52 protein-coding genes and 3 pseudogenes (1 of these 55 only partly in view) are annotated in these 54191 nt (G+C 59.5%); 30 read left to right on the top strand and 25 right to left on the bottom strand.

Annotated features, from left to right (window positions below):
* Window positions 1–668: 668 nt before the first annotated feature.
* The gene (locus A3AY_RS0132945; protein ID WP_018329929.1) at window positions 669–1013 is read right to left on the bottom strand and encodes a hypothetical protein; all 345 of its coding nucleotides are present in this window, start codon (window positions 1011–1013) and stop codon (window positions 669–671) included.
* Between the two features lie 536 nt (window positions 1014–1549).
* On the opposite strand from A3AY_RS0132945, the gene A3AY_RS0132940 reads away from it, so the two are divergent.
* Window positions 1550–3436: a potassium transporter Kup gene (locus tag A3AY_RS0132940; protein ID WP_018329928.1), complete on the top strand. Its 1887-nt coding sequence runs from the start codon at window positions 1550–1552 to the stop codon at window positions 3434–3436.
* 303 nt (window positions 3437–3739) lie between these two features.
* Here A3AY_RS0132940 and A3AY_RS0132935 read toward each other — a convergent pair whose 3' ends face one another.
* The 4 genes from A3AY_RS0132935 to A3AY_RS0132920 all read right to left on the bottom strand — a co-directional run bounded on the left by A3AY_RS0132935 (window position 3740) and on the right by A3AY_RS0132920 (window position 6249).
* The gene (locus tag A3AY_RS0132935) at window positions 3740–4237 is read right to left on the bottom strand and encodes a DoxX family protein (protein ID WP_018329927.1); all 498 of its coding nucleotides are present in this window, start codon (window positions 4235–4237) and stop codon (window positions 3740–3742) included.
* Complete coding sequence (locus tag A3AY_RS0132930) at window positions 4234–5016, bottom strand: HvfC/BufC N-terminal domain-containing protein (RefSeq protein ID WP_018329926.1); 783 nt, start codon at window positions 5014–5016, stop codon at window positions 4234–4236. Before A3AY_RS0132930 ends, A3AY_RS0132935 begins: the two co-directional genes overlap by 4 nt.
* The gene (bufB, locus tag A3AY_RS0132925) at window positions 5013–5900 is read right to left on the bottom strand and encodes an MNIO family bufferin maturase (RefSeq protein ID WP_018329925.1); all 888 of its coding nucleotides are present in this window, start codon (window positions 5898–5900) and stop codon (window positions 5013–5015) included. The genes A3AY_RS0132930 and bufB overlap by 4 nt, the downstream gene beginning before the upstream one ends.
* 61 nt (window positions 5901–5961) lie before the next feature.
* Window positions 5962–6249: a BufA1 family periplasmic bufferin-type metallophore gene (locus tag A3AY_RS0132920; protein ID WP_018329924.1), complete on the bottom strand. Its 288-nt coding sequence runs from the start codon at window positions 6247–6249 to the stop codon at window positions 5962–5964.
* Here A3AY_RS0132920 and A3AY_RS39545 point away from each other — a divergent pair.
* From A3AY_RS39545 to A3AY_RS0132895, 5 genes and pseudogenes are all read left to right on the top strand, one after another.
* Window positions 6248–6400 carry a hypothetical protein gene (locus A3AY_RS39545; protein ID WP_018329923.1) on the top strand — a complete coding sequence of 51 codons (153 nt, stop codon included), beginning with the start codon at window positions 6248–6250 and terminating at the stop codon, window positions 6398–6400. The genes A3AY_RS0132920 and A3AY_RS39545 overlap by 2 nt on opposite strands.
* Window positions 6401–6437: 37 nt before the next feature.
* Complete coding sequence (locus A3AY_RS0132910) at window positions 6438–6971, top strand: sigma-70 family RNA polymerase sigma factor (protein WP_018329922.1); 534 nt, start codon at window positions 6438–6440, stop codon at window positions 6969–6971.
* Window position 6972: 1 nt separating this feature from the next.
* The gene (locus A3AY_RS0132905; RefSeq protein WP_018329921.1) at window positions 6973–7611 is read left to right on the top strand and encodes an NrsF family protein; all 639 of its coding nucleotides are present in this window, start codon (window positions 6973–6975) and stop codon (window positions 7609–7611) included.
* Window positions 7612–7954: 343 nt separating this feature from the next.
* A pseudogene (locus A3AY_RS40995) lies at window positions 7955–8257 on the top strand (acetate--CoA ligase); the annotation flags it as partial.
* A gap of 155 nt (window positions 8258–8412) precedes the next feature.
* A complete protein-coding gene (locus tag A3AY_RS0132895; protein ID WP_154663367.1) occupies window positions 8413–8652 on the top strand; it encodes a hypothetical protein in 240 nt (79 codons plus the stop codon).
* An 86-nt stretch (window positions 8653–8738) separates the two neighbouring features.
* Here the strand turns inward: A3AY_RS0132895 and A3AY_RS0132890 are convergent, their stop codons facing one another.
* Window positions 8739–8990 carry a hypothetical protein gene (locus A3AY_RS0132890; protein WP_026204077.1) on the bottom strand — a complete coding sequence of 84 codons (252 nt, stop codon included), beginning with the start codon at window positions 8988–8990 and terminating at the stop codon, window positions 8739–8741.
* A 751-nt stretch (window positions 8991–9741) separates the two neighbouring features.
* Between A3AY_RS0132890 and glgX the strand changes: the two genes are divergently transcribed.
* From glgX to A3AY_RS40990, 4 genes are all read left to right on the top strand, one after another.
* Complete coding sequence (glgX, locus tag A3AY_RS0132875; protein WP_018329917.1) at window positions 9742–11811, top strand: glycogen debranching protein GlgX; 2070 nt, start codon at window positions 9742–9744, stop codon at window positions 11809–11811.
* A gap of 133 nt (window positions 11812–11944) precedes the next feature.
* A complete protein-coding gene (locus A3AY_RS0132870; RefSeq protein WP_018329916.1) occupies window positions 11945–12721 on the top strand; it encodes an SDR family oxidoreductase in 777 nt (258 codons plus the stop codon).
* Window positions 12718–14517: a malto-oligosyltrehalose trehalohydrolase gene (gene treZ, locus A3AY_RS0132865; protein WP_234913156.1), complete on the top strand. Its 1800-nt coding sequence runs from the start codon at window positions 12718–12720 to the stop codon at window positions 14515–14517. Before A3AY_RS0132870 ends, treZ begins: the two co-directional genes overlap by 4 nt.
* The gene (locus A3AY_RS40990; RefSeq protein ID WP_245275980.1) at window positions 14465–15178 is read left to right on the top strand and encodes an NUDIX hydrolase; all 714 of its coding nucleotides are present in this window, start codon (window positions 14465–14467) and stop codon (window positions 15176–15178) included. The genes treZ and A3AY_RS40990 overlap by 53 nt, the downstream gene beginning before the upstream one ends.
* 32 nt (window positions 15179–15210) lie before the next feature.
* Here A3AY_RS40990 and A3AY_RS0132855 read toward each other — a convergent pair whose 3' ends face one another.
* Entirely contained in the window at window positions 15211–16524 is a 1314-nt protein-coding gene (locus A3AY_RS0132855; protein ID WP_083926083.1) for an Nramp family divalent metal transporter, read from the bottom strand.
* A gap of 1189 nt (window positions 16525–17713) precedes the next feature.
* Here A3AY_RS0132855 and A3AY_RS0132850 point away from each other — a divergent pair.
* The 4 genes from A3AY_RS0132850 to A3AY_RS0132835 are packed head-to-tail and all read left to right on the top strand — an operon-like array spanning window position 17714 to window position 21748.
* Window positions 17714–18112 (top strand): MarR family winged helix-turn-helix transcriptional regulator, encoded by a 399-nt coding sequence (locus A3AY_RS0132850; protein ID WP_026204074.1) that lies wholly within the window; start codon window positions 17714–17716, stop codon window positions 18110–18112.
* A 45-nt stretch (window positions 18113–18157) separates the two neighbouring features.
* On the top strand, window positions 18158–19471 hold the full coding sequence (locus tag A3AY_RS0132845) for an MFS transporter (protein WP_026204073.1): 1314 nt from the start codon (window positions 18158–18160) through the stop codon (window positions 19469–19471).
* Between the two features lie 44 nt (window positions 19472–19515).
* Window positions 19516–20526, top strand: a complete 1011-nt coding sequence (locus tag A3AY_RS0132840; protein WP_026204072.1) for an aldo/keto reductase — start codon at window positions 19516–19518, stop codon at window positions 20524–20526.
* 37 nt (window positions 20527–20563) lie between these two features.
* Entirely contained in the window at window positions 20564–21748 is a 1185-nt protein-coding gene (locus tag A3AY_RS0132835; protein WP_018329909.1) for a thiolase family protein, read from the top strand.
* Between the two features lie 550 nt (window positions 21749–22298).
* Here A3AY_RS0132835 and A3AY_RS0132830 read toward each other — a convergent pair.
* The 6 genes from A3AY_RS0132830 to A3AY_RS0132805 all read right to left on the bottom strand — a co-directional run bounded on the left by A3AY_RS0132830 (window position 22299) and on the right by A3AY_RS0132805 (window position 28852).
* A complete protein-coding gene (locus tag A3AY_RS0132830) occupies window positions 22299–22940 on the bottom strand; it encodes a peroxiredoxin-like family protein (RefSeq protein ID WP_018329908.1) in 642 nt (213 codons plus the stop codon).
* 560 nt (window positions 22941–23500) lie between these two features.
* Entirely contained in the window at window positions 23501–24409 is a 909-nt protein-coding gene (locus A3AY_RS0132825; RefSeq protein ID WP_018329907.1) for an SMP-30/gluconolactonase/LRE family protein, read from the bottom strand.
* Between the two features lie 14 nt (window positions 24410–24423).
* Complete coding sequence (locus A3AY_RS0132820; RefSeq protein WP_018329906.1) at window positions 24424–25374, bottom strand: ABC transporter permease; 951 nt, start codon at window positions 25372–25374, stop codon at window positions 24424–24426.
* Complete coding sequence (locus A3AY_RS0132815; protein ID WP_018329905.1) at window positions 25371–26318, bottom strand: ABC transporter permease; 948 nt, start codon at window positions 26316–26318, stop codon at window positions 25371–25373. The genes A3AY_RS0132820 and A3AY_RS0132815 overlap by 4 nt, the downstream gene beginning before the upstream one ends.
* Entirely contained in the window at window positions 26315–27766 is a 1452-nt protein-coding gene (locus tag A3AY_RS0132810; RefSeq protein ID WP_040669585.1) for a sugar ABC transporter ATP-binding protein, read from the bottom strand. Before A3AY_RS0132810 ends, A3AY_RS0132815 begins: the two co-directional genes overlap by 4 nt.
* A 69-nt stretch (window positions 27767–27835) precedes the next feature.
* Window positions 27836–28852 (bottom strand): ABC transporter substrate-binding protein, encoded by a 1017-nt coding sequence (locus A3AY_RS0132805; protein WP_018329903.1) that lies wholly within the window; start codon window positions 28850–28852, stop codon window positions 27836–27838.
* A 280-nt stretch (window positions 28853–29132) separates the two neighbouring features.
* On the opposite strand from A3AY_RS0132805, the gene A3AY_RS0132800 reads away from it, so the two are divergent.
* The gene (locus A3AY_RS0132800) at window positions 29133–30371 is read left to right on the top strand and encodes a GAF domain-containing sensor histidine kinase (protein WP_018329902.1); all 1239 of its coding nucleotides are present in this window, start codon (window positions 29133–29135) and stop codon (window positions 30369–30371) included.
* A 13-nt stretch (window positions 30372–30384) separates the two neighbouring features.
* On the top strand, window positions 30385–31107 hold the full coding sequence (locus tag A3AY_RS0132795; RefSeq protein WP_018329901.1) for a response regulator transcription factor: 723 nt from the start codon (window positions 30385–30387) through the stop codon (window positions 31105–31107).
* 392 nt (window positions 31108–31499) lie between these two features.
* Here A3AY_RS0132795 and A3AY_RS0132790 read toward each other — a convergent pair whose 3' ends face one another.
* Together A3AY_RS0132790 and A3AY_RS0132785 are read right to left on the bottom strand one after the other, a co-directional pair.
* Complete coding sequence (locus A3AY_RS0132790; protein WP_040669538.1) at window positions 31500–32420, bottom strand: proline iminopeptidase-family hydrolase; 921 nt, start codon at window positions 32418–32420, stop codon at window positions 31500–31502.
* Between the two features lie 53 nt (window positions 32421–32473).
* Window positions 32474–33253 carry a LuxR family transcriptional regulator gene (locus tag A3AY_RS0132785; RefSeq protein WP_018329899.1) on the bottom strand — a complete coding sequence of 260 codons (780 nt, stop codon included), beginning with the start codon at window positions 33251–33253 and terminating at the stop codon, window positions 32474–32476.
* Window positions 33254–33390: 137 nt separating this feature from the next.
* Here A3AY_RS0132785 and A3AY_RS0132780 point away from each other — a divergent pair, with 137 nt between their 5' ends.
* The 5 genes from A3AY_RS0132780 to A3AY_RS0132760 are packed head-to-tail and all read left to right on the top strand — an operon-like array spanning window position 33391 to window position 39384.
* On the top strand, window positions 33391–34284 hold the full coding sequence (locus A3AY_RS0132780; protein WP_018329898.1) for a proline iminopeptidase-family hydrolase: 894 nt from the start codon (window positions 33391–33393) through the stop codon (window positions 34282–34284).
* Between the two features lie 51 nt (window positions 34285–34335).
* Entirely contained in the window at window positions 34336–35274 is a 939-nt protein-coding gene (locus A3AY_RS0132775; RefSeq protein ID WP_018329897.1) for an ABC transporter permease, read from the top strand.
* Window positions 35271–36125 carry an ABC transporter permease gene (locus tag A3AY_RS0132770; protein WP_018329896.1) on the top strand — a complete coding sequence of 285 codons (855 nt, stop codon included), beginning with the start codon at window positions 35271–35273 and terminating at the stop codon, window positions 36123–36125. Before A3AY_RS0132775 ends, A3AY_RS0132770 begins: the two co-directional genes overlap by 4 nt.
* The gene (locus A3AY_RS0132765; RefSeq protein ID WP_018329895.1) at window positions 36122–37846 is read left to right on the top strand and encodes a dipeptide ABC transporter ATP-binding protein; all 1725 of its coding nucleotides are present in this window, start codon (window positions 36122–36124) and stop codon (window positions 37844–37846) included. Before A3AY_RS0132770 ends, A3AY_RS0132765 begins: the two co-directional genes overlap by 4 nt.
* A 20-nt stretch (window positions 37847–37866) precedes the next feature.
* Window positions 37867–39384: an ABC transporter substrate-binding protein gene (locus A3AY_RS0132760; RefSeq protein ID WP_026204069.1), complete on the top strand. Its 1518-nt coding sequence runs from the start codon at window positions 37867–37869 to the stop codon at window positions 39382–39384.
* A gap of 271 nt (window positions 39385–39655) precedes the next feature.
* Here the strand turns inward: A3AY_RS0132760 and A3AY_RS41645 are convergent.
* Window positions 39656–39806 (bottom strand): annotated as a pseudogene (locus A3AY_RS41645) (type II toxin-antitoxin system VapC family toxin); the annotation flags it as partial.
* Between A3AY_RS41645 and A3AY_RS40985 the strand changes: the two are divergent.
* From A3AY_RS40985 to A3AY_RS0132715, 6 genes and pseudogenes are all read left to right on the top strand, one after another.
* Window positions 39804–39958 (top strand): annotated as a pseudogene (locus A3AY_RS40985) (type II toxin-antitoxin system VapB family antitoxin). The pseudogenes A3AY_RS41645 and A3AY_RS40985 sit on opposite strands and share 3 nt — an antisense overlap.
* Window positions 39959–39982: 24 nt before the next feature.
* On the top strand, window positions 39983–40180 hold the full coding sequence (locus A3AY_RS0132750; protein ID WP_018329893.1) for a hypothetical protein: 198 nt from the start codon (window positions 39983–39985) through the stop codon (window positions 40178–40180).
* A 349-nt stretch (window positions 40181–40529) separates the two neighbouring features.
* Window positions 40530–40880, top strand: a complete 351-nt coding sequence (locus tag A3AY_RS0132745; protein WP_018329892.1) for a phasin family protein — start codon at window positions 40530–40532, stop codon at window positions 40878–40880.
* Window positions 40881–42234: 1354 nt separating this feature from the next.
* Window positions 42235–42891 (top strand): ABC transporter ATP-binding protein, encoded by a 657-nt coding sequence (locus A3AY_RS0132725; RefSeq protein ID WP_018329888.1) that lies wholly within the window; start codon window positions 42235–42237, stop codon window positions 42889–42891.
* Window positions 42891–45302: an ABC transporter permease gene (locus A3AY_RS0132720; protein ID WP_018329887.1), complete on the top strand. Its 2412-nt coding sequence runs from the start codon at window positions 42891–42893 to the stop codon at window positions 45300–45302. The genes A3AY_RS0132725 and A3AY_RS0132720 overlap by 1 nt, the downstream gene beginning before the upstream one ends.
* Window positions 45292–46365, top strand: coding sequence for a lipocalin-like domain-containing protein (locus A3AY_RS0132715; RefSeq protein WP_018329886.1), 1074 nt, complete (start codon window positions 45292–45294; stop codon window positions 46363–46365). Before A3AY_RS0132720 ends, A3AY_RS0132715 begins: the two co-directional genes overlap by 11 nt.
* Window positions 46366–46421: 56 nt before the next feature.
* On the opposite strand, the gene A3AY_RS0132710 is transcribed toward A3AY_RS0132715, so the two are convergent.
* The 6 genes from A3AY_RS0132710 to A3AY_RS0132685 all read right to left on the bottom strand — a co-directional run bounded on the left by A3AY_RS0132710 (window position 46422) and on the right by A3AY_RS0132685 (window position 50349).
* Window positions 46422–47276, bottom strand: a complete 855-nt coding sequence (locus A3AY_RS0132710) for an SDR family NAD(P)-dependent oxidoreductase (protein WP_018329885.1) — start codon at window positions 47274–47276, stop codon at window positions 46422–46424.
* On the bottom strand, window positions 47273–48058 hold the full coding sequence (locus tag A3AY_RS0132705) for a hypothetical protein (RefSeq protein ID WP_026204068.1): 786 nt from the start codon (window positions 48056–48058) through the stop codon (window positions 47273–47275). Before A3AY_RS0132705 ends, A3AY_RS0132710 begins: the two co-directional genes overlap by 4 nt.
* A 10-nt stretch (window positions 48059–48068) precedes the next feature.
* Window positions 48069–48656 (bottom strand): protein-S-isoprenylcysteine O-methyltransferase, encoded by a 588-nt coding sequence (locus A3AY_RS0132700; protein WP_026204067.1) that lies wholly within the window; start codon window positions 48654–48656, stop codon window positions 48069–48071.
* 72 nt (window positions 48657–48728) lie between these two features.
* Window positions 48729–49298: a hypothetical protein gene (locus tag A3AY_RS0132695; protein ID WP_026204066.1), complete on the bottom strand. Its 570-nt coding sequence runs from the start codon at window positions 49296–49298 to the stop codon at window positions 48729–48731.
* A 137-nt stretch (window positions 49299–49435) separates the two neighbouring features.
* Window positions 49436–49573 (bottom strand): lipoprotein, encoded by a 138-nt coding sequence (locus tag A3AY_RS0132690; RefSeq protein WP_018329881.1) that lies wholly within the window; start codon window positions 49571–49573, stop codon window positions 49436–49438.
* A gap of 185 nt (window positions 49574–49758) precedes the next feature.
* On the bottom strand, window positions 49759–50349 hold the full coding sequence (locus tag A3AY_RS0132685; RefSeq protein WP_026204065.1) for a L,D-transpeptidase: 591 nt from the start codon (window positions 50347–50349) through the stop codon (window positions 49759–49761).
* A gap of 273 nt (window positions 50350–50622) precedes the next feature.
* Here A3AY_RS0132685 and A3AY_RS0132680 point away from each other — a divergent pair, with 273 nt between their 5' ends.
* Window positions 50623–51378 (top strand): SDR family NAD(P)-dependent oxidoreductase, encoded by a 756-nt coding sequence (locus A3AY_RS0132680; RefSeq protein WP_026204064.1) that lies wholly within the window; start codon window positions 50623–50625, stop codon window positions 51376–51378.
* Between the two features lie 187 nt (window positions 51379–51565).
* On the opposite strand, the gene A3AY_RS40975 is transcribed toward A3AY_RS0132680, so the two are convergent.
* Window positions 51566–51889 (bottom strand): hypothetical protein, encoded by a 324-nt coding sequence (locus A3AY_RS40975; protein WP_018329878.1) that lies wholly within the window; start codon window positions 51887–51889, stop codon window positions 51566–51568.
* A gap of 611 nt (window positions 51890–52500) precedes the next feature.
* Here A3AY_RS40975 and A3AY_RS39540 point away from each other — a divergent pair.
* On the top strand, window positions 52501–52662 hold the full coding sequence (locus A3AY_RS39540) for a hypothetical protein (RefSeq protein WP_018329877.1): 162 nt from the start codon (window positions 52501–52503) through the stop codon (window positions 52660–52662).
* Window positions 52663–52839: 177 nt separating this feature from the next.
* Here A3AY_RS39540 and A3AY_RS0132665 read toward each other — a convergent pair whose 3' ends face one another.
* Window positions 52840–53388 (bottom strand): cupin domain-containing protein, encoded by a 549-nt coding sequence (locus A3AY_RS0132665; RefSeq protein WP_018329876.1) that lies wholly within the window; start codon window positions 53386–53388, stop codon window positions 52840–52842.
* 142 nt (window positions 53389–53530) lie between these two features.
* On the opposite strand from A3AY_RS0132665, the gene A3AY_RS39535 reads away from it, so the two are divergent.
* A complete protein-coding gene (locus A3AY_RS39535; RefSeq protein WP_154663366.1) occupies window positions 53531–53680 on the top strand; it encodes a hypothetical protein in 150 nt (49 codons plus the stop codon).
* A 299-nt stretch (window positions 53681–53979) separates the two neighbouring features.
* Here A3AY_RS39535 and A3AY_RS0132660 read toward each other — a convergent pair whose 3' ends face one another.
* A protein-coding gene (locus A3AY_RS0132660) for a LacI family DNA-binding transcriptional regulator (RefSeq protein ID WP_245275979.1) crosses the window boundary here: on the bottom strand, window positions 53980–54191 show its final stretch. 796 nt of this gene lie beyond the right edge of the window; the window shows 212 of its 1008 coding nt (coding positions 797–1008); its start codon lies off the right edge, out of view — the gene reads right to left on this strand; the stop codon is at window positions 53980–53982.

Genomic DNA, 54191 nt, shown 5'->3' with positions numbered 1-54191 from the left:
CCGCCTGTTTTCCACCACGCCTTTCCCTTGGCGTGGGCAGTCGAAGGAGACAAAGCTGCGGCTAAGAGCGCGATTTTTGCTGTCGCCGCAGTCGCCAGTCCGAGGAAGTGGCGCCGCGCGCGATTGGGCTGCATATTCGGTTCTTTGCCTGACATGAACTGTCCCTTTCGGAGTTGCGCTGCTTTTGGACGCTCGTGCGAGGATTGTGAGCCAAGTTGTGCTGCTTGAATATCGCCCCAAACGGGTAACCGCTGTAACTCAAAGGGAGTATTTCGGCAGCAGCAGGCTCAGATCCGCAGATGCCACTCTTACAGTTCGGTCTGATAGCTTTCGTCAACGTCCGCATTACCTTGTTTCATTGTATCCCGAAGGGAACGGAGGTCCGGGCGGCCGGCAGGCAGCTCCGTTGTTCGTGTCACTGGACGGAAGCAGTTGTGATGGAGAATCTACCGGAAGTGCATCCATCACTGTTTTGACGGATAGGGGATCACTCGGCCCTGCGAATGTGCTCAACGGTCGAGCGAGAAATGTCAGGGCTTGCCACCACAACAAGCCGACCGCGGAGAAACGCAGGTGCGACCAGACGTTCGTCAGAATCTGGATCGCCGCATCGCGACACTGTCTGAGAGGACTCAGGAACCAGGCGCGGATGTGCGATCTCGACTCGTTCACCGGCTCGTGCCCAAAAGGTAGGCTACCGTGGCGACGATAGCTACGGCGGCCAATGGCCGCTCCCTGACAATATTCCTGATATCGGCAAGGAGAGTCGGCGCTTCTTCGGCGATTTCAGGCCCGAGTGCTGTCGGATCCGGATTGACCCTGACCTGTTCCGCCTTGTCCGCGTCAGTACGGCCGGACGGGATGCTGGTAGTGGTCATCGACACGGGGTCAGAAGCCGGGAACGTATGTTCCAACCCCTTGTCGAGTTCGCCCTTTGCGGTGCGTTCTCGCTGCCTTGCCCGCTCTTGCTTCAAGGATTCCACGGCTGGCGACTTGTTTGCGTTCTCTGGCATGAGCTTGTCCTCCAATGGAATTTAATAATTCCATCAGGCGATCGAAGTTCCCCTCGGATGGCTTTGATTGTTCGGAGGGCGAGCAATCGGAATAAGGGGATAGCGTTACGGCATCGGTTACTGGCAGTGAACAAGCCGCCGATTTACATGGATGCCAAAATGACGATCTTCTTTGCCCAATGCGTTGATGTGAGGAATGCCGCACCGGTGAACTGCCGAAGTCAACGCGCTCCGACGTAGCAAGAAAATAAGTCGCCTGGCCACATGAGCTCGACGGGGATTACCTCCATGCGAAGCCTTCGTACGTCCGGACCTGACCAACGGGATAATCCCCGATATAATGCGTTATCCCGGTCGCCGCTGTTTCGCCCATTGGTTGTGCGCCGAAAGCCACAAGCATAATAAGTGATCCCACAAGACCGAGGAGGCATAGCTGACCCGCCGTCGAGCTCCAACGAGTGGCAGGTTGAACCGTAGCCTGTCTAGCTATAAAGCTTGATGTCTAAATCCGGAGACCGAGATTGACGCCTGATCCAGTGTCGAACGATGGCGAGAGCCACCTAGCGGACAACACCAACTTCCGCGTCCTGGTTCTGGGGGCAATCGGAGTTGTGTATGGCGATATCGGTACCAGTCCTATCTATGCGTTCCGTGAGGCGCTTCATGCATCCAGGCAGTCGGCCGGCGGAACCGTCACGGAAGTTCTCGGGCTTCTTTCCCTTATCGTCTGGGCGCTGACCATTGTTGTCACGGTCAAATATGTCGGCTTCGTTTTGAAGGCAGACAACAAAGGAGAAGGAGGGACGCTTTCCTTGATGACGCTTGCCCGGAACAGCCTGACCGGCCGATCTGCCTGGGTTTTGGTTCTCGGCATCATCGGTGCGTCGTTGTTTCTTGGTGATGCCATCATCACTCCGGCGATTTCCGTTCTCTCAGCCGTTGAAGGACTGGAAGTCCTTGCACCGCAGCTCGCCAATTGGGTCGTGCCGACAACGCTGTGCATCATCATCGCTCTTTTCTTCGTTCAGAGATTTGGGACCGGTCGCGTTGCATCTGTCTTTGGTCCGATCACCGCGCTGTGGTTTCTGGCACTTGGCGTCTCGGGCCTCGTCCATATCTTCGAAGCGCCAGGCGTTTTGGTGGCTCTCAATCCATACTACGGTGTCCGCTTCCTGATCGACCATTTGCATATAGCCGTTTCCGTGCTCGGTGCGGTCTTTCTGGCCGTCACGGGTGCGGAGGCCCTCTATGTTGATCTCGGGCATTTCGGCCGCCGCCCGATCGTCTTCGCCTGGTTTGCGCTGGTGTTTCCATGCCTTCTGTTGAACTATTTCGGGCAGGGGGCTTTCGTGCTGACCCATCTCGCGTCCGTCGAGCATCCCTTCTTCGAGATGCAGCCCGATTGGGCGCTGCTGCCGATGGTGGCGTTGGCCACGATGGCGACCGTCATTGCCAGCCAGGCCGTTATTTCAGGTGCATTTTCGCTCATGAGCCAGGCGATGCACCTCAACCTGCTACCCCGTTTCACAGTGCTCCACACCTCCGAAACACGGGTGGGGCAGATTTTTATGCCGCAGGTCAATTTCCTACTGCTGGTCTCGGTCGTCCTTCTGGTGATAGGCTTCAAAAGTTCAAGCGCCCTTTCCGCGGCCTACGGTATCGCAGTGACAGGGGAGATGTTGGTGACATCTGTTCTGCTTATCGTCGTGATGCGGCAGATATGGCGTTGGCGACTCATGGCCGCACTCGCGGTGATCATCCCCATTTTCATCATCGACGCCGGGTTCCTTGCCGCCAATGTCGCGAAATTCGCCCAGGGGGGCTGGGTGCCAGCAGTTGTCGCCATCTTCATCGCCTTCCTGATGCAGACATGGATATCGGGACGCAAGCTGCTGTCAGACAGAACCAAAGCCGATGACGTGCCGCTGAATTTCCTTCTCGAGAATCTGACGAAGAAGAAGCCCAACACTGTTCCCGGAACGGCGATCTTTCTGACCAGCGAAGTTGAGGGCGCGCCAACCGCTCTCCTTCACAGTCTTAAACACTACAAAGTCCTGCACGAACACAACGTAATTCTGAGCGTGGTTACATCCAGCTCGCCAGTCGTGCCCGACGACGAGAAAGTCCACTTTGAGAGCTTCAATCCGTTGTTCAGCCGCGCCGTCATCACCTTCGGTTATATGGAGACGCCCAACATCCCGAAGGCTCTCGCACTGGCACGAAAACTCGGCTGGAAGTTCGATATCATGTCGACGTCGTTCTTTTTGTCGCGCCGTACGATCAAGCCATCGGTGAAGGGCGGAATGCCGCTTTGGCAGGATCGCGTGTTCATTGCCCTTGCCCGGAATGCCAGCAACGCCACGGAATACTTTCAACTTCCGACGGGCCGTGTGGTCGAGCTCGGAATTCAGGTCACGATATGATTCAGCTCGTTCGACTTAAGGTCCAAGCGAAGGCTACGGCGATAGCCGGCCTGGGAACGAAGACGATGGCGTAAAGCCAGGCAGAGGCGACGCCAGTACATATGGCACCTCCAATACCTTCGACATCAGCGGGGCCGCGATCGATTTGGGATGATAAACGAGGCGGGGGGAGCCGGAAGCCCCGAACCGCGTTCCATTCTTCGTCGAACATCACCGGTTCCCATATTTCAGCAGCTTCAAGCCGGCGCCGAAACCCTTGCCGCCAGCGACGGACCCGCAGACCAAACCGACCGCAGGCGCAGGTCATTTGCGACGAGGCATGACAAACGGATCAAGCGCGATCCTGCCCCCGCCAAACACGACCAATGCCAACGCCATCGCCGCCCAAGGCAGATGGAAATTGGCCCAACCGTCGGGAACGGTGAGCTGGATGATCGCGGTCATCAGCAGCAAGCCGAGTGATGCGAAGCGCGTTGCAAATCCAAGGATCAGCAAAATCGGCAGGACGAGTTCTGCGATCCCGGCTGCCGCCGCCATCGCCAATGGAAACGGATAGGGAATTTCGCTGCCGAAGACATGGAGTTTGAACTCTTGCTCGAATAGAAACCTCGCACCCGGCGAAAGCGTTAGGAACCCGTCCCATTTTGTCAGGCCCGACTTGAAGAAGGGTATCGCGAGCGCGAAGCGCAGTGCCAGCAGCGGCAGCGAGGGGGGAACGGAGGCGAGCAGGCCTTCGGTGCGGATGATCAAGGCGGCAAGGACAGCGCCAGAGCCGTGTGAGGGTGCGGCTTCAGTCTTCATGGGACGTTTCCTTCATCCTGTTGGAGGGCACTGAACGCGCCGAGGCAGACAAGACCCATCAGTGCCGCCCCGAAATTGAATGCGGGGCCAGCGGCAAATGCCGCCCCGGCCGCTGCGCCAAGGGTGGCATGGTTGAACAAGGAGGTTGCAAAGATGACGTCCTGCGGCGGCAGGATATGAACTTCGACCGTCATCTCCGGCCGTGCGACCAGGACTACCTGCGGCCGCCAGTCGGCGACCGGTGTTACCATCTCCTCATGATGCGCGCTCCAGATGGAGCCGATGGGGTATTCCGACCGGATCAGGGCCGCTGAAGGGTGCGGGACGAGCCGCAAGTCCGCAAGCATTTCGGGCGCCACAGCTGCGAGTACCGCAAGTTTGATCGGCACGGCGTCCGCCGCGTAGTAACTTCGCGTCCAGGCCGCCTCGATCCGGGCGACATCCGGCAGATAGGCAAGCTTGCTCGCGGGCTGGAAGCTCGCGATGAAATCCGGGAAATCGTCGCCGTATTCGATAATCAGCGGTGAAGCCGGCTTGTGGTCCTGAGCATAGGCCCGCGCCATCGCCATGAAGAATTCCGTACCAACGAGCCGCTCCGTCACCGGAAAGCGTTGCGCCAGTGCCTTTGACAGCCCGACGAAGACATTGTTGCGGTAGACGGCGAACCGTGCTGCATCAACTTCGCCGCGTGCGGTGGTAATGCCGTCCGGTACTGGCCTGTCGGCGTGCAGCAATGCGTCGGCAAAGGCAGTCTGGCTGGCGGCGAGGTCCATCGTCATGCGGCCCGAATCCGACGTCTGGTGCGGCGGAGAGCTTCGGAGGCAAGCATTGCATCCGCGCGTGCCGCCTCCGCCAGCAATGTCGCGAAATCCGGAACGTCATTGTCCCATTCAATCAGCGTCGGTAAAGGTCCGCTGCGCGCAAGCGTGTGTTCGTAGAGCGCCACCACATCGCTCTTCACCGCAGTACCATGCGCGTCGATCAGCAACCGCTCGCCGGCGTCGTCAACGGTCTCGTCGTAGCCGGCGAGGTGGATCTCGCCAACCAACTCGACCGGGAAGCGGTCGATATAGGTGGCGGCATCGAGACGGTGGTTCACGGCCGAGACCATCACGTTGTTGACGTCGAGCAGGAGGCCGCAGGCAGTCCGCTCCGCAATAGTCGCCAGGAAGTCCACCTCATCGATCGTGCTGTCGGCAAACAGCACGTAGGTCGATGGGTTTTCGAGCAGCAGCCGTCTCCCGAGGGTCTGCTGCGTTGCGTCGATATGGTCAATGACGCGGGCGAGCGTTTCTGCGGTATAGGGCAGCGGCAACAGGTCGTTGAGAAAACCTGTGTCATGGGTCGACCAGGCCAGATGTTCGGAGAAACTGTGCGGGCGGTAGCGATCGATCAGGTCGCGCAGCCGCTTCAGGTGCTCCTTGTCGAGCCCGCGCGCCGCGCCGATCGACAAGCCGACACCGTGCAGCGACAGCGGATAGAACTGCGTGATGGCTTCCAGGTAGTGATGCGGCGGTCCACCGGCGCCCATGTAGTTCTCGGCATGCACCTCAAAGAAGCCGACATCCGGGCGATCGGCCAGAATGGCGTCGTAGTGCTGGGGCTTGAGGCCAAGGCCGGCACGCGCGGGCAAGGCGTCGGCTTGGGTTTTTGAAGCGGTCATGGCGGTTCCTCCCGATTTGCACAGTGGCGGAGGCCCGGGCAGCCGGGCCACCGCCTGACGATTAGCCCTTGATCGGCTCGAGCTTGCCCATATGACCATCGACATTCATGCTGGTGCAGGTACCGGCCGGCACGGCCTTCCAGGCATTGCCCTGGTAGTCCATTGTGGAGGTACCGGCGCAGGTCGTGCCGGCGCCGGCGGCGCAGTCGTTCTGACCCTTGAGCGCGATGCCATAGCACTTCTCGTTGCCGACCATTTTCTCAGCCGGCAACGGTGCGGCGAACGCAACCGACGCAAGAGCGGCGGCGAGCGAGCCGGCGAGGGTAAGGGTGAGCGTCGAACGGTTCATGGATGATCTCCTCTTGGAACTTCCGCGGTCCGGTCATCGGCCGCGTAACCTTCCTTTCGATCCGGTGAGGCCTTCTGTTACGCACGGCTACGAACACGAGTTCGTGATCGACAATGCGGCGGTGTTGGACAATATTTCGCGCGGCGCGTAACAAAGCGGCCTGTACGCGCGTATTGGAGAGACAAGGGTTGAACGGCGACGCCGAAAATGAACTTGCCACGTTGCTGCGCGCTGCGATCGCAGGGGACGAAAGGGCCTATGCCGAATTTCTGGGACGCACCGCCGCCATTGTGCGCGGCTTCGCGCGTCGCAAGATACAGGGCGGCGTCGATCCCGAGGACATCGTGCAGGAAACGCTTCTGGCACTTCATATGAAGCGTCATACATGGAAGACCGACGCGCCTGTCTCGCCCTGGGTTTATGCGATTGCGCGCTTCAAACTGATCGACGCGTTTCGCAAGCGCGGCCGCCACGTGGAGGTCGAGATCGGCGAAATCGCCGAGACGGTCGCTCAGCCGGAGGCCGAGACGGTGAGCGACCGCGAGATTGGTCGCGTGCTGGACGGGCTGACGGCCGGCCAGCGTTCTGTCGTTGCCGCGATTTCGATCGAGGGGCGTTCGATCGGCGAGACGGCCGCCAAGTTCGGCATGACGGAGACGGCAGTACGAGTTGCCCTGCACCGGGGTTTGCGATCGATCGCAAAGAAGTTTGGACGGAGCTGAAATGCAGACCAACGACCTCATCAATGCCCTGAGGGCAGATGCAGCAAAGCAGGCAATGCCGCTTGGCTATTCATGGTGGATTGCGATCGTCGCAGCGACAATCATTGCGGCAGGCGCCTTCTTCATCCTGATCGGGCCGCGCCCCGACTTCACCGTAGCCGCTCACACGCCCCGGTTCCTGTTCAAATTCATCGTCACGCTCGCGCTCGTCGTCGTCGCCTTTGCGCTCCTGCGGGTGTTGTCGCGTCCCGGTTCCGATGTCAGACACGTCGCGTATTGGCTCGTTCTGATGCCGATTCTTCTCGGCACTGCGGTGGCGGCCGAATTGTTCGCGGTGCCTTCTGATCAGCTGGTTACGGTCTGGTGGGGCAGCAACGTATATGTCTGCCTGACCTTCATACCACTGATCGGCCTCGGCGCGCTGGCCGTGTTTCTGGCGGCACTCCGTCACGGCGCGCCGACGCGCCCCCGCCTTGCCGGCGCCGTCGCTGGCCTGCTTGCCGGCGGCATCGCCGCAACCTTCTATGCGGCCCATTGCACCGACGATTCACCACTGTTCGTCGCAACTTGGTATTCAATCGCGATTGCCGGCCTGGTGGCGCTCGGCGCGATCTGCGGCCGCCGCGTTGCCCGCTGGTAGACGTCACGGCGCTCGTCCGATCCTGGCGCCGATGGAACGGGCTGCAAGTTTGACTGACAGACGATTGCCGAGCCATATTCGCGGCGACCGCTTGCACGGATTTTCGACGTCACTCGAGACCGTGAGTAAGTGGTTCCGTTCTGATCAGGCATAGACAAGATTAGGCGCCACGATCCACTCGCCGGGCTTGAGCACTCTCACCGAGACGGCCAGGGCGGTCGCGGAGCGCCAATCCCAGAAATCGATAGCAACTGACCCGCTCCGGCATGCTGGCCGGTTCACCGGTCGACCGTGCGCCGTACAACGTTCCTAGCCACATCCTGGAACGGGGTATCCCTAGTGGGAAGCTGCGGTCGTCGACCACCCACATGCAAACAAGGACCAGGGTATATATTGCGAACGTGTCGCCGATGGGTCACGAAGGTTGGGATACGCTTCCCCCGGAAGTGCTGAAAGCTGTGCATGCCAAAATCGGTCCGATCGCTACGCCTGACAAGACCAAATTTGCGCCGGGCCTGCTGAAGTCGCCTCGCAAGATAAAGCGCCGCATTCTGCGCTAGCTCGCCAAGGAAGATTTCGGTGCGCTCGTGCTATGCTCGACGCCTGCCGATCCGGCGCCGTCGACAATCTGATCGCTAACCGGTAAAATAGGGAAGCACCTGTTTCCATGCATACCACGGTGGCAGCCACCGACAGAGCCCAGCAGTCGGGCAACCCGCAGCAATAAATTTCACAAAGGGTATGGGAACCCAGGAAATTGCAACGCGTTTTTCCAAAAAGCCACACCGCGAGGCTATCCGAATGAACGACGTTCAGCAACTTCACGTTTACTATGATTACCGCAGCAAAACCGTCCTGGTCGAATTCGCCGATCGAAGCCACGTTCTTGCGGAACGTTTTGAAGACAACGAAAGTGCGCAGCAGGGGGCTATCCGGTACGCAGTAATGCAGTGGGGTTATCGCATGCCGGATTCGCAAAAGGAGGGTCCGGCTATGGCATTTGATCAACGAATGCGCGACGGAAGCCAGTCAGCCGGATAACCGGCTGTCGCCGGCACCGCCGGATGACAGCCTGTCGTAGAGTTCCGCATACTGTTGCGCGCTGCGTTGCCAGGGGCAGTCTGCCTTCACTGCCTGCCGCCGCAGTTGGTCAAAGGCATGATGGTGGCGAAACAGCGTGAAAGCGCGCCGGAAGGCTGTCGCAGGCCATCGGCGTCGATTGGCGAGAACTGAATTCCCGTTGCTGCCCGAGCATGCAAGGCGGCGTCGTTTGCATCGATCACTGTTTCTGAGAGCCCGCCGGACCCCGACGGCACAAGCATCGCGTCCGCACCACCGTGAAGCAGGTGTGCTATGCGTTCCTCGTAACCGATTTTCACGGCGACATGCTCCGGATAACGTCTGGCCGCCTCCCGAAACTGATCTTCGATAGGGGCGTCGCCCTGGCCGTTGATAGTTCAGCCGAGACGGCGAGAATGTCCATGAGGATGTTCCTATTCGAGCCGAGGCTTTGCGAATTTGCTCGCGGTTCCATGCAACCCGCTCGTGCCGCCTCGTGTTCCGTCAGCGGTCGTCAATTTCCGGCCATGCAAATGCGACGAAGGCGAGCCTCCTCTCAGTCGGTCTCGCGCTAGGAAGCTCGGTGTTCACATACCTCGCGGACGAATTGATAAGGACCGCGTCTCACATGGCGAAGTTTCCCCAGCTTGCGTTTGCTTGGAACAAATACCGATGGGTTTGGGTTGCAGGGCGATGAGAACACCAAGCGGAGGCAGCTGTTTGGCAAGCAACTGACCGCATCGGACACGGAGAATGCTGATGAAACGTCCAATGAAGCGCCTCTCCGATTGGAAGAGGTCAATGTTTTGGCGCCGGCAACGCAAGAACCGCCCGGAACCACAAGTCATGGTGCCGCAAGTGGTCGACCTTGCCTTGCCGAAAACGACCCGTCAGGAAATAGCAGTACCCGCTTCCATCAACGGCAGGAGCTTGGCCGATGGGCGTCCATGACGCGCTGGCGGCAGGGCGTTCGGCGATGTCACTGCCCGATGTGGCCCGGGAGACCTTCTTGGCGGCAGCGCTTGAGGTGAGGTGCCGCGTCAAATCCTCGACGGACAGCGGAACGGATTCATGAGATCTGGCGCGATTGCAATCGAACCGGGACGCTGGCAGCAATTGGGCGCCATTCCCGACACCGACGGCGTCAACTTCGCCCTGTTTTCCGCCCACGCCGAAAGGGTGGAACTTTGCCTTTTCGACGAAACCGGAGCAAACGAAACAGCCCGGCTCGAACTGCCGGAATACACCAACGAAGTCTGGCACGGTTATGTGCCCGGTTTGAAGCCCGGCGCCCTCTATGGCTACCGCGTGCATGGCCCCTACGATCCATCCGCCGGCCATCGCTTCAACCCCAACAAGCTTCTGATCGACCCCTACGCCCGCGAATTGGCCGGTGACATCGCATGGTCGAAAGTTCATTTCGGCTATGACCTCGCAAGCCAGGACAAGGACTTATCGTTTGATCAAAGCGATAGCGCCTCCAGCATGCCGAAGTGCCGCATCGTCGAACCGAACAGCTATGACTGGAAGTCAGACCGCCCTCCCGCAATACCGTGGTCCCGGACCATCTTTTACGAAGCCCATGTGAAAGGTTTCACCCAGCTTCACCCGGCCGTTCCGGAAAAACTGCGCGGCACTTTCGAGGGGCTCGCGGAAAGGGCGATCGTCGACTATTTGAGGTCTCTCGGCATTACCTCGGTCGAACTCCTGCCCATCCACTATTTTCCAGACGACCAACACCTGATCGACAAGGGTTTGCGCAACTACTGGGGCTACAACAGCCTCGCGTTCTTCGCGCCGGCGAGCCGCTACTATGGCCCGCGCGGTATGGACGGCCTTCGCGACATGGTACGGGCGCTGCATGACGGCGGTATCGAGGTCATTCTTGACGTGGTCTATAACCACACGGCCGAAGGCAACGAGCTTGGCCCCACCCTGTCCTTCAAGGGCATCGACAATTTCTCCTACTATCGCACATGGCCCGACGATCATCGCTACTACATCAACGACACGGGCACCGGGAACACCGTCAACACCTCGCATCCGCGCGTTTTGCAAATGATCATGGATTCACTGCGCTATTGGGTCGATGAGATGCACGTCGATGGATTTCGGTTCGACCTCGGGACCATCCTTGGTCGAGAACCGGAGGGGTTCGACCAGCGCGGTGGGTTCTTCGATGCGGTGACGCAGGACCCCCTGCTTGCGAATGTCAAACTTGTGGGGGAGCCCTGGGATATCGGCCCAGGCGGCTACCAGGTCGGTGGCTTTCCACCCGGCTGGGCTGAGTGGAACGACAAATACCGCGATACGATCCGTGACTATTGGAAGGATAAGAACGGGACTGCGCCCGATTTCGCCGCGAGATTCATGGGATCGGCCGATATTTACGATCGGCGCGGACGACGCCCCTGGTCCAGCGTGAACTTCATCACGGCACATGATGGCTTCACACTCAATGACCTTGTCTCATATAACAGCCAGCACAACGAGGCCAACGGCGAAGGCAATGCCGACGGCCACCGCGATAACCGCAGCTTCAATTACGGCGCCGAAGGGCCGACCAAAGACGAGGCAATCAATGACACCCGCGGCCAGCAGATGCGCAATTTTCTGGCCACCCTCCTTTTTTCGCAAGGTACGCCCATGTTGCTTGCCGGCGATGAATTCGGTCGTACTCAAAATGGTAACAACAACGGCTATTGCCAAGACAGCGAGATCAGCTGGCTGCATTGGGAGACGGAGCGCGAAAGCGCCGACGAGTTAAGAAAGTTCGTCCAGAAACTGATTGGCCTGCGCAAGCAACAGCCGCTGCTTCGTCGCGACAGCTGGCGAGACGGCACTACCGCTACCTGGGTCAATGCGGGCGGCGGGGAACAGACAGTCGAGCACTGGCTTGACGCGGGGAGCACGACGGTCGGCCTTCATCTCTGCTGCAAGGTTGTAGAGGAGGGAGCCTGGCCTGAGCTGCTGTTGATCTTCAATCCCCATGACGGTCCGGTACCCTTCAAATTGCCGCGATCCGCGTCTGGCACCTGGACCCTTGCTCTGACAACGGCAAGGGACGCGAACACCGCCTTCGAGAACCAGGACGTCCTTCAGATGCCGCCCCGCAGCCTGGTGCTTTTTGCCCCAGCCTGAGCCCGGTGAATTCGCCGAGCAACTGTTCGAACAGGTTGGCTCGAATGACCCTGGGCATGACCTCGCTTCTGCATGCGGGAACCAAACGAGCCCGGCGTCGTTTTCGGCCATCATCGAAAACGGGAGATCAGGGATGCACAACGGGGTGGCGCTGGTGACAGGCAGTGGATCAGGGATAGGCCGGGCGTCGGCCCTGGCTCTGGCGGCAGACGGGTTTCGAATCGGCGTGCTTGGCTACAGCCATGACGAACTGGTGGCGACGGTCGCGGATGTTTCAGCGGCGAACGGCGAGGCAGTGGTTCTTGACGCCGACATTGCCGCCGAAGACCAGATGCGGCGCGCTGTTGCCAGACTGATAGAACGATTTGGACGACTGGACGTTGTCGTTGCCAATGCCGGCATCAACGGGGTCTGGGCACCTATCGACGACCTGACCCCTGGGGAGTGGGCAAGGACGCTGGCCGTCAATCTGACCGGGACATACTTGACCATCCACACGACCGTACCTCATCTCAAAGCAGCCGGCGGGGGGTCGATCATCGTGGTTTCGTCAATCAATGGCACGCGCACGTTCACAACACCCGGCGCGACAGCCTACACGGTAACAAAGGCAGGGCAGGTCGCCATGGTCCAGCAACTCGCCCTGGAGCTGGCGCGTCATCACATCCGCATTAATGCTGTTTGCCCCGGAGAAATCGACACCAATATCGACAGCAACACCGCGCTTCGCAAGGAAGACGAAACCTCCATCCCGGTTATCTGGCCCGAAGGGCAGGTCCCGATTACGGGAGGAAAGCCTGGGCGAAGCGAGGACGTCGCCGATGTCATCGCATTTTTGGCCTCAGACAAATCCAGGCACATAACGGGCTCGCCGATCTGGGTGGATGGTGGGCAGGGGCTGCTGCGATGAGAGACACGGCAAGCCTTGCTTCACCCGTCATGCGTGCGCAACGCTGGGGTCCGCGACGGAACGCGGACGGCAGCATCCGCTTCCAGCTTTGGGCACCGGCGGAAAGGTCGGTCGGACTGCGACTGAACGGGTCCGACGTGCAGATGACGAACTCCGGCGATGGTTGGCACCATGTCGACGTCTGGGCGCCCCATGGATCAGTCTATAGCTTTGTTCTGGAGGATGGCGCGGTCGTTGGCGACCCTGCGTCGCGTCAACAAGTCGGACAACTTGATGGTCCATCCATACTGAGGAACGACAACAGCTATCAATGGCGGAATGTCGAGTGGATCGGCAGGCCCTGGGAAGAAGCCGTGATCTACGAAATCCATGTCGGGACATTCACCCCAGAGGGGACGTTCGGCGCTGCGATCGAACGGCTCCCGCGGTTGGCCGAACTTGGCTTCACGGCGGTAGAGCTCATGCCCATCGCACATTTTCCGGGTAGGCGCGGGTGGGGGTACGATGGCGTGCTGCAATTTGCCCCCCACACCGCCTACGGCTCGCCCGATGACTTGAAGGCGTTGATCGACGCTGCCCACGGCCTCGGCCTGATGGTGTTTCTTGACGTTGTCTACAATCATTTTGGCGCCGAGGGGAACTATCTGAGCCGGTACGCGCCGCAGTTTTTCCGCATGGGCCGGGATACTCCGTGGGGGCCTGCGATCGCTTATGAACAAGAGCCGGTGCGGCGTTATTTTGTTGAAAACGCGATTTACTGGCTGATCGACTTTCACCTGGATGGCCTCCGGCTCGATGCCATCGACCAGATTGAAGACAGCAGCGGCGAGCATATCCTATTGGAGATCGCCTGCGCCATGCGCAGCGAAATCGGCAGCCGGCATATCCATCTCATCACGGAGAACCCGGCCAACGGCACGGATCTTATGGCGGATTTGCCCGGGGGTCGGCTCTATCAAGCTGACTGGAACGACGATTTCCACCACGCACTGCACGTGGCTGTGACCGGCGAAAGTGGCGGATACTACGAACCCTTCAAGCGTGACACCTGGGCAAAGCTCCGCCAGGCGATGGCGCACGGCTATTTGAAGCCGGGGAAGCCGATCATTGGCGACAGTTCACCGCCAACCGAATCCCTGCCGCCGACGGCCTTCGTCCACTTTTTGCAGAATCACGACCAGGTTGGAAACCGAGCACGTGGGGACCGGCTCCATGCGACCGTTGATCGACACATCTACAGGGCGCTGACCGAGATGCTGCTGCTTTCACCGCAGGTACCACTGGTTTTTATGGGCGATGATCATCTGTCGCTGCAGCCGTTCCACTTCTTCGCCGACTATGCGGGTGCGATCGCCAAGGCTATCCGTGACAATCGCCCAAAGGAGGTGGCGAATTTTGGTGGCTTTCCGGAGGGAATGTCCGCCGCCGATCTCCGGGATCCGAATGACCATGAGACCTTTATCCGCAGCAAAATCGACTGGCATGGGGCTGCGACCGAGGACGGGATAGCCTGGGGCGACTTCATCAAATTCCTCCTCGAAATCCGCCGGGGAACCATCGTGCCGCTGCTGTCGCAGGCCACCGGTTACTCGGGTACTGTGCTTCTCGATACCCCGGACCGGTGCGTGTTCATCGACTGGACGTTCGGGAGCAAGGTGCTGCAGCTCAGGGCGAACTTTTCGCAGCACGCCGTGGCACTGCCTGCAACAACGGGCAACCGCGTATATCCGACTGGCGATATTCGTGAAGCAGGCCTTGGTCCAGCAAGCTGCCAGGCGTTTATCCGGCAGTCGTAACGAGGGCGCAAACTGCCCAAAAGACAGGGCCGACTTGGAAACCGATCCGGAATCCAAGGAACCTTCGCCCGCGCCGTTAGTTTCGAACACTGGACGGAGGGCTGCGATGAACAAGCATCTACACCGCAAACTGGAAGCCGAGAATGGCAAGGTTCTCCAACAGGTCAGCGCCTTGCCATACCGCATTCGCAAGGACGGTTCCGTGCAGATCCTTTTGATCACGACGCGCGAAACCCGCCGTTTCACGCTGCCAAAAGGTTGGCTGATGAAAGGCAAGAGCCCGCATAAAGCGGCGGCAATCGAAGCAAAGCAGGAAGCCGGCGTAAAGGGAAAGGTCAAGCCCGGCCCGGTTGGCAATTATTTCTACTGGAAGCGCGACCTCAGCTGCTTCCTGCCGGTCCGCGTAACGGTTTACCCGCTGAAGGCGCAAACCATCCTCTCCCGGTGGAAGGAAAGAGGACAGCGTCTGCGAAAATGGCTTCACCCCAGTGAAGCGGCGCTCCTCGTCGACGAGCCGCAACTCGTGTCGCTAATTCGGAGTTTCGACGGTGCACACAGCAAGAGGCGAACCAAACACTCCTCGCGCGATCGGTTGGAAGGCCTTCCTTCGGAATTCTCAGACAAACAAGGGATTGTCGGCGTCCGCGCAGAAAATGCTTGAAGCCTCGAAACCGCACCGGGCAGGGACAGACATCATATCAGTAACATCGCGACGACGGCTGCCGCCATAATCGCGGTCGCGGCCCAGCCAAAGAACAGAACTGGCTTTGAGGCGGTGAATTCCTTCATTCTGTCACGCCGTCCAACGACGATCATCATCGCGGCCATAACCGGAACGGCGACAAAGCCGTTGACTACGGCGCTCCAGAACAGGGCCTTGATCGGATCGATATGTGAGAATTCTATCGCAAGTCCCATCAGCGTCGCGGCGGTAATGACAGTGTAAAAGCCCGTCGCTTCCCATGGCTTGTGCTCCAGTCCGCATTTCCATCCCTGGCTTTCACCAAACGCGTAAGCGACCGATCCCGCAAGCACGGGTATCGCAAGCAGGCCGGTTCCGATGATGCCGATACTGAAGAGCGCGAAGGCCATATCTCCGGCTATCGGTTTGAGTGCCTCTGCGACATCGGCTGCAGTCCCTATTTCGGATTTGCCGCTGGCGTGCAGCGTCGCTGCCGCACTCATCATGATAGCGACCGCGACAACGTTCGAGAAGGCCATGCCGGCAAAGGTATCGAGACGGACGCGGCGCAGTTCGCCAGGCGCCTGCTGCGGCGCCACCTTCAGCGGCTTTGCACCGTCTTTCTCCTCGATTTCCTCGACCTCCTGGCTCGATTGCCAGAAGAACAGATACGGACTGATGGTGGTGCCGAAAACGGCGACGATCACCGTCAGACTGTCGGCATTCCATGGGAAAGACGGTACGATAAAGCCTTTAAGTGCGGCCAACCAGTCGATGCGAACGACGAACAGCACCGCGATATAGGAAAGCAGAACCAGGGTCAGCCATTTCAGATAGCGTGCATAACGTTGGTAGGGAATGAACAATTGGAGGGCCAGTGACAACAGCGCGAGAACGACAGTTGTCGGTGGGCTGGGAAGCCCAAGCGCCAGTTCGACTGACGCTCCCATGGCGGCCAGATCGGCCCCAATGTTGATCGTATTGGCTACGAACAGGAGAAAGACGAGCGCAAGAACCATCGGTTTCGGCCAGATGGCGCCAATGTTGCTCGCCAATCCGTGGCCCGTTACGCGCCCGATTCTGGCGCTGACCATTTGGACCGCTGACATGAGCGGATAGGTCAGCAGCATTGTCCAGAGCATGTTGAAGCCGAACTGCGCACCTGCCTGCGAATAGGTCGCGATGCCGCTTGGATCATCGTCAGCCGCTCCCGTGATCAAGCCAGGACCCAGTTCCTTGAAAACAGCGGCCCGGCGCCACCGTCCAGTCGGTGCTTTTTTTATCGTACGGCCGGCTGGAAGCGGCGTTTCAAGTGGTGTAGCCATCGAGTGCTGCCTCTTGGGCGGGTAACTACTTCGAAAGCGTCGAGTTCCATGGAGTGCGCGGTTCGATCGCCCCTGGTGGCGACACGTCTGCGGTAATCTCTGAAAATCCGCTTTCCGGCGCTGAGGCGATTGACGGCCAATGTTATGTCGGTCGTCAACGGCCACGGCGGACGATCCGCACACCGCGCAGTTCAATTTGAACAGCAGCGCGATAGCCATCCCACTTCGGCTCTAAATCCCAGGCATCGTCCTGCGCCTTTAGAATGAGTGTTCTACGCAACGCTCAATTGCGTCTCGGCACAGGATCAACGGGCAACCGGGGCTCCCTTAATTGCCGCCAAGAAATAACTGCATACCGCACAATTCGCTAAAATCGGAGAAGCACGTTAGGGCGGAAATCGCAGCATTTTCAAAGCGCTAAAGTTCTTTGAGCGTTACGACGTTCAGAGCTGTAGTGCCCGGGTTGGTTTCCTTGTAGGTGAGCGAGCCTATCGCAACAGTCCTTCGCCATCGCAGAGCGTTGCGTGCGGTCTCTATCTCTGATGAAATGATCTGTCTCAGCGTATGATCTCGAGGGCTGCTAGAAAAATGGCCTCTTCCCGGGGATTGGGAAGAGGCCAATAGATTTTCCTCACACACCCGATCAGACTGCCAAGAGATCGGGCTCCCTCATATTTTATCGACAAACGATCCATGACAATAAAATATTTTAATCGCGAAGCGATGAAAGCCGATGGTGCGGGTGATAGTCAAGCGCGCCCGCGCTGTCCTATCGCCTGAGAAATTGTTCGGGCAGACCCACCACTGGCTTACTCGAGGACGCTGATGGCCGTCCTCGAGCCGACGCCTGCAGCAAAACGGTCCTCGTTCTATCCGTCTATCGAGCGCCCTTGCAACTCAAGGCCGCGACCGTGCATGCTCGGACGGGGGTTGTCCGGCGCGCGCGAGATACCGAGTTTCATGACAGCGACGGGATCCATGACTGCATATCGTTCCAAGGTCGCTCCAGCCATTCTGGGTTGACTTCACGATCAAATCCTCTTTGGACTTGGGGTGGTTGTAAACGCCGGCATGGGGAAGCCCCGCCCTGATGGAGGGTGCCGTCACTTGCGGGCGCGGCAGGTGCCCAGCCGCAAGACGAAAGACGGGAAACATTGACTTGGACAAAAAAGGGGTATATACACGCAATATGTCTCGTTGTTACTGCTCGCTGCTGCGCACTGCGACCCGAAAGATTGGCGCCGTCTACGATGAAGCGCTGGCCCCTTTAGGGATCAACATCGCGCAGTATTCGCTGCTCAGGCTGATCGAACGCCGACAGCCGGTGAGCTTCACCGAACTCGGCCGTGTTGCCGAACTCGATCGCTCGACCGTCGGGCGCAATGTCCGTGTGCTGGAGCGCATGGGCCTGGTCGAGACGGGACGTGGCGAGAACGATCAAAGGGAAGCGGTCGTCAGACTGGGGGTTCGCGGTCGCCGAATGCTGGAGGAGGCCGCGCCGCTCTGGGATGGGTGCCAGCGTGAGATCGAGACCCGACTCGGCGCTGCGAACGTCAAAGCCCTGCGAGAGATCCTGCATGCAATCTGATTTTCGGCCTCAACGCGGGCATATACCCGCAGATTGGTGAGTTTCATGACCGCTCCATCACCGCACTCCTTCAGCCCTTCTCCTCTGGCGGCGCGGCTTGCCCGTCGCGGTATCCACTACGGTTGGGTGGTGGTGGCGGTGACGTTTCTCACCATGCTGGTTACCGCGGGCGCCGTCGGCGCGCCGGGGGTGCTGATTGGCCCGCTCAGGGCCGAGTTTGGTTGGGATACCGCCGACATCTCCGCCGGCTTTGCGGTTCGGCTGGTTCTGTTCGGCCTGATGGGACCGTTCGCAGCAGCCTTCATGAACCGCTTCGGTGTACGCCGGGTCGTCGCCGTCGCGCTGGCTCTGATCGGAGCCGGCATCCTCGGCTCTTTCGCGATGACGAAGCTCTGGCATCTGCTCTTGCTTTGGGGCGTCGTCGTCGGATTTGGAACCGGCCTCACGGCCATGGTACTCGGTGCAACCGTTGCGACGCGCTGGTTCTCCAAGCGCCGCGGACTTGTCCTGGGTCTTCTCACCGCAAGCACTGCAACCGGCCAGCTGGTGTTTTTGCCTCTTCTCGCCACGCTGACCGAACAGTTCGGCTGGCGCTACGCGCTGTCTTTCATTCTCCTCGTCCTGTTGGTCGCCGCCGTCGCGGTTCTGACCTTGATGCGCGATCGGCCAGCAGATGTGGGCCAGTTGCCCAATGGTGCGACGCAGCCGACCCCCGCGGCAGTCCAGCCCGCAACCTTTCGAGCCATGATGGCGTCACCGATCCTCGCTCTTCGGGACGCCTCGGGGTCGGCTACCTTCTGGGTTTTGTTCGGCACCTTCTTCGTCTGCGGAGCGAGCACGAACGGCCTCGTGCAAACCCATTTCATCACCTTGTGCGGCGACTTCGGCATCGTGCCGGTGATGGCGGCGGGTATGCTGGCGATGATCGGCATATTCGACTTTATCGGCACGGTGGGGTCTGGGTGGCTTTCCGACCGCTACGACAGCCGGTGGCTGCTGTTCTGGTATTACGGCCTTCGCGGTCTGTCGCTGCTCTATCTGCCATTCAGCAGCTTCAGCTTCTACGAGCTTTCGATCTTCGCGGTCTTCTACGGTCTCGACTGGGTCGCCACAGTCCCGCCCACGGTGAAGCTGGTAGCCGACCGGTTCGGTGACCAAGCAAACCTCGTTTTCGGATGGGTGTTCACCGGCCACCAGCTCGGAGCGGCGTTCGCGGCTTATGGCGCCGGCTTCACTCGAACCTTCTATGAGACCTACCTACCGGCATTCTTCGCCGCTGGCCTTCTGTGCCTCATCGCGGCGCTTTCGATCGTCCTCGTTCGCGAGCGTCGAACGCCCCTCTCGCCAATGACAGCTTGAGCTCTGGCGATGTCTTGCCGCGGCTCGAAACAAAGGAGAAGCTCGTGAAATACACGCCATTCGGGAAGACCGGTCTTCGGGTCTCGCAGATCGCCCTCGGTACGGGCAACTTCGGCACAGGCTGGGGTCATGGCGCCAGTGCGGAACACAGCACGGCCATATTCAACGCCTATGCCGAGGCTGGCGGCAATTTCATCGACACGGCGGACATCTACCAGTTTGGCCAGTCGGAAGAGCTTTTGGGCACGCTGCTTGAGGGACGTCGCGAGAATTTCGTGCTCGCCACCGAGTTCACCAACGGGGCCGTCCCCAATGCCGACCGGCTGGTCACCGGCAACAGCCGCAAGGCGTTGGTCGCCTCCGTCGAGGGCAGCCTCAAGCGCCTCAAGACGGATCGCATCGACATCTACTGGGCGCATCATCCCGATGGCGTAACGCCCGCTGAAGAGATCGTGCGTGGCTTTGAGGATCTGGCCCGTGCGGGCAAGATCCTCTATGCGGGCCTCTCGAATTTTCCGGCCTGGGGGCTTTCGCGTGCGGTCACGCTGGCGGAACTGACCCATGCAGTCCCGATCGCCGCCGCGCAGTTCGAGCACAGCCTGGTTCATCGTGAACCCGAAGTGGATCTGTATCCGGCGTGCGAAGCGCTCGGGCTCGGCGTCGTGACATGGTCGCCGCTCGGCGGCGGCATGCTGACGGGCAAGTACCGGCAAGGGGAAAAGGGCCGTGCAGAAGGCTTGGGCGGTAACGTGTTCCAGCCGGAGAATTCGGCGCAACGCACGAAGGTCCTCGACACGGTTCTCGCGATCGCCGGCGAACTCGGCGCCAGTGCCGATCAGGTCGCCGTTGCCTGGGCGGGAACTCATGGCGCGATTCCAATGATTGGCCCGCGCTCTCTGACACAATTGTCCAGCAACCTAGGGGCTATCATGATTGAGCTCTCGTCCGAGCAACTCGACAGGCTCGATGGCGCCAGCAGCCTGGATCCGTCTGCGCCGGAGAGGAACCCTGTGCCGTGGGCTTCCGATGCAAGGGCGCCGAAGACAGTCGCCTGAGGTCAGCAAATCCACCATCCAGATAGGGAGAAAAGCCATGAGTACACGTGACATCATCCTCGCCCATCCGGTTCGCACTGCGATCGGCGGCTATAACGGCACTCTGAAGGGCGTGTCCGCCACCCAACTCGGCGCGATCGTCGTTCGGGAGACCCTGCGACGCGCCGGGCTTTCGGGCGAGGACATCGCCACCGTGGTCATGGGCAACGTCATCCAGGCCGGCAACCGGATGAACCCCGCAAGGCAGGCTTCCATCGGCGGCGGCCTGCCCGTTTCCGTCCCGGCGCTCACCGTCAACCGGGTCTGCGGCTCGGGCGCGCAGGCGATCCTGAGCGCCACACTGGAAGTTGCCGCCGGAGACTGTGCTGCCGCCATCGCCGGCGGCATGGAGAACATGGACCGCGCGCCTTACCTGATGGATAGCGGACGCTGGGGCTACCGAATGGGGCCGGCCAAAATCCTCGACAGCATGCTGACCGACGGGTTGAACGACGCCTTCTCCGGCGAGCATTCCGGCTGGCACACGGAGGATCTCGTCAGCAAGCTTCAGATCACCAGAGAGGAGCAGGACGCCTTTGCAGCAAGGTCTCAGCAGCGTTTTGCCGCCGCACAGGATGCCGGCCGGTTCACGGACGAGATCGTCGCCGTCGAGGTGCGGGGTCGGAAGGGAACGGAGAGCTTCGCCCGAGACGAGGCACCTCGTCCGGAAACGACGCTTGAATCACTTTCCCGACTGAAGCCCGCGTTCCGCCAGGATGGCACGATCACCGCCGGCAATGCGCCGGGGCTGAACAGCGGGTCTGCGGCGATGATCGTCGCCGAACGCGGCTTTGCCGATGCGAAAGGTCTTCAACCGATGGCGCGCCTTGCCGGCTATGGCATTGCAGCAGTTGAGCCGGGCCTGTTCGGTCTCGGGCCGGTTCCTGCCGTTCGAAAGGCGCTGGAAAAGGCGGGCTGGACACTTGCCGACATCGAGCGCATCGAGATCAACGAGGCCTTTGCCGCGGTGCCCATCGCGGTGATGCGCGAACTCGGCCTGCCTGAGGACATCGTCAACGTCGAGGGCGGCGCCGTCGCGCACGGTCACGCCATCGGTGCGACAGGAGCGATCCTCACCACGCGGCTTCTCCACTCGATGAAGCGCGATGGGCTAACGAAAGGCATGGTGACGCTGTGCATCGGCGGTGGCCAAGGCATCGCTCTGGCGCTCGAGGCCCTGTAATGGAATTGCAGGTGAGGAGACGCCAATGTTCGGCGGTTTGAAACGGTCGAATTGTCGTCGACGACATAGAGATCCCCTATGTCTCGGCGGGTGCGGGCGAGCCGGTGCTGTGCTGCACGGCTTTCCGCAGACCAAGGCACTCTGGGCGCGGATTGCGCCGATGCTGGTCGCGAATGGCCAGGATCTGTACCGACCTGCGCGGCTACGGCGCCTCTCACAAGCCACCGGACCTTCCTGACCTGGCCAATTTCAGCTTCCGAGCCATGGCTGCCGATCAGATTGGTTGATGCGCGCGCTTGGGCATGAGCGAATCCATCTCTTAGGGAGAGCCGCTCGAGGTAAACTGGCTTTCGTCGGACATTTGAAGAGGTTGCTGATATCTGCGATTGCCCCATCTTACTGATGCGGTTCGTGCCCATATTGTGAGCTGTCGGCGTAATGGCGTTTCGAAAATCGCGACGAGCCTAAAGGCAGGCCATACCCTCCGCTCCTGAGCATCATGATGATGATTAATATCACAGGATCGTGGTCGTCGTGCGAGTTTCAGAATCTATTGTGCAACTTGGGAAGCTGCCGACATCAATTCCTCGGAATTTGGCGCCCTGAACGTATTGAGGCCCTCCTCCAGAACTTCAGTGAAGCTCCAGCGTACGATGCCTCCCTGGTCGATTAGGAACTGACCGACAAGCTGCCCCTGGTCGGAAGTCATCATCTGCTGATCGGCCTCGGTAATCTCATATTCTTCTTTCTTGTTGAGAAACTCGTCCATTGCCATGACGTCCATAGGCTCGGGCAACTCTCCCGGGAGATCGATCCGTATAGCCATGACCGTGTCCCTCCCGACCTCGCGCAAGCCGAAAGCACGATGTGAGGCCCGCTCCGGGTCGGAAGCCGCCAGAAGATCGGGTGCCGGGTGGTAACGGAAATAGAGCCGCGCCCGCTCCACCGGCGTATTGACCACCGCTAGGCATTCGACGCCTTTCTCACGCATGGCCGGCTTGAGTTGCGCCATCGCGGCGACGTGGCGCCGGCAGAACGGACAGTGCAGGCCCCGAAACAAACCGATCAATAACGGGCTACGGCCCCGAAAATCGTCGAGCGCGATCTTGCCTTCGCGTGAGATCGCGTTGAGCACAACATTCGGTGCCCGGTCACCCGGCTGCAGCGGGCGGTCGACACTACTCGTTGACATGAACAACCTCCTCGCAATTGATAAGCAAACCAGAGCTTCCCAGTTGAGCCCGAGCTGGGAGGCGCCAGGGCACAATAGCTTTCGGGCCCCTGCCATATGCCGAGGTCGAGATTACGCGCGTTGCAAGTCCATTATAACATGAAAAACGCGTCTTCGGGCGGCCGGTTTCACGAGCCGTCCTGAGCGCGCAATTGTTCGCGTGGCTCGAACCGGAAAGTCAGCAGTTTCAAAAGATGCTAATGAGATGCGTCGAGCTTTCGCTGATGATGGGCCTCCAAGGTTTCAATATCCCAAATGTCGGACGGGAAAGCCCGTGATATTAGGCGACAATCTCCACAAACATATTGACACTGATAGAGAAGTAGCCAGAGCACACAATTGGAACCCTTCGTGCAGTCTCGCTATTCCGAGCGAGCTCATCGCGCCCAAAACCAGTGGCCCGATCACCAGAGTAGCGCAAAATTCGGCCAGTTCGGCGGCCCCGCCACCGGCAAGTTCTAGCTGATTGGTTGTGCCGTATCGCGTTTTTGGATTGATCCATTAGGGGGAGCATCATGATTTCAGGGCCACTGAGAGCCGGTCGCGGCGACGTAAAGTGAGTAGATCGAGCAGGTAGCCGCGATGAACAGACGGTTACGTCTCGGCCCGCCGAAGGTGAGGTTCGCGACGATCTGCGGTACGCGGATCTTGCCAATCAGTTTGCCGGTTGGGTCGAAGCAATGCACGCCATCGCCGGCGCTCGACCAGAGGTTCCCGTCCATGTCTGTGCGGATACCATCCGGAATGCCGTTGTTGATGAAGCAGAACACGCGGCCGTTCGCGAGGCGTCTGCCATCGACCACGTCAAAAGCGCGGATGTGACGTGGCAGGCTTGCGTCATGGCTTGCTGCCGAGTCTGCCACGTAGAGGACATTCTCGTCTGGTGAGAAGGCGAGGCCGTTCGGTTGGATGAAATCCGTGACGACCGCAGCAAGCTCGCCGGTTGTTGGATCGAGCCGGTAGACGTTGCGGGTCGGTTGCTCCGGCTCGGCGCGAAAGCCTTCGTAGTCCGACATGATGCCGTAAGTGGGATCGGTGAACCAGATTGTGCCGTCGGACTTCACCACCACATCGTTCGGGGAATTGAGCCGCGCGTCCTCGAAACGGTCTGCGAGCACGGTGACCGAGCCATCGACCTCGGTGCGCGTGACGCGGCGCGTACCATGCTCGCAGGAGATGAGCCGTCCCTGCCTATCGCGGGTATGGCCGTTGGTGAAGTTGGACGGTTGCCGATAGACGGAGACGCCGCTCTCGGGCGTCCATCGCAACATGCGCTGGTTGGGAATGTCGCTCCACAGGAGCTGGTTCGCGTCGCTGAACCAGACGGGGCCTTCTGCCCAGCGGCACCCGGAGTAGTGCTCGTCGAGAGCGGCACTGGTCACGATCATCTGCCGGAAGCGCGGGTCGTGAATTTCGTAGATGTCGGCCATGGTGGTCTGTCCGGTTATCGTATGCTGGCTCGGCGACCGCCGGCGAGCATGATGACGCTGATGATGATCAGACCGGTCATGATGAGGCGGATGCCCGCGCCGAGTCCGTAGGTGTTGAGCATGGAAACGACCAGGAACATGAAGAGCGATGCGCCCCAGATGCCCGGCACGTTGGAATCGCCGCCGGCGACCGCCGTGCCGCCGATCACGACGACGGCGATCGACATCAGAAGGTATTCCGAGCCCATGTTGAGCGCCGCGCCGCCGGAGAAGCAGGCAAGCAGATATCCCGCGACAGATGCAAGCACGGCGCAGAAGAGGTAGGTGGCCAAGCGTGCGCCGTCGACCGGTATGCCAGCCATGCGCGCGGCCGGCATGCTCTGACCGATCGCAGAGATCCATCGCCCGTAGATCGTTTTCTCGAGCAAGAACCAGGCGAGGATCGAGATGAGGAGCGCGACGATCGCTACATTCGGCGCGCCGAGGGTGTTCGACGTGGTGAAGTCCGCAAGCGCGCTGGGAGGCTTGATACGCAATCCCCGGTTCGTCCAGATCGCGGCGGACTGCACGATGAAACTCATGGAAAGCGTCGCGATGATCGGCGGTATTCGCAGCGCCTTGATGAGCGAATAGTTGCACAGCCCGACCACGAGGCCGATGGCGATGGTGACAAGAAGGCCCGGCAGGATCATGCCGTTTTCGACATTCATCAGCTTCAGCGCCACCGTACCGGCAAACGTCATGGTGGCGGGAACCGAGAGATCGATGTTGCCAGGCCCCAGCGTGATGACGAACATCTGGCCGAGGCCGACGATGACGGAGAAGGCGGCGAAGGTGAGCGCGGCCTGGGACACGCCGATTGTGCTGGCGCCGAGCGTCACCATTATCGTCAGGAACCAGACGATAAACGAGGCAAGCCAGGACCAGATCCAGGGGGTTTCGAAAAGGCGCAGGAATGGGTTCATCGACCTTTCTCCCGCTTCTCGACGCGGTTCAGCATCAGGCGAAACGCGAGCACGATGATGAGGATCGCGCCCTGAGCCCCGATCTGCCAGTCCGCAGAGATGCGCAGGAAGGACAGGAACGAGCCGGCGAGCGTCAGCGTCAGCGCGCCTATGACAGCACCGATAGGGGAGACGCGGCCGCCGATAAACTCGCCGCCGCCGAGGATCACACCGGCGATCGATAGCAGCGTATAGCGCAGCGCGATATTAGCATCGGCCGAGGTGGTTAGCCCGACGAGGGCGATGCCCGCTAGCACCGCGAAGACGCCAGCAAGGCCATAAGCAGCGCCGCGCGCCGCGACAATAGACCATCCGGCGCGCTCGACTGAGCGCGGGTTGCCCCCAATGCCTCGGATCAACACGCCGAGCGAGGACCGCATGACGACAAGATGGGCGACGACGGCGATGATGATGCTGGCGACGATTGCCATTGGCGCCAGCGGTGGCTTGACGGTCATCAGCCAGCGCACCCAGTCCGGCGACTGCCCGCCCGGTGCCGGCAGCAGCAGTACGCCAAGTCCGCCCCAGACGAAGCTCATGCCGAGAGTCACGACGATGGACGGCAGGTTGCGCAAATGGATCACAACACCGAGCCCGGCATAGGTCGCGATCGCACCGACAAGGATCAGTACGCCGGTCACGGGGGCATCCCGCAGAAACGTGGCGGTGACGCAGGCGATGAAGCTTACGAAGGTGCCCATCGAGAGATCGAGGTCGTTCACGGCCATCACGAGCATTTGGGCGATCGTCGCAAGCGCGATGGGCACAGCCAGGTTGAACAGCAGGTTGAGCCCGACATAGCTCATGGCGCGCGGCTGTAGCCAGAAGACGGCTGCGAGCAGCAGCGTCAGCGACAGGGCGGGAATGACAAGACGCATGGCGTCGGACGAGAGCCGGAGCGTCATGCGGGGACCCCCGAGAAGGAGGCGGTGATGATGTTAGTTTCGTTGACGGCGTCGGCAGCGAGTTCGTCCATGATGCGTCCTTCGCGGAAGACGTAGACGCGGTCGCAGAGGCGCACCTCGTCCATCTCCGTCGAGTACCAGACGAAGGTGCGGCCTCGCGCGGCTTCCTCGCGGATGATCTTGTAGACCTCCTGCTTGGTTCCGACGTCGACGCCGCGCATAGGGTCGTCCATCAATACGATCGGTGCGCGCGTCGCAAGCGCGCGGGCGAAGAGAACCTTCTGCTGGTTGCCGCCGGAAAGCGACAGGATTCGATTGTGCAAATCGGGCGTGCGGATCTCGATCCTCCGCTTCCAGTCGGCGCCTTTCGTCTCCTCTTCTTTTGCGAGGATGAGGCCGCGCCGGGACAGGTCGCCGAGGGAGGCGATGGAGAAGTTTCGCAGGATGCTCCACAGTTCGAAGACGCCGTTAAGACGGCGGTCGCCCGCAACGAAGGTGACAAGCGGATCGCGCTCGGGACGCCAGTTGCCGGACTGGGCGGCATGCAAGGCGAGCAGCAGCTCGGTCTGCCCGTGACCCGCCAAACCCGCCAGTCCGATGATCTCACCCTCGTGCGCCTTGAAGGAAAGGCCCTCCGCCTGATGGGACAGGATGGGCGGAGCGGCAGCCTGTTCGCGCGACAATCGCTGGCCGGTGCCCTCCTTCGCAACGGTGCCCATGGCTTCCACGAGGCCATGATGATCAAAACCGTGCGCCGGACGTTCGGCGACGACTCGTCCGTCCTTCATCACGATGATGCGGTCGGATGTTTCGAGGATCTCATGCAGGATATGCGAGATAAAGATAACGGACCCGCCTGCGGCGACGAAACGACGGACATGGTCGAGCATCTGGCGCGCAAGGCTTGCATCGAGCGACGAGGTCGGTTCGTCGAGGATCACCAGCCGTGGCGCAATGCCGGCGTCGGAGAAAGCCATGGCGATCTCGACCATCTGTCGCTCAGCAATTGAAAGGTCGCCGACAGCCCGACTGCTGCCGATGCTATGGCCGGGAAAGACGGTGTCGAGGCTCTGCTCGATGATTTTTTGGGCGCGTGTCCGCCAACCGAAGCCACCGAGATCGCGATGCATGATGCGCGTGTTCTCGACGATGGACAGGTTGGGGCAGAGGGAGAGCTCCTGGAATACGCAGCGCACACCGCGGGCCCGGGCGGCGTTGATGCCATAGCGCTCAAGCCGCTCATCGTCGCTCGCGACGCTTCCTGCCTGTGGTGTGAGGCCGCCGTTGATCACGCTGACGATCGTAGACTTGCCGGCTCCATTGTGTCCGACGAGCCCGACGCATTCGCCCGGCATGACGCGAAGCGTGACGCCGTCGAGTGCCTTGACCGCGCCGAAGCTCACCTTAGCGCCATCAACCGCGATCACCGCCTTCTGAATGCCATCCATGCTGCCCGCCACATCTGCTCGCGAAGAATGCCGCGCGCATTCGCGGTCGCGCGGCATTCGCCAGAAAATTTACTTTGCCGATTCGATAACCTTGAGTGCGTCTTGCTGCGTGTATTCCACGTTGGCAACGCCACCGGCCTGGGTGTTGGCGAGGTTCGTTTCGAGATTGTCCTGGTCGATACGCAGGAAAGGGACGACAAGGTCCTTCTTGACCTCTTTGCCGTCAAGGATCTGCTGGGCCACCCAGAAGGCGAGCGTGGAGACGCCCGGCGCGATGGATACGGACATTGTCTCGTAGCCCTTTGCGTCCTTCTGCTCCTTCCACCATCTCAGTTCGTCTTCGCGATTGCCCATGACAATGATCGGCATCTTCCGGTCGGTAGCGGCAATGGCCTGTGCGGCACCATAACCATCCCCACCTTGCGTCACCACGCCGACGATGTCGGGCAGGCTGGGCAGGATGCCCGCAACAGCCTTCTGCGCCACGTCCTGCGCCCAGTCTCCATGAACGGAGCCGACAATCTTGAACTGCGGGAACTGCTTGACGCCCTCGTGGATGCCCGCCGATATCTCGTCGTCGACGAAGACACCGGCAAGCCCTCGGATCTCAAGCAGGTTGCCGCCATCTGGGAGTTTCTTCGACAAGTACTCCACCTGGCTGCGGCCCATTTCTTTGAAGTCGACGGCGATGCGCCAGGCGCAGGGTTCGGTCACGATGCCGTCGAAAGAAACGACGGTGATGCCGGCGTCGCAGGCTTCCTTGACCGCTCCGTTTAGCGCCGTCGGAGAGGCGGCGTTAAGTACGATCGCGTCGTAACCTTGCAAGATCATGTTCTGGATCTGCGCGGCCTGTTCCGTCGCCTGGTTCTCGGCGGTAGTGAAAGCGTCGGCTGCGGCAACGACGCCGGCTTTCACGGCTTCGCCTGTCACCTTTTCCCAGCTCGTCAGCATGGCTTGACGCCAAGAGTTGCCCGCGTAGTTGTTGGAAAGGGCAATCTTTTTGGCCGACGTGTCGGCGAAGGCGGAAAAGGGCATCGCGGCGCAAGCGATAGCAGCTGATGCCAGAATCATCTTACGGATTGTCATGTCTCTCTCCCTCATGATCGCGCTGGTCGGCGGATCGCTTCACTCCTGCCGGCCCACAATGGGTCCGAGTGAAAATTGTTCTTGCACTGAGCTTCCTCCCCTCAGTAAAGGCAGGATGCGGGAACTCGAGCAGACTGTACAGTGGCGAGGCGGCAAGTCGTTTGCGGGTTTTGCAGAACAAGCTGCGGGTTTATGCAAGACGGCGCTGCTTCTGCAGGCGTTTACTGCGAAGCGATCGCGGCGGGTTGAGGAGCTTGCCGTCTTAAGGAGGAACCGAGAAATGCTGCATCTCGCACCCGCAGCCATGTTCGACCACTATCTCGGCATCTCCCGGTTGCTTGCGGGGCAGCTCGATTTCCGCTCGGCCATCCGTTCCGTGGCGGCCGAGGTAGCCCATATAATCCCGCATGACCATCTGGATGTCTGTGTACTCCTTGAGGGTGGCAACTACCATACGGCCTACGAGACGGGCATCGAGACCGCCTGGGGCAGTCTTGTCGGTGCGCCCGTAATCAACAGCCCGATCCGTTCGCTGCTCCGGGGCGAGGTGGACTTTCTCCTTGCGGACGACGCCATGGCGGACCCGCGTTTCCACTTCGAAGGTGCGTTCAAACGGCCAATCGTCGAACAGTCGCTGCGGAGCCGCTTGCATGTGCCGATGAAGGTGCAGGGCACGATCATCGCGGCGCTCTCCTGTTCGTCGCAAAAAGCGGGCGTCTATACGATGGAGGATATCGAGCGCGCCCGTATCATCGCCGACTTGCTGACGCCCTATTTCTTCGCTCTGCAGGCGGCCGAGCAGGCGCAACGCTCAGCCATTGTGGAGGCAGAAGCCCGCGCCCGCGAGGAGGGGTTGCGACAAGGCGCGCTGAAGCTTACCGAAGCACTGGAGCAGGAGCGCCAGCGGATCGGCATGGACCTGCACGACCAGACACTTGCGGACCTGACGCGGCTCGCCCGCCGGATCGATCGGCTGTCGCGCAACGTCGAGGTGCCGCCCGAGGCGCTGGAGTCCATCTCCCGTTCCCTGCAGCATTGCATGCAGGATTTGAGGCAGATCATAGAACAGGCAAAACCGTCGGTGCTCCAGCTCTTCGGTCTCGCCCAAGCAATCGAGCATCATCTGGACCGCTCGACACGCGACACCGGGTCGGGCATCGAATGGGGCCTCGTCGACGAAACAAACGGCGCATTGGAGCGATTGGAACCGACCGTCAGCGTCGCGCTGTTCCGTATCGCGCAGGAGGCGATCAATAATGCAGTGCGCCATGCTGCCCCGCTGGCCGTCATGGTGCGGCTCGAGATCGGCGACGACCGGCTATCGATCGAAATCGCCGACGACGGGACCGGGCTCGCCAAGGCGCGGGGACGGATCGGCGGAGGCATCGACAACATGAAGACCCGTGCCCGGCTCATCTCGGCGCGCTTCACAACCGTGCCCGGCTACAACAATCGCGGGACGGTGGTGCGCGTCGTGCTTCCACTCGTGCCGCAGGTCCCGGAGAGCGGGCCGAACTGAGGAGAAAGGCGAGATGAAGGTTCTGATCGTCGAGGACGACCCCCTGCACCGATCCTACCTGCACGAGGCAGTTAACGCGGCCTTGCCGGAATGCGACACGGTGATCGAGGCGGAGAACGGAACCGTTGGCGAGAAACTGGCCCGCGACCACAAATCGGCGCACATCGTCATGGATCTGCAGATGGCGAGCCGCAATGGCATCGAGGCGGCGCGCACGATCTGGAAGGAGCGGCCGGAGACCCGCATCCTGTTTTGGTCGAATTACTCGGACGAGGCCTATGTGCGCGGCGTTTCCCGCATCGTGCCGGATGGCGCCGCCTACGGCTATGTGCTGAAATCCGCCTCCGACGAGCGGCTGAAGCTTGCGCTACGCTCGATCTTCATCGAGAGTCAATGCGTCATCGACCGCGAAGTGAGGGGCTTGCAGCAAAAGAGCCTCGGCCTGACGAACGGTTTCACCGATTCCGAATATGAAATTCTCGTTGATATCGCGCTTGGTCTCACGGACCGGGCGATCGCCAAACGTCGGGGCCTCTCGCTGCGCAGCGTGCAGAACCGCTTGCAGCAGCTATACGACAAGCTCGACGTGTACCAGACGGCCGGCGACGACCACGAGGATGGCCGCTTCAATCTCCGCGCGCGCGCCGTCACAATCGCTTTTCTGCGCAAACTCCTGAACTACAGCGCTCTGGAGCGGGCTGAGGCAGAGCTGCAAGAGTGGCTTGACGGGAAATAGTTTCCTGAGCTGTTTCGAACGCGGCTCGCCGACGCTGCAACAATGCCAATTGGCGGCGACGATGCCCCGAGGCGTAGATCGCAGGGCGGCGCACTGTCATTGGCCTCCAACTCTTCGACAGGGCAAGTAGCGCCGCCGCGGCCCGTAAGGATCGGCTCCAGCAGCCGCCTGTGTTCGCAGTGCGGTAGCCGCCGGATCGCGGCTTTGCTTGGTGCCCGGGCGGTTTGCAGTCTTTGACGACTGATCAGTCCGCCTCAACGCCCGGATCCTGTGGCAAAAGATCGATATCCGCGCGGACGGACCCTTAACAAAAGGGCGAAGACGAGCAAATCTGAAGAAGAATGGTGCGAAGCTAATTGGTAAGTGCACGTTCGCCCGAAGCGAAATCGCCTTCAACTTTCGTCATGCAGCTTGAGAAAGTCTGAGACCGTCGCAAGGCAAAGGGCCTTTTCCTCGACATGCGGCATATGGCTGGAGTCTTCGAACACCACCCAGCGGCAATCTGGAACATTGTCCGCGTATGGGCGAACGACCTCCAGGGTTGCCTCGTCATGACGCCCGGAGATCAACAGGGTCGGAGCGGCGATCTTTGACAGGCGATCCTCGATGGTCCAGTCCTTCATCGTGCCGATGACGTGGAATTCGGTGGGGCCGTTCATGGTGCGGTAGACGGTGTTGTCCACGTCCATAATCGCAAAGGTGCGAGCCACTTCGGGCGGCCAGGGCACAACGCGGCAGACATGGCGGTCGTAGAACACGCGAGAGGCGGCGAGATAGTCCGGGTCGGTTAGGGACCCGGCTTCCTCGTGCTTCAGCAGCGTATCCTGCACCGCCTGCGGCAGGTCGCCGCGCAGGCGGTTGGCCTCGGCCACCCACGTGTGCATATTGGCGGGCGAATTTGCAATTACGAGTGCCTTGAGCCCTTGCGGCTGGCGCACGGCATGTTCCGCGCCGAGCATGCCGCCCCAGGATTGCCCGAGGAAGGCATAGCGGGTGGCAATACCGAGGTGGCTCAAAAGCGCGTCCAGTTCCTCGAGAAACAGCGACACCGTCCAAAGGTCCGCGCCTTTCTTCGGAAGTCGCGTGGAGTTGCCATTGCCGAGCTGGTCGTAATGGATGACGGCACGGCCATCGAGGGCTGCGATATCCTTGAAGGAATCGACATAATCATGCGTGCAGCCGGGGCCGCCATGGGCGACCACCAGCGGTAGCAGGGAAGAACGGAGGGATCCGCAGACGCGATACCATGTACGGTATTCGCGAAATGGCATGAATCCTTCCTCAGCAGCCACCGTCGCCACGTGCTTCTCCATCTGTTCGCTCAAGATGGGAAACCATAATGCGGGCGCGCCGGGATCGGCAGCTATCATAAGTAATAGGATGTGTCGTCGAGCAGGCGATAGTGGGTGGCGCGCACCACGGCCTGGGTGCGGTTCTTGGCGCCGAGTTTCTTTGCCGCTGCATTGAGGTGCATGACGACGGTTGGTACCGAACGATCGATAATCCGCGAAATCTCTTTGGCGGAGAGGCCTTTGGCCGAGTAGCGCAGACATTCCCGCTCGCGGTCGGTCAGCCGCATCTTCGTCGATACGCGCACGTCCCGGTCAAAAAGAGGATAGGCAGTTTCATGAAAAACATGGGCTAGCAGGCCAAAATCTGCAAGCACATAGCCGGCATCCCGTTCGAAGTCGCGCTTATCGCCAAGACGCAGACCCGTCAAGGTGGCATAGGCCCCGCGCGGCATGTGCACGGGTACTGTGACGCCGCATGACATGTCGCGCTCGCGCAGATAATGCGCCACTGGCGCCGTCTCTTCGTTCATGAAGCGGTTAATCAGCGTACCGGCATTCCTGTCGTAGTTCCAGAAGAAGGGTGTCGTCGTGCGTAGCGCAAGATGCTGGACGGGATCGATGCGGAAATAGCCGCGCTCGCACCAGAATTCGTGCATGTCGTTGGAAATGTTGCGGAGCTTCAACAGCGACGGGATCATCAGGTCGCCGGCCAAATCATAGGGCACCGGCGTATAGTCGTAGATCAGCGCGTCAAATCCCAGCCGTTTCATCGCTTCAAACACCTGATCGATGCGGCCTTCAAGCGTCACCTCTGCCGAGAAACGTTGTCTGATCTGACCGATATCGTCAAGCATAGCTGAACTCCAAGTCATACATGCGATTGAACCTGCTGACAGAGATCCTATCACTTCTTATAGCTGGTGCAGAACCGATATTCCGCTAAAAATTAGCCATGCTCAAAAGATGGGCAAGCGATTTTTCGGAGACTGGAATGTGGCGGGAGATCAAGCCCGACGAGCGCTTGGAGGTCGAGGTTGATGGCTTCAAGGTCGTCGCATATTCCTTCGGAACCGGCGACGAGGTGGTGTTCTGCCTGAACGGCGGACCGGGACTACCCTGCGATTACCTTCGCGAGGCGCATTCATGCCTCATGGACGAGGGGTATCGTATTGTCGCCTTCGATCAACTTGGCACTGGCGCGTCAGACCGTCCGGCGGATACTGGCCTCTGGACGATCGGACGTTATGTCGAGGAGACCGAGACGGTGCGACAGGCACTGAACCTTGGCAAGGTGCATATGCTCGGTCATTCCTGGGGTGGCTGGCTTGCCATCGACTATGCGCTGACCTATCCAGAAAACCTGAAAACGCTGATCCTCGAAGATACGGTCGCCGACATTCCGCATCTGGTTCAGGAACTTGAGCGCCTGCGCGGGGCCTTGGGGTCCGAAACGATTGCCATGATGCAGAAACACGAGGCGCAGGGGACAATCGATCATCCAGAATATCTGGCGGCGATCGCCATCCTCACCTACCGGCACGTCTGCCGTCTATCTACCTGGCCGGCCCCGGTCAAGCGATCGCTGGACGACTGGAACATGGGTCCTTACGGCACCATGCAGGGGCCAAACGAGTTTCTTTACACCGGCAACCTGAGGGACTGGAATCGGGTCCGGGACCTGCCGAAAATTACGGTCCCGGTTCTGATTACTTGTGGCGAACACGACGAACTAACGCCGGCCTGCGCACTTCGCATGAAGCTCGGCCTGCCGAACGCGGAGTTGAGGGTGTTCGCCAACGCGAGCCACATGCCGTTTTATGAGAACCCGCAGGCCTACTATCCGGCCGTACTTGAGTTCCTGTCACGACGCGGGGCGGCGTTATGATGCACAAGCCGATGGCGGCTGAGATCCGATGGCAGAAAGGAGGGCACGCGCATGCACCGCTATAGATTCGTTCTGTTCCGGCCACTGCAGTTCCTGCCGGTGCTTTTTGGGATCAGCATCATCACCTTTATTCTGGTACGGCTCATTCCCGGTGATCCGGCTCGCGTACTGCTAGGCACTCGCTCTACGCCGACGGCAATTGCCCGCATCCGAGCGCAATACGGCCTCGACGAGCCGCTGTGGCTCCAATATTTCTATTTTCTCGAAAATCTCGGCAAAGGGGAGATGGGCAAGTCGATTCTGTACAAGATTGACGTGTTGAACCTGATTGCCACACGTGCTGAACCGACACTGACTCTGGTCCTTACGAGCGTTCTCTTGTCAATCCTGATTGCAGTGCCGATGTCTGCGATCGCAGCGCGAAACAACGGCGGTCTTGCGGATCATGCGGTGCGGATCGTCTCCACATTTGGGATCGGTTTTCCACCCTTCTGGCTGGCGCTAATGCTAATCATCCTGTTTTCGGTGCGGCTCGGCATCTTTCCGGTGTCGGGCTATGGCGAAACAATCGGCGACAAGCTGGCGCATCTCGCTCTGCCCAGCCTGACCATCGCGCTGTCGCTCTCGGCGGTGCTGACACGAAGCCTGAGGGCGGCGATGATCGTTGCGTTGAAATCCGATCTTGCGACAGCGGCACGAGCGCGCGGCATGCCGGAAAACATTGTCTTCTGGCGGCATGTCCTGCCAAACTCATTGGCGCCGACAGTCAATCTGCTGGCCGTCAATATCGGCTGGCTCATCGGCGGCACCGTAGTCGTCGAAACGGTCTTTGCCATTCCGGGGATGGGGCAACTGCTGGTTCGGGCCATCTTCTCGCGCGATTACATGGTGGTGCAGGGTGTCGCCATGGTTTTCGCCTGTGCGACGGTTCTCGTCAATTTCTTCGCCGACATCGTCACGGTCAGTCTCGATCCGAGGGTCCGGCTATGACCACAGCTGCTTCGGCCGCCCGCATCAGCGTGCCATGGAGCCGCTTCCTCGGCCGGCATATGACTTGGACAATCGGCGCTGGAATACTCGGACTATTCCTGGCTGTGGCCCTCGCCGCGCCGTTAATCGCACCTTATGACCCGATCTATCAGGACGCAGCCGTCCGCCTCGCCATGCCGTCGCTTGCCCATCCCTTCGGCACCGACAATTTTGGCCGGGATATTCTGTCGCGAGTCATCTGGGGTACCCGCGTCGACCTGCAGATCGCCGTCATCGGCGTCATCTTTCCATTTCTCATCGGTACCTTCATCGGTACTGTTGCCGGCTTCTTTGGCGGCTTTGTCGATACGGTCTTCATGCGGCTGGTCGACATAGTCCTCGCGTTTCCCTTTCTTGTGCTGATGCTGTCGATCATCGCCATCCTTGGGCCGGGCCTGTCGAGCTTCTATATCGCCATGGCCCTGGTCGGCTGGGTTTCCTATGCACGGTTGATCAGAGCGCAGATGCTGGTGTTGAAAAGCAGCGATTATGCGGTGGCAGCCGTCAGCCTTGGTTTTAGCCGCGCTCGCATCATGTTTCGCCACCTCCTGCCGAACGCGATTGCCGGCTCCATTGTCTTTTCCATGTCGGATGCGGTGCTCGTGCTGCTCAATGGCGCCGCGATCAGCTATCTCGGTCTTGGCGTTCAGCCGCCGGTCGCCGAATGGGGTGTCATGGTTGCAGAGGGCCAGAGCTTCATCACCACGGCCTGGTGGATCACGCTGTTTCCCGGTCTGTCTATCGTGGTACTGGCCTTCGGCTTTAGCCTCCTGGGCGATCGCTTTGGCGAATGGCTGGGAGTGAACGAATGACCGGCCCTATTCTTTCCATCCGCGATCTGACGGTAAAAACTTCGATCGAAGGCGAAACCCGTACGCTTATCGATGCCGTCTCATTCGACCTCGGCAGGGGCGAAATCCTCGGGTTGGTAGGCGAAAGCGGCTCTGGCAAGAGCATGATCTGCCGCGCGCTCGTCAAGCTTTTGCCTTCCCCGGCGATTGCCATCGGCGGTGGCTCCATTCTGCTCGGGGGCAGGGATCTGGTGGCGCTCGACGAAGATGTGATGTGCGCAGTGCGCGGGGTGGAGATCGGCATGATCTTCCAGAACCCGACCAGCCATCTGGATCCTGTCATGCGGATTGGCGAGCAAATCGCCGAAGGTATCCGCTATCATCAGGGCTTTGGCCGCGACCAGGCACGGCTTGCTGCGGTCGATATTCTCGACCAGGTCGGATTTCCTCATCCCGAGAGGCAATTTGACTGTTATCCGCACGAGTTCTCCGGCGGCATGCGCCAGCGCGCCATGATCGCGGTAGCTCTGTCGTGCAATCCGAAAATCCTGATCGCCGACGAGCCGACCACGGCGCTCGACGTCACCATCCAAGCGCAGATCCTGCGTCTGCTGTTGGACCTGCGCGACAAACGCGGTCTGTCGATCATCCTGATCACTCATGACCTCGGCATCGTCGCCCAGACCTGCGACAGCATCGCCGTGCTGCGCAACGGCCAGCTTCTGGAACACGGTCCCAAACGCCGCGTCCTTTCCAAACCGCAGCATGCCTATACGGCCAGCCTGTTAAAAAGCCATGCGTCGATACCGGAGGAGGGCGGCTTGAGGGCGGTCACGCAGGTTGCGGCGAATATGACCGTGCGACCCCTGTTGGAAATTGACGATCTGGTGGTGCGTTTTCCGACGCCCGGACTGGATCTTTTCAAGAAAAACAAAATGCGCACTGCCGCCGTCAATGGTGTCAGCTTGCGGGTCATGCCCGGCGAAGCAGTCGGCATCGTTGGCGAAAGCGGTTCCGGCAAGAGTACGCTGGCCCGTGCCATTCTCGGGCTCACGCCGCTGACGTCTGGCCACATTCGCTTCGAGGGATCCGATCTTGCCCAACAGAGACGTCTGACACTGGCAAAGCTGCGGACCGAGGCGGCCATGGTGTTCCAGGATCCCTACAACGCCCTCAACCCGCGCCTGACCATCGGCGACATGCTTGCCGAAGTTCTGGCGGTGCAGGGCAACACGTCACCGGTGGGCATTTCGGATAGGATCGGCAAACTACTCGATCTCGTCGAACTGGACCGCTCATTCGCGACCCGCCTTCCACGCAGCATGAGCGGCGGGCAATGCCAGCGCGCTGGTATCGCGCGAGCGCTCGCCGTCAATCCGAAGCTGATTATCGCCGACGAATGCGTGGCTGCCCTCGACGTCACCATCCAGTTGCAGATTATCGAGCTGTTTCGAGATCTCAAGGCGCGGATGAACCTTACGTTGCTCTTCATTGCCCATGATCTCGCCATCGTCCGCAACCTCTGCGACCGGGTCGTCGTTATGTATCGCGGCGAAATCGTCGAGGAAGGTCGCTGCGACGATGTGTTTGCCAACCCGAGCCACGCCTATACGGCGGCGCTGATCAGCGCCATTCCCGACATCGACCCGGACAAGCCATTGCCGAAAGGGGATGTGCACCTTCGGAGCGAGCCGAAGGCGCCTCCGGTTCTTCGACGCCGATCACTCATCAGCACGCGATAGCAACAAAGGGAACAGTGACCATGAAAAGCAGATGGAAGAGTTTAAGCATAGCCACGGTGTTTGCCGTGGCCACACTCGGAGCAAGCATTGCCGAAGCAGCGGGCGTGCTCACCATTGGCCGCCGCGAGGACTCGACTACGTTTGACCCGATTAAGTCGGCGCAGAACGTCGATAACTGGGTTTTCTCCAATGTTTTCGACGTGCTGATCCGCGTCGATAAGACCGGTACCAAGCTGGAGCCAGGATTGGCCGAAAGCTGGGCGGTTTCTGATGACGGCCTGATCTATACGTTCAAGATCCGCGACGCCAAATTCTCCGACGGTTCCCAGATCACCGCCGCAGACGCTGCCTTCAGCCTGCTGCGCATTCGCGACAATGAAGGCTCGTTGTGGAGCGACAGCTATAAGATCGTCGAAACGGCAGAAGCCGCCGGCGACCGCACGCTGGTTGTCAAGCTGAAGACGCCATCCGCCCCTTTTCTGTCGACATTGGCGCTGCCGAACGTTTCGGTGCTGTCGAAGAAGGCCCTCGAAGCTGAAGGCGAGGAAGCTTTCGCCGAAAAGCCGACCGCATCATCCGGCGCTTTCATCGTCAAGGAGTGGCGTCGCGGTGACCGTGTTATCCTCGAAAAGAACCCGAATTTCTGGCAGGCGGACCGCGTCAAGCTGGATGGTGTCGAGTGGATCTCCGTCCCCGACGACAATACCCGCATGTTGAATGTTCAGGCGGGTGAACTGGACACGGCGATCTTCGTGCCGTTCTCGCGCGTGGAGGAGCTGAAGAAGGATCCGAACCTCGATATCCACATCGATACATCGACCCGCGAAGATCATCTTCTGATCAACCATGAGCACGGTGCGCTCGCTAACAAGGAAGTACGCCAGGCCCTCGACATGGCGATCGACAAGAAAGCGATCGTCGATACGGTGACCTTCGGGCTTGGTGAAGTCGCGAATTCTTTTATCCCGAAGGGCTCGCTCTATCACTATGACGGCAACTATCGGTACCCATATGACCCGGATAAGGCCAAGGCGATGCTCGCGGAGGCCGGAGCGTCGGATTTGTCGCTGAGCTACATCGTCAATGCCGGGAACGAGGTCGACGAGCAGATCGCTGTTCTCCTGCAGCAGCAGCTTCAGAAGGCTGGCGTCACGGTCACCCTGCAGAAGGTCGATCCGAGCCAGAGCTGGGATATGCTGGTCGCCGGCGATTACGATATCTCAGTCATGTATTGGACAAACGATATTCTCGACGCCGACCAGAAGACGACCTTCGTCCTCGGTCACGACACGAACATGAACTATATGACCCGCTACAAGAATGATAAAGTTAAGGACTTGGTGGCTGCCGCCCGCCTGGAACTCGAGCCGGCCAAACGCGAGTCGATGTATGTGGATATCCAGAAGATTGCCAAGGACGACGTCCACTGGATCGATCTCTACTACAGCCCCTACATCAACGTTTCGCGCAAAAACATCGCGAACTTCGACCAGAATCCGCTCGGGAGGTTTTTCCTCGAGGACACCGTCAAGAACTGAGTTGCGCGCACCCCTTCGGAGCAAGCCCGTCCGCTGCGGTGGGTGGTTGGCTTGCCCCGAAAGGGCCGACTTGTGCTGGGAGCTGCGATGGGGCCGCTGCTTGATGGGTAGATTGACGAGGTCGGTGCTATCGAACCCGCAGGGTGTTCAAAGTATAGTGGCAGGATTCCGCGGCAGCACGCGGAGCAGTTTTTTATTGAACCGGCCGACAAGTCTGCAGGTCAGTTCAAGACCAAAGGGCTCGCAAAAACCTATCAGGATCCTCGTAGCCCTAGACTTCAGTATTTAGTGGGGGAAAGTCGACCGGTTGCAAAGAAGCGCCCGCCTTTTCGGCTGCTGCCCGCAGGCGCTTGTCTCTGGTCCATAGGTCGCTCTCGCAAGTGGGCATCCGTGTAGCCAATGCCCATGCTGACGCACTCATGGATAAGGCGAAGTCCTTGACGGGTATCAAGGAAACCGCAGCGCTCGTTCGCCAGGCGTTTGATACGCTTGTTTGTGTAAAGTCCGGCTACGAGGAGGAACCGTGCCGGATGCCGAGGCAGCCACACGCCGCCGGAGTGCATTGGCAAAGTGATATTAGCAGACACCTCGACCTGGTTTGATCATCTCCGACATTTCGGTGCAGAGCTACGCAGGATTACTGAAGACGATCAACTACTTTGTCACCCAAGCGCGATCGGCGTACTGGCTGTTGGCGCCGGCGGGATCGGGCAGTGTGGTTGCTTTCCTGTCGGCTCAGCGCGGAGCGATGGTCGTCATGCACGACGAAGAGCAGGGCGCCGGGTCCGGGCCATGAGTTGAGATCTACGTCTTCGCTTGCAAGGGCCGTTACCAAGGGTCGTGACCTCGAGGATTGTCTGAAGGATAGTCGAGGTAAAACCGCAGACTGCAGGTCGCGCGTCAAACGGAGATTGCAAGTGATTTTATAATTTGTCGCTAATGCATAATATTGACACCGAAATCACTTTATAAGGTCGTACTTGTATTCGTTAATCTACTAGTGTGCCTTCTAAATTTCTACGAGGACACCATTTTTCGTCAAGTGATTGGAAGGACAGAGGTCTATCGCGCCGCAACTTACGTTGACTCTATTGTGCGGCGCACATAGAGTGGGCTCGTTGCAAGGTTCAAAGAGGAGCAGCCTGATGTTCAATTTCGAAGATGCAAACAAGAAAAGCAAAGAAACGCTCGATACGATGTTGAAAAGCTATTCAGCGTTGACAAAGGCTTTTCAAGCGATCGCCTCCGAAGCCGCCGACTATTCCAAGAAGGCTTTTGAAGACAGCGTTGCTCACATCGAGAAGATCAGCACCGTCAAGAGTGTCGAAACTGCTTTCGAGCTGCAGACCAAATATGTAAAGTCGGCTTACGGAGGCTACATCACCGAAGCGACGAAGCTCGGCGAAATGTATGCCGATCTCGCCAAGGACGTTTACAAACCGTACGAAGCACCAGTCGCCAAGGCGACAGCTGCCGTTAGGTCAGCCGCCGCGTAAGGTTTCCGGCCATAAATCAAATTTCCGAAAAACCGGCCGCGCATTCCGCGGCCGGTTTTTCTGTTTTCTGCTGGTGGGTTTCCATGGCAGCGGCATGTACATTGCAGACCTGCTTTGAAAATTCACTGCTTGATGCCCGGTTCGCCGAATGTTTTCCCAATTGGGAAAATCATGAAAAAATTGATGTCTCTCCATCTTCGCGACAATGATGTGGGCGCGCTAACGCAGCAAGTCCAACAGGGCATCAAGGCGCCTGCGTGGCTGCACAGCCCGAAATTTCCCTCGCTCCGGAACAATTGGTGGCGGCCTTTGGTTCTCTCTTTACAATCTAGGACGGTGGACGGACCAGCTAGGTGCGCGGCTCACGAATCAGCCAGCAGCCAAGGCGGCAAGATCGTCTATGTGAAGTAGCTTGCAGTCACATCCGGGAGCCGGAGCCCCTCTGACCGAGACAACCAACCACGCTGTGCGCACGAGGGACGTATGTTCCGCATCCCCATCGCGCCTTGGTGTTTCAGGCTGTTGGCCTCCAACTTAGCAAAGGCGAAGTCCAATGAAGACATCATGGATCCGTGCCGCGATCGTGGCCTTGACCGCTCTGTCCCACCCTGCCCTGGCCGACGAAGCCGGATTCCTGCGGTCGCTGCGTGGTACGTGGTCAGGCACGGGCACGGTCACAATGAGGATCGGGTCCTCCCCGATAAATGTACTTTGCGACTTCGAAACCAAAGCCGCCGGCACGTCCCTTGCGATGAGGGGCTCGTGCCGTGGCCTTGTGGTTGTGCACCGAACAGTGTCCGCGGACATTCAGGCCACCGGCCCAAGATATAGCGGAACTTATCTTGGGCCATCAGGAGTGCCGTCGAAGCTGTCGGGGACGCGCACAGGAAATTCAATCGACCTTGCGGTACGCTGGGGCCGTAAAATCAACGGCGACCACTCCGCCAAGATGACGATCGAAAAGGTCGGCGGCAATCGCCTCAGACTGCGTACCATCGACAGGGATCTCAAAACGGGAACGGACGTGGTGACGAGCGACATTCGATTGTCCCGATACCACTAAGCGGCGCGCAAACGCCGGCACTCGGCGGAATTCTTGCCCAAAGTACAACGCCACACTGCGCGTGCCGTTCCGTGCGGGGTCATTTTGCATCCGACATCGCTGCCAACTCGATGTGCAGTTCAAATTGTCGATTGTTCTCATTCCACCAAGAAATTCCCAAAAGTGATGCCCGTTCGAAGATCCTGGTGTGGCGTCGCTTGTCTTTGCGAAAATAGCCACCCGACACGGGTTACAAACCTGATCGCGAAGCCTACATACATTCACGTTCCTGCATTGATCGATCTGTGCCTAATGCTTCTCTCTCTGCGAAACGTCAGCAAATCCTACACCACCGCCGAGGGACGTCTCGACATCCTGAAGGGCATCGATTTCGATCTCGACGCCGGCGAGAGTGTCGCGCTGACGGGAGAGTCAGGAAGCGGCAAGAGCACGCTACTCCACCTCGCCGGCGGCCTTGACCATCCCGATACCGGGCAGATCCTTTCAGCCGGTCGGGATATCGCCGCGCTGGATGATCGGGGAAGGGCCGAGTATCGGCGTGCGGCGGTCGGGCTGGTATTCCAACAGTTCAATCTAATTCCGTCGCTCGACGTCGCAGCCAACATTTCCTTTCATGCCAAGCTCGCCGGACGGCACGACCGGGAGTGGGAAAGGGAGCTTGTGGGGCGGCTCGGGATCGAGGCTCTTCTGTCTCGATACCCCGAGCAGTTGTCCGGAGGACAACAGCAGAGGGTGGCAATCGGCAGGACACTGGCCGCCCGGCCGCCGCTGGTTCTCGCCGACGAACCGACCGGAAATCTCGACGAATCGACCGGAGATGCCGTCATCGGCATCATGCTGTCGCTGACGAAGAGTGCCGGCGCCGCGCTGCTAATGGTGACGCATTCTTCAAGGTTGGCGCAGATGCTCGACCGCAAGGTTCATCTCAGTGGCGGAAAGATCGTCTGATGCTCTGGACCGCCGCTACGGCTCTCCTCTCGCATTGGCGTCGTCGACCCCTGCAGCTCGCCACCCTTGTCCTCGGGCTTTCTCTGGCGACCGCGCTGTGGTCCGGGGTCCAGGCGATCAACGCCGAGGCTCGGGCGAGCTACGCGCGGGCGTCCTCGGTGCTTGATCAGAAGGAGTTGACGCAACTCGTGCCACGCCGCGGCGATTCCATCCCGCAAGGGACCTACACCAAATTGAGACGAGCAGGCTGGAATGTTTCCCCCGTCATCGAGGGTGACCATCGCATCGGAAACACGCGCGTGCGGCTGATCGGCATCGATCCGCTGACAATGCCGGCCAAAGCGGGTGGCTTCAAAACCGGAGACACGAGCAATCTCACCGCCTTCATGTCGCAGCCTGGCGTCCTCATCGTCTCGCAGGGGACGGCTCTGAAACTCAAGGGTCACACCCAGATGCAGCTCCAGATTTCGCCGGATATGCCGGATGGAGCCGCATTCACCGACATAGGCATTGCCGAAAGCGTTCTTAAAAGGCGCGGCGAACTGAGCCGGCTCCTTGTTGCTGTGGAACAACGCCCGGATCTGCCGTCGCTCGGCACGATCGCACCCGAGATCGCACGGAAGGAGCCGGGAGACCGACCCGATGTCGCGCAACTCACCGATAGTTTTCACCTCAACCTGACCGCTTTCGGGTTCCTCGCCTTTGTTGTCGGGCTTTTCATCGTCTACGCGACGGTCGGTCTTGCCTTCGAGCAGCGCCGAGCGACCTTTCGGACCTTGCGTTCGCTCGGGCTCCCTCTGTCTTCGCTGACCCTGCTGCTGGTGACGGAGCTTCTGGTGCTGGCGTTCGTTGCCGGGGTGGTGGGCGTGGTAATAGGATATGTCGTCGCCTCCCTCTTGCTGCCGGACGTGGCGGCAACTCTACAGGGCCTCTACGGAGCAAGCGTGCCGTCCTCGCTGTCCATCCGGCCCTCATGGTGGGCAACCGGTCTCGCAATGGCGATTGCCGGAACGATCGTCTCGTCGGCTGAGAGCCTCTGGCGGGTCCGCAGCATGCCATTGCTGACCGCAGCGCAGCCGCGCGCCTGGTTACGTGCGACGACAGTGGGCATCCGAGTGCAGCTCGCGGTTGGCCTGCTCTTGCTGATCATGTCGGGCGCTTTGGCCACGTTCGGGCACGGGCTGATGGTTGGGTTCGCTGTGTTGGGATGTCTGCTGCTGGGAGCAGCCCTGATGCTTCCCGGGGTGCTGTCCGCTTGTCTGGCAGTCCTGCAGAAGCGCTCGTCGCGGGCACTCGTCACCTGGTTCTGGGCCGACACACGCCAGCAACTGCCGGGGCTCAGCCTGGCTCTTATGGCGCTCCTGCTCGCTCTGGCAGCCAATGTCGGCGTCGGCACGATGGTGTCCAGCTTCCGCCTGACCTTCATCGGGTGGCTCGACCAGCGGCTCGCAGCAGAGCTTTACGTCATGGCGCGCGACGAAAGCGAGGCATCTCGGTTGCGGGCATGGCTGCCGGCCCGTTCGACATCGGTGCTTCCCATCTGGAGCGTGGCAGGCGAGGTGCTTGGAGACAGGCTGGAGATCTTCGGCGCGGCGGCAGACGATCCCACTTATCGGGACAACTGGCCACTCCTGTCCGGTACTGTCGATGTGTGGGATCGTATTGCGGCAGGGCGGGGTGTACTTGTCAACGAGCAGTTCTGGCGTCGGAAGGCTCTTGGTATTGGGACTGGTCTCGTATTACCCGGCGGATGGGAGGTGCCGATCGTCGGGGTCTATTCCGACTACGGCAATCCGAAAGGGCAGGTTATTGTGGGAATAGACGCGCTGGCCGCACACTACCCCCATGTTTCGAAACTGCGATACGGCGTGCGGGTTCCGCCGGCGGATGCTGCGGGCTTGAAGGAGCGCCTGACATCCGAATTTGGCCTGCCGGCCGAGAACGTCATTGACCAAACCACCTTGAAACGGCAATCCCGCGCCGTCTTCGATCGGACATTTGTGGTGACCGGTGCGCTCAATGCCTTCACACTCGGCGTTGCGGGCTTTGCGATGTTTTCCAGCCTGCTGACGCTTTCGGGCATTCGGCTGCCTCAGCTTGCGCCTGTCTGGGCCATGGGGATCAGGCGGCGCGACCTCGCCCTGCTCGAAGTGCTGCGCACTCTGGCGCTCTGGCTCGCCACCTTCATTGCCGCCGTGCCTGTCGGCCTTGCGCTGGCCTGGGTGCTGCTGTCAATTGTCAACGTCGAAGCTTTCGGCTGGCGTCTCCCGATGCGGATTTTCCCGATGGATTGGCTAATCCTCGCGATAGTGGCTCTCGCTGCGGCGATCGTGTCCATCTTCGTGCCGCTCCGACGTCTGGCAACGATCGCACCATCGGATCTGCTGAGGGTGTTTGCCAATGAACGTTAGACGTATCGTGGCGAGCTTGCTGACCGCAACCTTGCTTCTCGTCCCTCCGAAAGCCGCCATCCCGCAAGGGTTTGCCGGGCTTGGCTCCACCGCGGACAGCTTCGCTATCCCCCGTCCAGGCGGTCGACTCGCGTTTCCCGCCGATCACGGTCCTCATCCCGATTTCCGGATCGAATGGTGGTACGCCACGGCGAACCTTCAGGCAGAGGACGGGACGGCGTTCGGCGTTCAATGGACACTCTTTCGTTCCGCGCTTGCGCCAAGGACCGATAGCGGTTGGTTAGACCCGCAGATCTGGATGGGCCATGCCGCGATTACCACGAAAGACAAGCATTTCGTCGCCGAACGGCTTGCCCGTGGAGGCGTCGGTCAGGCAGGTGTCGCGGCCGAGCCGTTTTTCGCCTGGATTGACGACTGGGAAATGAAAGGCCTACCACATTCGGGAGCCAATCAGCTCGACAAAGTCAGCTTGCACGCGACCGGTAAGGATTTCAGCTACACGCTCGAACTCTCGGCCACCGGTCCCCTTGTGCTGCAGGGAGACCAGGGCTATTCGGTGAAATCGGCGGAGGGGCAGGCGAGCTACTATTATTCGCAACCCTTTTACGAAGTCTCCGGGTCTGTCGATATCGACGGGAAGACTGTTCGCGTCCGCGGGAAGGCGTGGCTTGATCGGGAATGGTCCTCACAGCCCCTGGCCAAGGACCAGACCGGGTGGGAATGGTTTTCTCTCCATCTGAACTCCGGCGAGAAGGTGATGGCGTTTCGGCTTCGCGACGCTCGCGGCGGCTACACATCCGCGAACTGGATTTCTCCGGAGGGTAAACCTACTCCCCTGCCAGTCGGATCACTGCAGATCACGCCAGTCCGCATTGCCCGTGTGGGGAACAAGGACATTCCAGTGGCCTGGCGCGTCCAGATCCCAGCGCGCGGGTTCGACGTCACATCCAGGCCTTTGAATGACCAGGCATGGATGGCAACCACGACCCCGTACTGGGAGGGACCAGTTACATTCGAAGGAAGTGCAAAGGGGTTGGGCTACCTGGAAATGACAGGATACTGACCGTCGGTGTCGATGGCTTATGGGAATGACTTGCTACGCTCGTATCTCGTCTTGCGTCAGCGCGCCGCCCCGCAGCATTTTCTATATTGCTTACCCGAGCCACAGGGGCAGGGATCGGTGCTTCTTCGTTGCAATCGGGCGATAAGCGGAAGCATTAATGCATGTGGAATCAGCGCAGCGGCAAGTGCGACCAGCTTGGCTGATAGGCTTGGCACGACAAGGCGACGACGGGACTTGAAGCCCTTCCACGCCCGTTCGGCCACATATTCCGGCTTCAGGTTGGGCAATATCTTAAACAGCGGTGCCTTATTGGCGCCGGACCTTTCGAGGAATTCTGTGGCGACAGGGCCCGGAGCAACACATGTGACCGTCACACCGGTGCCGCGCAACTCCTGATGTAGTGCCTCCGAAAAAGATCGCACGAAGCTTTTGCTGGCGTAGTAAACAGCCATATTGGGCCCAGGTGTGAAGCTGGCTACAGAGGCAAGGTTGAGCACGCCACCACGGCCGCGGGCAACCATTCCTGGGAGGAAGTAGAGTGTCAGGTCACTAAGAGCGCGGATGTTGAGGTCGATGATACCAAGCTGATCCTTCAGCGGAAGTGCCGTGGCCGCTCCACGCAAGCCGTACCCGGCGCTGTTGACCAATACATCGCAGACCAAGCCGTTATTGGTGAGAAAATCCTGCAGGCGCGCGGTCGCATCGCACGCCACAATATCAAGCTCCAACGTGAAAACGTCGCCTCCCCTCTGCCGCGCCTCCGCAGCGGCTGCCGACAGCGCTTCAGGCGAACGTGCGATGAGCACGACCGGCGTGCCCTCCTTAGCAGCAATTTTGGCGACTTCCTTGCCGATGCCCTGGGACGCGCCCACTACAACCACGGCCATGCGAACATTGCTGTGCACCGTCATAACGCTGCGCCCGGGAGCATTGCCTCCGAGAAGGCTCCACTTTGAGCAAGGTCCGTGATTTCACCCGCGATCTCGTTGTTTAAAATTTGTTCGAACCGCTCCAACGCCCGCGCGACATTCGCACCATCCATCACCCTGTGATCATAGTGAATGCGAACGTTTACCATCCCGTCTTCGCAGATCGGGCCATAATTGAGAAGGGTCGTCAAAGGCGTAAGGGGGTTGAGCGACTCTGCGCCGAGGCCGGAATAGACCGACAACTGGAAAGTGCCGAAATAGTGCGCGCGCTTCCGCGCGATATTCAAGCCGAGCCACATGAGAAGCCATCGGATTGGTGCCGGCGCATGAGCGATTTTCAACGCGCGCCGGAACTCCTTGATCTCCAGGATTGGACGGGTTCGGGTCGCCTGAATTAACGCCTCCAGTTCCGTGACGGATGAGCGCTCCGGACACTTGATAGTACTTAACAGCACGACCCGCTCTCCGTCATACTCGCGTTCGTGGGCAACGGAGGCTACGCTGACTGGGTATTCATAGAGCTGGGGCCTGGGGAACTTGACGTAAGCGCGCCGAAGATCCGGTATCTCTCGGGCAAGGAGCGCGTATCCCTTTAGGAAAAGAACCGTCCACGATGGTTTGCTTGGCCCCGTCATTCGCGCCCTTTGAAGAGTGCGAAGGTTCATCTGGCGCTGCACCGTGACACGGGGGATCCCGATCGAGAATCGCATCAGATCTCCGACAAGGCGCCTTGGTGCGGAAAGCTTGAGGGCTCGTCCTCGCATCAGTTTACCTCTAATACAAATAAGGGATAATGCGCTTGGTCCGGCGCATATAGTCGCGATACCGCGAGCCGAAAATCTCCAACATCATACGCTCCTCCTTGTCGGCTCGAGCAAAAAAAAGCACTGCGAAGCCGATAATGCCTGCTGGTCCGGCGATCCAATTTGAAAGCAGAAACGCCTGTCCAAGTCCCATGAGCAGGAATGAAGTATACATGGGGTGGCGGATGAGAGCGTATGGTCCGCCACACACCAGTTCGTGCCGGTCACGGATCTCTAGCGTAACGGACCAGTTCCGGCCAAGTTCCTTGTGGGTTCGCCGAAAGATCCACATTGCAAGAGCAAACATCGATGCGCCGACAAAGATGGCCCAGGAGTGGGCCGGATAGTCGGCAGCCCTCGGAATACCAGTCACGACATAAAATGCTGGCAAGATGGCGAGGCCGAAAAGGGCCGACGCGAGCGCAAACCTGTCAAGACCAGAACGGCGGTGACTGACGATCCGCACGCGCTTTGCGCGGCGTTCGAAAGGATACCGAATTACATACCAGACGACGATGCCAATCATCCAGACGATCTCGCCAGCCGCAGCTACGGACACGTTCAATTTGGGTCACCGGCCTTTCTGTGATCTGCCGTCAACGTGGCGCATAAGGTGTCAGCAGGCCCGCGCTCACCCCACGTTCATCTCTCGAAGCTTCGTAATGAATTGTTGGGGCCTGAGCCAGATGCTGGGGGCCTTATACCCCATGGAGCGTGCGATGTCCGCGACAAAAGCGTTGCAATTGTAAATCGACGCCTGCCAGAAGCGGGATTTGGCCTTTAGTTGCCGTATGTGGGCAACGGTTTTTTTGTATTGGGCTTCGGTCAACATAACGCGCCAGCTTGCCGACCGGTACTCCTCTTCCAAGTCGCCATCGCTTGCACCAGTCTCGGCCGGCACCGGCAAAAAATGGCCGAGGACATAGGGCGTGGTATTGGCCGTAGCAGGGGCAAGGCCTGCGACCTCGGGATCAATCATCTCCCCAGGCGCACCTTCGCGCCCGAAGATCACGTAGGAATGACCATAGCTGAGGGCGTAGCGAGAGCGGAATTCGATGAAATGCCGGCTCTCATTGACCTCAAAGGCGGGGCGGGCATCCGAAACAAACCGCGGTTCAGGGTGCTTGTCTTGCGTCTGGCAGGCTGCGGCCGATAGTACCAGCATGACTGCGATCATTATTCGTCGTGTTGTGAGCGCTATCGCCACGCGCTGTCTCCCGAACCCTTACGCAGCAGGCCTTCTCCGATCTAAGGACAGTGCCGCATGCGACCCTGTCCGTTCAGCGGATTGCAGACGGGGAAGGGCAAGAAGCCCTTCCCCGCGGATAAAAGTTGCGGTCACTTATAGACCGGCGCCGGTTCCACTGTATCGACGGCCGGCGGCGGGGCTTTCCCCTTGCCTTTGCCAATTGCTCCGCATGCACTCAGACTGGCAACGGAAAACAAGGCTACAATCACGATCAGAATTCTGCTCATTAAGTACTCCTCTCCTCAGCACGGAATCAGGTTATCGAAGGCAACGCATACAGTAGTACGGACGAATTACACCGGCGCATAGTGCAAAAAAAGCACAGTTGGCGCCGGGTTGCCCTTATCGAGCTGCCCAACGACAACTAGGACACATTGCATCGCTTTCAATACTGAATCTTGCAGACTCTTTATCAGACCACCAATACCGTCGTTCCCAGAGGGGTCCGCTCGTAAAGATCCACGATGTCTTCATTTGTCAGACGAATGCATCCGCTTGATACCGCCTGGCCTATCGTCCACGGCTCGTTTGTCCCGTGCAGCCGGAACATCGTGTCCTGCCCGCCGCGGTAGAGGTAAAGTGCGGAGGCACCGAGCGGATTGTGCGGACCACCGGGCACGCCGGAGGCATATTGCTGCAAATGAGGTTTGCGCCTTATCATATTGGCGGTGGGTGTCCACGAGGGCCATACGGCCTTGTGTCCAATGGTTGCCTTCCCCTTCAGTGTGCGCCCCTCCTCCCCGACGCCGATGCCGTAGCGCATGGCCCAGCCGCCGTGCTCAACGGCATAAAGATAGCGTTGCGATGTATCGACAACGATTGTTCCAGGAGGCTCGTTTCCCTCATAGCGGACATGCCGGCGCCGGTAGCGACGATCAGGCGCCGCCGCGTACGCCATCGAAATAGGCTCCCCAAGTCGCCTTATTGCTGAGGTGCATCCCGAAGCCATCAAGGCGAGGCCGCCGAGCACGAACGCCCGGCGTGCGATATCATCACTGTCCATTTTCACCTGCTCAGCAGTCGTCAATCGATCTCGTCTTTAACATCCCAGCGCGAATGAACCAAGTCTCTCGCTTCGTCGAAACGTTGCATAGGGCGGCTTCGAGGGCACACGGTTCAAACGCCCACGGTCGCGTAAAGGCACGCGGCACCGATCCGAGAGACTACTGAGGTTCTCCAAGAGATGAGGAGTCTGCTCGCTGTCTGACGAAAACTTCTTGCGCCGACCATCTTCGTCTGCTCGATTGGACCAAAACAAACAAGAAGGGTGGACATGATGAAACTTGGCTTCGACGGGAAAGTGGCGCTTGTAACTGGAGCAGGTTCCGGCATAGGCGCGGCTGTATCAAGACAACTCGCAGAAGAAGGGGCCGAAGTTGTCGTTGCCGATCTCAACGGAGACGCTGCGCAGACTGTTGCCGCCGAGATACGCTCGCTCGGGGGCCAGGCGCAACACATTGCAGTCGATGTTAGCGACCCTGACGCGGTGGAAAGGCTCGTCCAATTTGTTATCGACAGATGCGGCGCGCTGCATTTGGCGGTCAACAATGCAGGCACCGATGGGGTTAGAAAAGCGACGGCGGACTACCCGCTTGACGAGTGGCACAAATTGCTAAATGTCAATCTCAACGGCGTTTTCTACTGCATGAAGCATGAAATCGCCGCAATGGTGCAAAACGGCGGAGGCTCAATCGTCAACATGTCCTCCATCCTCGGTTGTGTTGGATTGCCAACGGCGTCGGCCTACACCGCCGCCAAACATGGCGTTGTCGGACTAACGAAGGTAGCGGCAATTGAGTACGCCAGAATGGGCGTTCGCATCAATGCTGTGGGTCCTGGCTGGATCGAAACGCCACTTCTATTGGACCATTCAGACACGGTGAGTACCCGTCGCATGGTCGCCCTTCAGCCGATGGCTAGACGCGGCACGCCGCAAGAGGTTTCAGCTCTTGTCTGCTTCCTCTTGTCGGAACAAGCTAGTTTCATCTCTGGAAGCTATCATCTTGTAGATGGAGCCTATACAGCCCATTAGTGTTGGGACTTGCGCGAGAGATCGCACTGTCGGCAGCGCTTGATCGCTCGAACGACAGACGCCCGATCCGACTGCCAGCGACCGGGCATTCGAATTGTTCTTCAATGAGCGATCACTAACAATGATTAATGGGGTCGAGCGAATTCCGCGATCACGGCACGCGCGCTCGCGGATACGTCTTTTTCGATCACGACGTCCGATTCTTTTCCTTATCCTCCTGCTCCATCTCTTCGAGGAGTTCATTGATTGGTTCAAATTCCATCTCGGGCGGCGTTGGTGCGTCTGGACTCAAAAGTGACCGCTTCAGCGGCTGATCGGGACGTTGCCTCAGAGCCTGCTTGAGCTCTTTACGACTAAGAAGTACATCCGTCTCTCCAGGCTTTCCGCCGGGATGGCTGAATTTCATACCTTCTTCTGCAGGCATATCGAGCGCTTGTTTGGTATTCATGATTCCAACCGCCACGCGTTTGCCGCCGACCTTTACAGTCGCTTCGACCATCTTCTTTTTCATCGGTCGCACTCCTTGCATAGGCAAACGCCCGCGGAGTGCGATCGTTCCGCGAAAAAATCTACGGCGCAGGTAAATCCCCTGCAGCGCGCAATCATAGCAACTCGGTTCTCACGGCAACCGGCCGCCGATGACCCAATCATCGAGCCTCTCTGGCAGTAAGCAGCGACCGCATCCCTTCCGCGGCTGGAGGTTCGGTTCGCAGGGGGTACGAGTTCTGCCGCTGCGCTCGCATGCTTAGCAGGTTCAGCGAAGGGACCGCTTGCAATCCTCAAAAATGGCGCCCGAAAGGCGGTGCTAAGCGCCAGAAGATAAGCTTGACGCTTCCAAAACACCAACGAAATGGGTGATGTTCTGGTGGCGCGAATTGAAGCAGACTGCTCCACTTGGGGTCTGGACACTGGCGAGGGAAGAGCCGTGCCAACCGCCGAAACCTGGCCGGGAGCACTTTGACGCGCTGCTACCGCCTCCGGTACGTCGCGCGCTTCAGATTCGAGAACCCGTTCGTGACATCTTCAAGCAGATTGCGACGCGGCAACTGGTTTGGCTGAATCGTTGGTAGGGAACTTTTCATGGAATTGTCTGTTCAAAGTGTTGTTAAAGGGAGAGTCCTCATGGCATGGAAGATATATCTTGCATTCGCGTTCGCGATCGCTGTCAGCTTCGTCGTCATGCTGGTCGCCACCAGCCACGAGGACGCAATGCTGGTAAAGTCAGATCGCTTGAACGTCACGCCCGCCCCGAGTGGGTTTAACATGGAAAGATTCGCCGGCTGAGCGGCACATAAATCTGCGAATCCAATGTGATCAACGCGTAGTCGGACCGGGGCATGCCAGCGCGAGTGTGCTGGCAAAACCAAATGTCACGCCCATAATCCTCGGTCGGAATTTCGCCAGGAGCCGCACGTAAGCAGGAAGGCAAGCTCACCTCCAATTTAAAATGCAGCTGCGGCGCTAGAAACTCGGCGGCGTACATGCACTGACAACTTCGCAGACTGACGGTCCGACACATCGGAAGCGATGCGGCCGGCGGCTCTCAAAATAATAAGCGTCTCCTGGGCCGAGAATGCGTCGCTCATCGTCGACGGTAACTTCAAGGCGTCCACGCAGAACGATGCCTCCCTCTTCTCCTTCGTGAACAAGTGGAACCTTGCCCGTGTCTGCGCCCGGCTGATAGCACTCCGCCAAGATCTGCAGACTGCGTCCGAAGAGATTTTCTCCAATCTGCCGATAGGAGATCTTGCCCTTTCCGATCTCGACTAACTCCTCGGCCGCATAAAATGCCTTCTTTGGTTTTCCCGGCTCGAAGGCGAAAAACTCCGCGAGGCCGATCGGAATGCCGTCCAATATCCGCTTCAGCGCGCCCACCGAGGGGTTGGATGAATTGGATTCGATCAGCGAAATTGTCGAATTGGTGACGCCCGCGCGTTTGGCTAGTTCGCGTTGAGAGAGATTATGCTGGAGCCTCACGAACCTCAGCCGGCTACCGATATCTACAGACACAGACTCTTCCATTTTTTGGGTGTTTAGAATACCAAAACATAATCACAACAGCACAATAAAAAACAATAGGTTAGGAAGCAAAGGAAAAGGAGTTGTTCACGCAAGAATGCAGATCATGCGGCGATCTCGAAGGAGCCCGCCCATGACTGAACATGATCCGGCCGCGCAAGAGCGAAAGCGGCCCGACACAGCGAAACTCAGCGCGCTTGCAAAAAATAAACTTTTTCGGCAGACGTTCTCGGGGAAATTGAGCTTGGCTGATTTTTTCTCAGGATATTGCGACACACTATGAGGTTGTCGCACCTTGCTGCTTTGCTTATCCGCAGGAGAATGCAAGGCCGAAGCGCGGCCTTGGGGCCTTGTCGGGTCATGCGAATTTTCCAGAAGGCATAACCGCGCAGATAACCAACAAGCTGATGACTAGGGTCCGTCGCATACGTTCCTCCCTTTCGGTTGGCGCCGAACTGGACCATTCCCCAACCCGAGCCGCATTGCAGGCGTCTGGCGATCCTTGCCTTGGCGATGTAGTTGAAGTAAGCGCCGTCCATCCTAGTTTGCGCGGACAGGAACGCGTGCGTGGTGAGCACTGGTTCAACAAGCGGGCGGCGGCGCTGTCGAGTCTCTTTCGACGAGAGCCGGTCTCAGCGCTATCGGTCCCACAATCGGCCCGCTTCCAAGAAGCGCGCGGATGGCGATTTCCGCAATCTCCTCGATCGGCTGACGAACTGTTGTCAAACGGGGTAGAACGAGAGACGCCAGCGGAATGTCGTCAAATCCGACAATGGATAGATCCTCCGGCACAC

The organism is Rhizobium giardinii bv. giardinii H152 (genome assembly GCF_000379605.1).
Taxonomy (GTDB): Bacteria; Pseudomonadota; Alphaproteobacteria; order Rhizobiales; family Rhizobiaceae; genus Pararhizobium; species Pararhizobium giardinii.
Note: the sequence above shows the minus strand (reverse complement) of the source record. Positions and strands in the feature narration are given on the sequence as shown.

Excerpts from the sequence above, each read along its gene's own strand:
- A3AY_RS0132795 (WP_018329901.1), top strand. The coding sequence starts at position 30,385 with ATGAAGGTTCTGATCGTCGAGGACGACCCCCTGCACCGATCCTACCTG.
- A3AY_RS0132810 (WP_040669585.1), bottom strand. The coding sequence starts at position 27,766 with ATGGATGGCATTCAGAAGGCGGTGATCGCGGTTGATGGCGCTAAGGTG.
- A3AY_RS39535 (WP_154663366.1), top strand. The coding sequence starts at position 53,531 with ATGACTGAACATGATCCGGCCGCGCAAGAGCGAAAGCGGCCCGACACA.
- A3AY_RS0132850 (WP_026204074.1), top strand. The coding sequence starts at position 17,714 with ATGTCTCGTTGTTACTGCTCGCTGCTGCGCACTGCGACCCGAAAGATT.
- treZ (WP_234913156.1), top strand. The coding sequence starts at position 12,718 with ATGAGAGACACGGCAAGCCTTGCTTCACCCGTCATGCGTGCGCAACGC.
- A3AY_RS0132820 (WP_018329906.1), bottom strand. The coding sequence starts at position 25,374 with ATGAACCCATTCCTGCGCCTTTTCGAAACCCCCTGGATCTGGTCCTGG.
- A3AY_RS40975 (WP_018329878.1), bottom strand. The coding sequence starts at position 51,889 with ATGAAAAAGAAGATGGTCGAAGCGACTGTAAAGGTCGGCGGCAAACGC.
- A3AY_RS0132770 (WP_018329896.1), top strand. The coding sequence starts at position 35,271 with ATGACCACAGCTGCTTCGGCCGCCCGCATCAGCGTGCCATGGAGCCGC.
- A3AY_RS39545 (WP_018329923.1), top strand. The coding sequence starts at position 6,248 with ATGGATGATCTCCTCTTGGAACTTCCGCGGTCCGGTCATCGGCCGCGT.
- A3AY_RS0132935 (WP_018329927.1), bottom strand. The coding sequence starts at position 4,237 with ATGAAGACTGAAGCCGCACCCTCACACGGCTCTGGCGCTGTCCTTGCC.
- A3AY_RS0132815 (WP_018329905.1), bottom strand. The coding sequence starts at position 26,318 with ATGACGCTCCGGCTCTCGTCCGACGCCATGCGTCTTGTCATTCCCGCC.
- A3AY_RS0132690 (WP_018329881.1), bottom strand. The coding sequence starts at position 49,573 with ATGAGCAGAATTCTGATCGTGATTGTAGCCTTGTTTTCCGTTGCCAGT.
- A3AY_RS0132710 (WP_018329885.1), bottom strand. The coding sequence starts at position 47,276 with ATGACGGTGCACAGCAATGTTCGCATGGCCGTGGTTGTAGTGGGCGCG.
- A3AY_RS0132720 (WP_018329887.1), top strand. The coding sequence starts at position 42,891 with ATGCTCTGGACCGCCGCTACGGCTCTCCTCTCGCATTGGCGTCGTCGA.
- A3AY_RS0132765 (WP_018329895.1), top strand. The coding sequence starts at position 36,122 with ATGACCGGCCCTATTCTTTCCATCCGCGATCTGACGGTAAAAACTTCG.
- A3AY_RS0132745 (WP_018329892.1), top strand. The coding sequence starts at position 40,530 with ATGTTCAATTTCGAAGATGCAAACAAGAAAAGCAAAGAAACGCTCGAT.
- A3AY_RS0132845 (WP_026204073.1), top strand. The coding sequence starts at position 18,158 with ATGACCGCTCCATCACCGCACTCCTTCAGCCCTTCTCCTCTGGCGGCG.
- bufB (WP_018329925.1), bottom strand. The coding sequence starts at position 5,900 with ATGACCGCTTCAAAAACCCAAGCCGACGCCTTGCCCGCGCGTGCCGGC.
- A3AY_RS0132715 (WP_018329886.1), top strand. The coding sequence starts at position 45,292 with ATGAACGTTAGACGTATCGTGGCGAGCTTGCTGACCGCAACCTTGCTT.
- A3AY_RS0132760 (WP_026204069.1), top strand. The coding sequence starts at position 37,867 with ATGAAAAGCAGATGGAAGAGTTTAAGCATAGCCACGGTGTTTGCCGTG.
- A3AY_RS0132905 (WP_018329921.1), top strand. The coding sequence starts at position 6,973 with ATGCAGACCAACGACCTCATCAATGCCCTGAGGGCAGATGCAGCAAAG.
- A3AY_RS0132895 (WP_154663367.1), top strand. The coding sequence starts at position 8,413 with ATGAACGACGTTCAGCAACTTCACGTTTACTATGATTACCGCAGCAAA.
- A3AY_RS0132800 (WP_018329902.1), top strand. The coding sequence starts at position 29,133 with ATGCTGCATCTCGCACCCGCAGCCATGTTCGACCACTATCTCGGCATC.
- A3AY_RS0132930 (WP_018329926.1), bottom strand. The coding sequence starts at position 5,016 with ATGACGATGGACCTCGCCGCCAGCCAGACTGCCTTTGCCGACGCATTG.
- A3AY_RS0132805 (WP_018329903.1), bottom strand. The coding sequence starts at position 28,852 with ATGACAATCCGTAAGATGATTCTGGCATCAGCTGCTATCGCTTGCGCC.
- A3AY_RS0132830 (WP_018329908.1), bottom strand. The coding sequence starts at position 22,940 with ATGTCAACGAGTAGTGTCGACCGCCCGCTGCAGCCGGGTGACCGGGCA.
- A3AY_RS0132920 (WP_018329924.1), bottom strand. The coding sequence starts at position 6,249 with ATGAACCGTTCGACGCTCACCCTTACCCTCGCCGGCTCGCTCGCCGCC.
- A3AY_RS0132825 (WP_018329907.1), bottom strand. The coding sequence starts at position 24,409 with ATGGCCGACATCTACGAAATTCACGACCCGCGCTTCCGGCAGATGATC.
- A3AY_RS0132780 (WP_018329898.1), top strand. The coding sequence starts at position 33,391 with ATGTGGCGGGAGATCAAGCCCGACGAGCGCTTGGAGGTCGAGGTTGAT.
- A3AY_RS0132705 (WP_026204068.1), bottom strand. The coding sequence starts at position 48,058 with ATGCGAGGACGAGCCCTCAAGCTTTCCGCACCAAGGCGCCTTGTCGGA.
- A3AY_RS0132775 (WP_018329897.1), top strand. The coding sequence starts at position 34,336 with ATGCACCGCTATAGATTCGTTCTGTTCCGGCCACTGCAGTTCCTGCCG.
- glgX (WP_018329917.1), top strand. The coding sequence starts at position 9,742 with ATGAGATCTGGCGCGATTGCAATCGAACCGGGACGCTGGCAGCAATTG.
- A3AY_RS39540 (WP_018329877.1), top strand. The coding sequence starts at position 52,501 with ATGGCATGGAAGATATATCTTGCATTCGCGTTCGCGATCGCTGTCAGC.
- A3AY_RS0132870 (WP_018329916.1), top strand. The coding sequence starts at position 11,945 with ATGCACAACGGGGTGGCGCTGGTGACAGGCAGTGGATCAGGGATAGGC.
- A3AY_RS0132685 (WP_026204065.1), bottom strand. The coding sequence starts at position 50,349 with ATGGACAGTGATGATATCGCACGCCGGGCGTTCGTGCTCGGCGGCCTC.
- A3AY_RS0132855 (WP_083926083.1), bottom strand. The coding sequence starts at position 16,524 with ATGGCTACACCACTTGAAACGCCGCTTCCAGCCGGCCGTACGATAAAA.
- A3AY_RS0132945 (WP_018329929.1), bottom strand. The coding sequence starts at position 1,013 with ATGCCAGAGAACGCAAACAAGTCGCCAGCCGTGGAATCCTTGAAGCAA.
- A3AY_RS0132790 (WP_040669538.1), bottom strand. The coding sequence starts at position 32,420 with ATGGAGAAGCACGTGGCGACGGTGGCTGCTGAGGAAGGATTCATGCCA.
- A3AY_RS0132725 (WP_018329888.1), top strand. The coding sequence starts at position 42,235 with ATGCTTCTCTCTCTGCGAAACGTCAGCAAATCCTACACCACCGCCGAG.
- A3AY_RS0132835 (WP_018329909.1), top strand. The coding sequence starts at position 20,564 with ATGAGTACACGTGACATCATCCTCGCCCATCCGGTTCGCACTGCGATC.
- A3AY_RS0132785 (WP_018329899.1), bottom strand. The coding sequence starts at position 33,253 with ATGCTTGACGATATCGGTCAGATCAGACAACGTTTCTCGGCAGAGGTG.
- A3AY_RS0132680 (WP_026204064.1), top strand. The coding sequence starts at position 50,623 with ATGAAACTTGGCTTCGACGGGAAAGTGGCGCTTGTAACTGGAGCAGGT.